The organism is Jatrophihabitans sp. (assembly GCA_036389035.1).
In the GTDB taxonomy this organism is placed as follows: domain Bacteria; phylum Actinomycetota; class Actinomycetes; order Mycobacteriales; family Jatrophihabitantaceae; genus Jatrophihabitans_A.
The window spans coordinates 1-57,019 of record DASVQQ010000006.1 but is presented as its reverse complement, the minus strand read 5'-3'; the positions used below and the strand labels follow the sequence as shown (position 1 = coordinate 57,019).

At 68.4% G+C, this 57,019-nt stretch carries 55 protein-coding genes and 1 riboswitch (1 of these 56 cut by a window edge); of the genes, 28 read left to right on the top strand and 27 right to left on the bottom strand.

Going from position 1 to position 57,019, the window contains the following annotated elements:
• The 6 genes from VF557_02570 to VF557_02545 form a co-directional block, all read left to right on the top strand.
• Positions 1-128, top strand: partial view of a superinfection immunity protein gene (locus VF557_02570; protein HEX8079075.1) — the final stretch only. 286 nt of this gene lie to the left of the window's left edge; 128 of the gene's 414 nt are visible here — the last part of the coding sequence; its start codon lies beyond the left edge, outside the window; the stop codon is at positions 126-128.
• Positions 129-276: 148 nt separating this feature from the next.
• The gene (sigK, locus tag VF557_02565; protein HEX8079074.1) at positions 277-870 is read left to right on the top strand and encodes an ECF RNA polymerase sigma factor SigK; all 594 of its coding nucleotides are present in this window, start codon (positions 277-279) and stop codon (positions 868-870) included.
• Positions 867-1,604, top strand: a complete 738-nt coding sequence (locus VF557_02560; protein ID HEX8079073.1) for an anti-sigma factor — start codon at positions 867-869, stop codon at positions 1,602-1,604. Before sigK ends, VF557_02560 begins: the two co-directional genes overlap by 4 nt.
• Positions 1,605-1,660: 56 nt before the next feature.
• Positions 1,661-2,428 carry a 5-oxoprolinase subunit PxpA gene (locus tag VF557_02555; protein HEX8079072.1) on the top strand — a complete coding sequence of 256 codons (768 nt, stop codon included), beginning with the start codon at positions 1,661-1,663 and terminating at the stop codon, positions 2,426-2,428.
• A complete protein-coding gene (locus VF557_02550) occupies positions 2,428-3,054 on the top strand; it encodes an allophanate hydrolase subunit 1 (protein ID HEX8079071.1) in 627 nt (208 codons plus the stop codon). Before VF557_02555 ends, VF557_02550 begins: the two co-directional genes overlap by 1 nt.
• On the top strand, positions 3,051-3,986 hold the full coding sequence (locus tag VF557_02545) for a biotin-dependent carboxyltransferase family protein (protein ID HEX8079070.1): 936 nt from the start codon (positions 3,051-3,053) through the stop codon (positions 3,984-3,986). The genes VF557_02550 and VF557_02545 overlap by 4 nt, the downstream gene beginning before the upstream one ends.
• A 2-nt stretch (positions 3,987-3,988) precedes the next feature.
• On the opposite strand, the gene VF557_02540 is transcribed toward VF557_02545, so the two are convergent.
• From VF557_02540 to VF557_02525, 4 genes are all read right to left on the bottom strand, one after another.
• Positions 3,989-5,542, bottom strand: coding sequence for a Rieske 2Fe-2S domain-containing protein (locus VF557_02540; protein ID HEX8079069.1), 1,554 nt, complete (start codon positions 5,540-5,542; stop codon positions 3,989-3,991).
• A gap of 174 nt (positions 5,543-5,716) precedes the next feature.
• Complete coding sequence (gene rdgB, locus VF557_02535; protein HEX8079068.1) at positions 5,717-6,334, bottom strand: RdgB/HAM1 family non-canonical purine NTP pyrophosphatase; 618 nt, start codon at positions 6,332-6,334, stop codon at positions 5,717-5,719.
• A complete protein-coding gene (gene rph, locus VF557_02530) occupies positions 6,331-7,053 on the bottom strand; it encodes a ribonuclease PH (protein ID HEX8079067.1) in 723 nt (240 codons plus the stop codon). The genes rdgB and rph overlap by 4 nt, the downstream gene beginning before the upstream one ends.
• A gap of 71 nt (positions 7,054-7,124) precedes the next feature.
• Positions 7,125-7,412 (bottom strand): hypothetical protein, encoded by a 288-nt coding sequence (locus VF557_02525; GenBank protein HEX8079066.1) that lies wholly within the window; start codon positions 7,410-7,412, stop codon positions 7,125-7,127.
• Between the two features lie 221 nt (positions 7,413-7,633).
• On the opposite strand from VF557_02525, the gene VF557_02520 reads away from it, so the two are divergent.
• Positions 7,634-8,047, top strand: coding sequence for a secondary thiamine-phosphate synthase enzyme YjbQ (locus VF557_02520; protein ID HEX8079065.1), 414 nt, complete (start codon positions 7,634-7,636; stop codon positions 8,045-8,047).
• Positions 8,048-8,060: 13 nt separating this feature from the next.
• Entirely contained in the window at positions 8,061-9,131 is a 1,071-nt protein-coding gene (locus tag VF557_02515) for a C45 family peptidase (protein ID HEX8079064.1), read from the top strand.
• A gap of 66 nt (positions 9,132-9,197) precedes the next feature.
• Here the strand turns inward: VF557_02515 and VF557_02510 are convergent, their stop codons facing one another.
• The 6 genes from VF557_02510 to clpS all read right to left on the bottom strand — a co-directional run bounded on the left by VF557_02510 (position 9,198) and on the right by clpS (position 12,479).
• Positions 9,198-9,878: a rhomboid family intramembrane serine protease gene (locus tag VF557_02510; protein HEX8079063.1), complete on the bottom strand. Its 681-nt coding sequence runs from the start codon at positions 9,876-9,878 to the stop codon at positions 9,198-9,200.
• A complete protein-coding gene (locus VF557_02505) occupies positions 9,869-10,840 on the bottom strand; it encodes a pyridoxal-phosphate dependent enzyme (GenBank protein ID HEX8079062.1) in 972 nt (323 codons plus the stop codon). The genes VF557_02510 and VF557_02505 overlap by 10 nt, the downstream gene beginning before the upstream one ends.
• Positions 10,837-11,151, bottom strand: coding sequence for a MoaD/ThiS family protein (locus VF557_02500; protein ID HEX8079061.1), 315 nt, complete (start codon positions 11,149-11,151; stop codon positions 10,837-10,839). The genes VF557_02505 and VF557_02500 overlap by 4 nt, the downstream gene beginning before the upstream one ends.
• A 110-nt stretch (positions 11,152-11,261) precedes the next feature.
• Positions 11,262-11,690, bottom strand: a complete 429-nt coding sequence (locus VF557_02495; GenBank protein ID HEX8079060.1) for a M67 family metallopeptidase — start codon at positions 11,688-11,690, stop codon at positions 11,262-11,264.
• Between the two features lie 34 nt (positions 11,691-11,724).
• Positions 11,725-12,177: a DUF2017 family protein gene (locus tag VF557_02490; GenBank protein HEX8079059.1), complete on the bottom strand. Its 453-nt coding sequence runs from the start codon at positions 12,175-12,177 to the stop codon at positions 11,725-11,727.
• Positions 12,174-12,479 (bottom strand): ATP-dependent Clp protease adapter ClpS, encoded by a 306-nt coding sequence (clpS, locus tag VF557_02485; protein ID HEX8079058.1) that lies wholly within the window; start codon positions 12,477-12,479, stop codon positions 12,174-12,176. Before clpS ends, VF557_02490 begins: the two co-directional genes overlap by 4 nt.
• 40 nt (positions 12,480-12,519) lie before the next feature.
• Between clpS and VF557_02480 the strand changes: the two genes are divergently transcribed.
• Both VF557_02480 and VF557_02475 read left to right on the top strand, forming a co-directional pair.
• Entirely contained in the window at positions 12,520-13,800 is a 1,281-nt protein-coding gene (locus tag VF557_02480) for a nicotinate phosphoribosyltransferase (protein HEX8079057.1), read from the top strand.
• Positions 13,801-13,812: 12 nt separating this feature from the next.
• The gene (locus VF557_02475; protein HEX8079056.1) at positions 13,813-14,388 is read left to right on the top strand and encodes a dienelactone hydrolase family protein; all 576 of its coding nucleotides are present in this window, start codon (positions 13,813-13,815) and stop codon (positions 14,386-14,388) included.
• Here VF557_02475 and ctaD read toward each other — a convergent pair.
• Positions 14,385-16,187, bottom strand: coding sequence for a cytochrome c oxidase subunit I (gene ctaD / locus VF557_02470; protein ID HEX8079055.1), 1,803 nt, complete (start codon positions 16,185-16,187; stop codon positions 14,385-14,387). The two genes, VF557_02475 and ctaD, sit on opposite strands and share 4 nt — an antisense overlap.
• Positions 16,188-16,405: 218 nt before the next feature.
• Here ctaD and VF557_02465 point away from each other — a divergent pair, with 218 nt between their 5' ends.
• From VF557_02465 to VF557_02445, 5 genes are all read left to right on the top strand, one after another.
• Entirely contained in the window at positions 16,406-16,861 is a 456-nt protein-coding gene (locus tag VF557_02465; GenBank protein ID HEX8079054.1) for a PPOX class F420-dependent oxidoreductase, read from the top strand.
• A 26-nt stretch (positions 16,862-16,887) separates the two neighbouring features.
• A complete protein-coding gene (fgd, locus tag VF557_02460; protein HEX8079053.1) occupies positions 16,888-17,907 on the top strand; it encodes a glucose-6-phosphate dehydrogenase (coenzyme-F420) in 1,020 nt (339 codons plus the stop codon).
• A 5-nt stretch (positions 17,908-17,912) separates the two neighbouring features.
• Complete coding sequence (locus VF557_02455; protein HEX8079052.1) at positions 17,913-18,392, top strand: GNAT family N-acetyltransferase; 480 nt, start codon at positions 17,913-17,915, stop codon at positions 18,390-18,392.
• A 139-nt stretch (positions 18,393-18,531) separates the two neighbouring features.
• Positions 18,532-20,112, top strand: a complete 1,581-nt coding sequence (locus VF557_02450) for a right-handed parallel beta-helix repeat-containing protein (protein HEX8079051.1) — start codon at positions 18,532-18,534, stop codon at positions 20,110-20,112.
• Positions 20,113-20,234: 122 nt separating this feature from the next.
• Positions 20,235-21,608: an alkaline phosphatase family protein gene (locus VF557_02445; protein ID HEX8079050.1), complete on the top strand. Its 1,374-nt coding sequence runs from the start codon at positions 20,235-20,237 to the stop codon at positions 21,606-21,608.
• A gap of 4 nt (positions 21,609-21,612) precedes the next feature.
• Here VF557_02445 and VF557_02440 read toward each other — a convergent pair whose 3' ends face one another.
• Entirely contained in the window at positions 21,613-22,770 is a 1,158-nt protein-coding gene (locus VF557_02440; protein ID HEX8079049.1) for an RtcB family protein, read from the bottom strand.
• 143 nt (positions 22,771-22,913) lie between these two features.
• Between VF557_02440 and VF557_02435 the strand changes: the two genes are divergently transcribed.
• On the top strand, positions 22,914-23,735 hold the full coding sequence (locus VF557_02435; GenBank protein HEX8079048.1) for a formate/nitrite transporter family protein: 822 nt from the start codon (positions 22,914-22,916) through the stop codon (positions 23,733-23,735).
• A 40-nt stretch (positions 23,736-23,775) separates the two neighbouring features.
• Here the strand turns inward: VF557_02435 and VF557_02430 are convergent, their stop codons facing one another.
• Positions 23,776-24,039 (bottom strand): hypothetical protein, encoded by a 264-nt coding sequence (locus VF557_02430; GenBank protein ID HEX8079047.1) that lies wholly within the window; start codon positions 24,037-24,039, stop codon positions 23,776-23,778.
• 271 nt (positions 24,040-24,310) lie between these two features.
• Positions 24,311-25,471: an ATP-grasp domain-containing protein gene (locus VF557_02425; GenBank protein ID HEX8079046.1), complete on the bottom strand. Its 1,161-nt coding sequence runs from the start codon at positions 25,469-25,471 to the stop codon at positions 24,311-24,313.
• A gap of 191 nt (positions 25,472-25,662) precedes the next feature.
• A riboswitch (S-adenosyl-L-homocysteine riboswitch) is annotated at positions 25,663-25,737 on the top strand.
• A gap of 104 nt (positions 25,738-25,841) precedes the next feature.
• Here VF557_02425 and ahcY point away from each other — a divergent pair.
• Positions 25,842-27,302, top strand: coding sequence for an adenosylhomocysteinase (gene ahcY, locus VF557_02420; protein HEX8079045.1), 1,461 nt, complete (start codon positions 25,842-25,844; stop codon positions 27,300-27,302).
• Positions 27,303-27,572: 270 nt separating this feature from the next.
• Positions 27,573-28,358 carry a GAF and ANTAR domain-containing protein gene (locus tag VF557_02415; protein HEX8079044.1) on the top strand — a complete coding sequence of 262 codons (786 nt, stop codon included), beginning with the start codon at positions 27,573-27,575 and terminating at the stop codon, positions 28,356-28,358.
• 25 nt (positions 28,359-28,383) lie between these two features.
• Here VF557_02415 and VF557_02410 read toward each other — a convergent pair whose 3' ends face one another.
• From VF557_02410 to VF557_02395, 4 genes are all read right to left on the bottom strand, one after another.
• Positions 28,384-28,551, bottom strand: coding sequence for a hypothetical protein (locus VF557_02410; protein HEX8079043.1), 168 nt, complete (start codon positions 28,549-28,551; stop codon positions 28,384-28,386).
• A gap of 92 nt (positions 28,552-28,643) precedes the next feature.
• A complete protein-coding gene (locus VF557_02405; protein ID HEX8079042.1) occupies positions 28,644-29,804 on the bottom strand; it encodes an aminotransferase class I/II-fold pyridoxal phosphate-dependent enzyme in 1,161 nt (386 codons plus the stop codon).
• Positions 29,805-29,959: 155 nt separating this feature from the next.
• On the bottom strand, positions 29,960-30,703 hold the full coding sequence (locus tag VF557_02400; GenBank protein ID HEX8079041.1) for an AfsR/SARP family transcriptional regulator: 744 nt from the start codon (positions 30,701-30,703) through the stop codon (positions 29,960-29,962).
• Between the two features lie 14 nt (positions 30,704-30,717).
• Positions 30,718-31,968, bottom strand: a complete 1,251-nt coding sequence (locus VF557_02395; protein HEX8079040.1) for a cation:proton antiporter — start codon at positions 31,966-31,968, stop codon at positions 30,718-30,720.
• Positions 31,969-32,349: 381 nt separating this feature from the next.
• Here VF557_02395 and VF557_02390 point away from each other — a divergent pair, with 381 nt between their 5' ends.
• Positions 32,350-33,669, top strand: a complete 1,320-nt coding sequence (locus VF557_02390; protein ID HEX8079039.1) for an MFS transporter — start codon at positions 32,350-32,352, stop codon at positions 33,667-33,669.
• On the top strand, positions 33,666-34,964 hold the full coding sequence (locus tag VF557_02385; GenBank protein HEX8079038.1) for an ATP-grasp domain-containing protein: 1,299 nt from the start codon (positions 33,666-33,668) through the stop codon (positions 34,962-34,964). Before VF557_02390 ends, VF557_02385 begins: the two co-directional genes overlap by 4 nt.
• Positions 34,965-34,972: 8 nt before the next feature.
• Here the strand turns inward: VF557_02385 and VF557_02380 are convergent, their stop codons facing one another.
• A complete protein-coding gene (locus tag VF557_02380) occupies positions 34,973-36,523 on the bottom strand; it encodes a phosphatase PAP2 family protein (GenBank protein HEX8079037.1) in 1,551 nt (516 codons plus the stop codon).
• Positions 36,524-36,676: 153 nt separating this feature from the next.
• Between VF557_02380 and VF557_02375 the strand changes: the two genes are divergently transcribed.
• From VF557_02375 to VF557_02360, 4 genes are all read left to right on the top strand, one after another.
• Positions 36,677-36,898, top strand: coding sequence for a hypothetical protein (locus tag VF557_02375; GenBank protein ID HEX8079036.1), 222 nt, complete (start codon positions 36,677-36,679; stop codon positions 36,896-36,898).
• A gap of 1,797 nt (positions 36,899-38,695) precedes the next feature.
• Positions 38,696-39,547 (top strand): helix-turn-helix transcriptional regulator, encoded by an 852-nt coding sequence (locus VF557_02370; protein ID HEX8079035.1) that lies wholly within the window; start codon positions 38,696-38,698, stop codon positions 39,545-39,547.
• Positions 39,548-39,567: 20 nt separating this feature from the next.
• Positions 39,568-40,548: a DUF1702 family protein gene (locus tag VF557_02365; GenBank protein HEX8079034.1), complete on the top strand. Its 981-nt coding sequence runs from the start codon at positions 39,568-39,570 to the stop codon at positions 40,546-40,548.
• A 107-nt stretch (positions 40,549-40,655) separates the two neighbouring features.
• Entirely contained in the window at positions 40,656-41,912 is a 1,257-nt protein-coding gene (locus VF557_02360) for a cytochrome P450 (protein ID HEX8079033.1), read from the top strand.
• A gap of 76 nt (positions 41,913-41,988) precedes the next feature.
• Here the strand turns inward: VF557_02360 and VF557_02355 are convergent, their stop codons facing one another.
• Complete coding sequence (locus VF557_02355; protein ID HEX8079032.1) at positions 41,989-43,533, bottom strand: GMC family oxidoreductase N-terminal domain-containing protein; 1,545 nt, start codon at positions 43,531-43,533, stop codon at positions 41,989-41,991.
• A 236-nt stretch (positions 43,534-43,769) separates the two neighbouring features.
• Here VF557_02355 and VF557_02350 point away from each other — a divergent pair, with 236 nt between their 5' ends.
• Genes VF557_02350 through asnB form a run of 3 tightly spaced genes read left to right on the top strand, consistent with a single transcriptional unit; the run spans position 43,770 to position 48,048 of the window.
• Positions 43,770-44,606, top strand: coding sequence for an SAM-dependent methyltransferase (locus tag VF557_02350; GenBank protein HEX8079031.1), 837 nt, complete (start codon positions 43,770-43,772; stop codon positions 44,604-44,606).
• Between the two features lie 21 nt (positions 44,607-44,627).
• Positions 44,628-46,160, top strand: a complete 1,533-nt coding sequence (locus tag VF557_02345) for a GMC family oxidoreductase N-terminal domain-containing protein (GenBank protein HEX8079030.1) — start codon at positions 44,628-44,630, stop codon at positions 46,158-46,160.
• A 52-nt stretch (positions 46,161-46,212) separates the two neighbouring features.
• Positions 46,213-48,048: an asparagine synthase (glutamine-hydrolyzing) gene (asnB, locus tag VF557_02340; protein ID HEX8079029.1), complete on the top strand. Its 1,836-nt coding sequence runs from the start codon at positions 46,213-46,215 to the stop codon at positions 48,046-48,048.
• 837 nt (positions 48,049-48,885) lie between these two features.
• Here asnB and VF557_02335 read toward each other — a convergent pair.
• The 7 genes from VF557_02335 to VF557_02305 all read right to left on the bottom strand — a co-directional run bounded on the left by VF557_02335 (position 48,886) and on the right by VF557_02305 (position 56,136).
• Entirely contained in the window at positions 48,886-49,308 is a 423-nt protein-coding gene (locus VF557_02335) for an SgcJ/EcaC family oxidoreductase (protein HEX8079028.1), read from the bottom strand.
• A 180-nt stretch (positions 49,309-49,488) separates the two neighbouring features.
• Positions 49,489-50,934 (bottom strand): MFS transporter, encoded by a 1,446-nt coding sequence (locus VF557_02330; GenBank protein HEX8079027.1) that lies wholly within the window; start codon positions 50,932-50,934, stop codon positions 49,489-49,491.
• Positions 50,935-51,149: 215 nt separating this feature from the next.
• Positions 51,150-51,791, bottom strand: coding sequence for a winged helix-turn-helix transcriptional regulator (locus VF557_02325; GenBank protein ID HEX8079026.1), 642 nt, complete (start codon positions 51,789-51,791; stop codon positions 51,150-51,152).
• A gap of 57 nt (positions 51,792-51,848) precedes the next feature.
• Positions 51,849-53,102, bottom strand: a complete 1,254-nt coding sequence (locus VF557_02320; protein HEX8079025.1) for a styrene monooxygenase/indole monooxygenase family protein — start codon at positions 53,100-53,102, stop codon at positions 51,849-51,851.
• A 172-nt stretch (positions 53,103-53,274) separates the two neighbouring features.
• Positions 53,275-54,111, bottom strand: a complete 837-nt coding sequence (locus VF557_02315; protein ID HEX8079024.1) for an SDR family NAD(P)-dependent oxidoreductase — start codon at positions 54,109-54,111, stop codon at positions 53,275-53,277.
• A gap of 50 nt (positions 54,112-54,161) precedes the next feature.
• On the bottom strand, positions 54,162-54,788 hold the full coding sequence (locus tag VF557_02310) for a carboxymuconolactone decarboxylase family protein (protein HEX8079023.1): 627 nt from the start codon (positions 54,786-54,788) through the stop codon (positions 54,162-54,164).
• Between the two features lie 19 nt (positions 54,789-54,807).
• Positions 54,808-56,136, bottom strand: a complete 1,329-nt coding sequence (locus VF557_02305; protein ID HEX8079022.1) for an AarF/UbiB family protein — start codon at positions 56,134-56,136, stop codon at positions 54,808-54,810.
• 460 nt (positions 56,137-56,596) lie between these two features.
• Between VF557_02305 and VF557_02300 the strand changes: the two genes are divergently transcribed.
• Positions 56,597-57,019, top strand: a 423-nt coding sequence (locus VF557_02300; protein ID HEX8079021.1) for a cation:proton antiporter, incomplete at its 3' end; no start/stop codon positions are given.

Genomic DNA, 57,019 nt, shown 5'->3' with positions numbered 1-57,019 from the left:
CCCGCGGCAAGTCCAACAGCGTGGCAGTCGGCGTGCTCAACCTGCTGCTGGGCTGGACCGTCATCGGCTGGGTGATCGCCCTGGTGATGGCGTGCACCGCACACCGGCAGGTCCTGACGCACCGCTGACCGGCAGCGCAGGACCAGGCAATCCGGAACGGTAGCTGTTCCGAACCACTTCCATGGTCCGCACCGCCCACCCCAGCTCGCCGGCAAAGTTGGGCAACCCGGACCAGCTGGCTCGGCCCCCGCGCGGAGCCGACCTAGCATGACAGCCATGTGGTTCGAGCGATCAGGTTCCGGCGCCACCAGGGCCGAGTCCGTGCCGCCGACCCTGGAGGAGCTGGTGACGGCCGCGTCCCGGGGTGACGAGCGCGCGTTCGCCGAGCTGTATGACCAGACCTCGTCGCGGGTCTACGGGATGGTGCTGCGGGTGATCCGCGATCCCGCCCAGTCCGCCGAGGTCACCCAGGACATCTACCTCGAGGTCTGGCGGCAGTCCGCCCGCTTCGACGCCGGCAAGGGCGGCGTGCTGCCCTGGCTGTTGATGATCGCTCACCGCCGCGCGGTCGACCGGGTCCGGGCAGCGCAGTCCTCGATGGTCCGCGATGACAAGTACGCCCTGCTGCACGAGGAGCGGCCCTACGACTCGGTCAGCGAGCAGGTGCACACCAGTCTGGAGGCGCAACGGGTCCGCAAGGTGCTGGGCGAGCTGACCCCCGCCCAGCGAGAGGCGGTCACGCTGGCCTACTTCGGCGGTTACACCCACACCGAAGTGGCCGAATTGCTTAAAGTTCCTCTGGGCACGGCGAAGACCCGGATACGGGACGGCTTGATCAGGATGCGGGACGCACTGGGGGTGACGGCATGACCGACGAGCTGACCGGCCTGGTCGGCGCCTACGCACTCGACGCGCTCGACGACGACGAGCGCGAAGTGTTCGAGCGGCACCTGCAGACCTGCGCCGAGTGCGCCGAGGAGGTGCGGGGGCTGCGCAACGCCGCCGCCGAGCTGAGCCACCTCAGCGAGGTCGGCCCGCCGCCCCAACTGCGGGCGGCGGTGCTGGGCGCCGTCGCGCGCAGCCGGCCGCTGCCGCCGCTGATCGACACCGCCCCCGCCGACAACGTGGTGCCGCTGCGCCGGGACCGGACCAAGACGCTGTGGCAGGGGCTGGCCGCGGCCTGCGCGCTGATCGCCATCGCGGTCTCGGGATGGGGCTGGGCCGAGCACCGCAAGGCCGAGCGGGTATCCGACACCCGCGCCTCGGCTGTTCAGCTGCTGCTCAACGCGCCGGACGTCAAAGCCGCCACCACCACCATGAAGCAGGGCAAGGGAATCCTGATCTACTCCAAGAGCGAGGGCAAGCTGGTGCTGGTCGGGCACGGCATGCCGACGTTGCCCAGCGACCAGACCTACCAGCTGTGGATGATGGGCGAGAGCGGCGAGCCGGTCTCGGGCGGGGTGTTCCGCACCGACCAGGCCGGCAACGTCGAGGTCACGGCGTCCGGGGACCTCGACGGGGTGGGACGGATGGCCGTGTCGGTGGAGCCGGCCGGCGGCTCGGCGCAGCCCACTTTGGAGACCGTCCAGCTGCTCAACCTCTGAACAGCCGGGACCCTGCCGGCAGCGCCTCAGCACTGCCACCGGATAGCGTGAGCGCCATGCCGGACGACCCGCGGATCGACCTCAACGCCGACCTCGGCGAGGGCTTCGGCGTCTGGAGCGCCGGCGCGGACGAGGCCCTGCTGGGGATCGTCACCAGCGCCAACGTGGCCTGCGGGTTCCACGCCGGTGACCCGGTCATCATGCGCCGGGTCTGCGCCGAGGCGGTCCGGCGCGGCGTCGCCATCGGCGCCCAGGTCGGCTACCGGGACCTGGTGGGCTTCGGGCGGCGGCGGATCGACATCGCCCCGGACGACCTGAGCGCCGAGGTGCTCTACCAGTTGGGCGCCTTGGAAGCCTTCGCCCGGGCTGCCGGCGACCGGGTCCGCTACCTCAAACCCCACGGCGCGCTCTACCACGCCGCAGCCGCCGACCCGGGCCAGGCAGGCGCGGTGGTGCGCGCCCTGCTCGACTGGGACCGGCCGCTGCCGGTGCTGACGCTGCCCGGATCGGCGCTGGCCGCGGCGGCCGCCGCCGCCGGCCTGCCGGTGGTGCTCGAGGCGTTCTGCGACCGCGGCTACCGCGCCGACGGCTCGCTGGTGCCGCGCGAGCAGCCCGGGGCGGTGCTGCATCAGGCCGGCGAGATCGCTGACCGGGCGCTGGCGATGGTCACCGACGGTACGGTCCGGGCCGTCGACGGCAGCCAGGTGGCGATCGGCCCGCACTCGCTGTGCGTGCATGGCGACACCCCCGGCGCCGCCGAGATAGCCGGCGCGGTGGCCGACCGGCTGACCGGCGCCGGCGTCCGGCTGGCGGCCTTCGCCTGATGACCGGCCCGACGCTGCTGCCCTACGGCCAGAGCGCCGTGCTGGTCGAGCTGGCCGCCGTCCGGGACGTCCTGCCGTTGCGCGATGCCCTTATCGCGCAACGGCATCCGGCGGTGCTGGCGGTGGTTCCGGCCGCCCGGACGGTGCTGGTGGAGTTCGACCCCGACGTCGCCCCGGTCACCGAGCTGCACACCCTGATCCGGCACTGCGCGAGCGCGCCGGCCGACACTGCCGCCCGGCGGTCCGAGCCCGCGGTCGAGCTGGCCGTGCGCTATGACGGCGCGGACCTGGAGTCGGTCGCCCGAGAGTGCGGCATGGGCGTGGAGGAGGTGATCCGGCGGCACTGCGCGGCCGACTACACCGTGCAGTTCTGCGGATTCGCGCCGGGCTTCGGCTATCTCAGCGGGCTGGACCCGGCACTGCGGCTCCCCCGGCTGGCCAGCCCGCGAGCGGCCGTGCCGGCGGGTTCGGTGGCCATCGCCGGCGAGTTCACCGGGGTGTACCCGCGAAGCTCGCCGGGCGGCTGGCGGCTGCTGGGACGCACCGACGCGGTGCTCTTCGACCTCGACCGTCGGCCGCCCGCGCTGCTGCGGCCCGGCCTCGCCGTGCGGTTGACGCGGGCATGACCGGCGCCGAGCGCGTCCATCACCGGGTTGACGCGGGCATGACCGGCGCCGAGCGCGTGATCGAGGTGCTGTCCCCCGGGCCGCTGGCCACCGTGCAGGATCTGGGCCGGCCCGGTTTCGCCGACCTGGGGGTCAGCCGCAGCGGAGCGGCCGACCGAGGCGCCCTGCGGCTGGCCAACCGGCTGGTCGGCAACGACGAGTCCGCGGCCGGTATCGAGATCACCTTCGGGGGCCTGTCGCTGCGGCTGGCGGGCGGCGCTGCCACCCTCGCCTTCACCGGCGCGCGCTGCGAGCTGACCGGCCATCGCGGGGGCTGGAACGCGGCGCTCAGCTGCCCGTCCGGCAGCGTGCTCACCGTCGGCGCGCCGGCGTCCGGCCTGCGCAGCTACCTGGCGGTCCGGGGCGGCCTGGCGGTCCCGCCGGTGCTGGGCTCCCGGGCCACCGACACCCTCTCCGGCCTGGGCCCGGCCGTGCTGGCCGCCGGCTGCCGGCTGCTGATCGGGCCGGCGGCGGCCGGCGAGCCGGGCGACTTCAGCGGCGCGGCCGGGTCCGGGCCACCAGCCGGAACCGTCACGCTGCGACTGGCCGCGGGCCCGCGGGCGGACTGGTTCACCGCCGACTCCCTCGGCCGGCTGTTCGGCTCACCATGGCAGGTGCGCCCGGACAGCAACCGGATCGGCACCCGGCTGGCCGGGCCCGCGTTGCGGCTGCGCCCGGACGCCGAGCGCGCGGCCGCCGAGCTGCCGTCCGAGCCCACCCTGCCCGGAGCGGTTCAGGTGCCCCCGGACGGCCAGCCGATCGTGCTCGGACCGGACGCCCCGGTCACCGGCGGCTATCCGGTGATCGCGGTGCTGCCCGGCCCCGAGCTGGACCTGCTGGCCCAACTGCGCCCCGGCGCTGAGCTGCGCTTCGCCCCGGCCCGCGGGGCCTGAGTTCACGTCGGGGACTGCTGCCGGCCCTCGGTGCGCAACGGCCGGCCGACCGAAGTGATGCACTTGCCGTCGGTGAGCCGCCACTTCCAGCCGTGCATCTGGCAGGTCAGCACCCCGCCGTCGATGTGGCCGAACCGGGTCAGGTCGGCCTTGAGATGCGGGCAGCGGCGCTGGAAGGTCCAGCCGTCGACGGTGATCGTCTCGTGGTCGTTGGCGGCCTCGGCGAAGTAACCCTCGGCGTAGTTCAACCGCTCCTCGGACAGGCACTTGAAGAAGGTGTAGACGAACTCGTTGTACGGCCCGACCCGGGTGGCGGTGAACCGGCAGGACAGGAACAGCGAGTTCACCCAGTCGATCTCGTGCTCGGCGATCAGCTTCTCCAGGTAGGCCCGCTTGGTCTGGAACCGGTAGCGGACCTTCTCGTCCTGGTAGGGGCGTACCTCGCGGGTGACGAAGTCGAGGATGAAGTCGACATCGCCGCGCTCGTCGTCGGTTGCGGTGAACCGGACTCCGCCGTTGATGCCGGCCGCCATCTGATCGGCCTCTTCCAGCAGCGGGGTGAACCATTGCTTGATCTCGGCCAGCACGTCGATCTCGGGATGGGCCCAGCCCGCCTTCTGCCGCTCCACCTCCGGTTGCCGGCGCTCCTGCATGTCGCGCAGGTAGGTGGTCTTGTCGGTGAACAGCTTGTCCACCTCGGCGTCGGAGACCGGGTGCTCGAGCGGGCAGCCCGGCTTGTCCAGATGCGCCACGGTGCCCGGCAGCAGCAGCCGGCCGTTGTCGCGGCCGCGCTCGGCGAGCCAGTCCAGGTAGACCGACTGGTCGGGGAAGATGTTGGACTCGTCGCCGAAGATGTCGTTGAAGCCCCACAGCTCCTCATCCAGGAAGCACGGCGGGCCGGCGGTCGGAAAGACGTAGCTGGCCTGCAGGTCATCGATGTAGCGCAGGCTCCGGTCGAACTGCCGGTCCCGCTTGGTCGCGCCCAGGGCCTGCTTGGCCCGCTTGGGCAGGTCATAGACCATCGGGAACCAGATCGCGCCGGAGAACTGCAGCAGGTGCGCGTCGACGTGGCCGAGCTTGGTGAACGCGGTAAGGTCCGAGGGCCGGGCGTCGTTCTGGTTGAGCAGGATGTGCCTGCCGTCGGACAGCCACAATGACGAGTCCCCGATCGGGCCGTCGGTCGGCGAGATCAACGAGTTGATCATCACCTGCAGCCCGTCGAGCTCGATGACCTCCTCGTTGCGGGTCTTGACGAAGGAGCTGAATCCCAGCTCGCGCAGCTGATCCTCGAGCTCGCTGGTCGGGTAGTTCGGCAGCAGGACGGTGGCCTTCTTGCTGATGTGGCGCTTGAGGTGCTCGGGGTCGAAGTGGTCGCGGTGCAGGTGGGAGACGAAGAGGTAGTCGACGTCGCCGAAGGTGTCCCAGTCGAGTTGGGAATTGTCGGGAAAGGGAAACCAGGACCCGAAGTAGGCCGGGTTGACCCATGGGTCGGTGAGCACGCTGCCGAACTCGGTCTCGATCAGCACGCTGGCATGGCCCAGGCCGGTCACTCGCATGAAACTGTGCTCCACTCTGCCGCGCAGGTAGTTCTTCGACCCCACAACGGTAGCCGCTGTCAGGACCGGGCCGAGCTGTTCCACTCACGTGCCGCGGGTCACGTGGCGTGAACCCGTCGCCCGCGCCAGGTCACCGCGGGGTGAACCCGCCGCCCGCGCCAGGGCACCGGCGCCTCACTCGCTGCCAGGACCGCCCAGTGCCCGCAGGATGAACGGCAGCAGCTCGTGCAGGGCCTTTCCGCGATGGCTGATCGCGTCCTTCTCGGCCGCCGGCAGCTCGGCGCTGGTCAGCTGGTAGCCCTCGGGCACGAAGATCGGGTCATAGCCGAAGCCATGCGTGCCCCGGGGCTGGCGGATCAACCGGCCGGGCATCCGACCCTCGCGCACGATCTGGCTGCCGTCCGGGGTGACCAGCGCCGCCGCGCACACGAACGCCGCGCCGAGCCGGTCATCGGGGGTGTCGGCCAGCTGCTCCAGCAGCAGGTCGAGGTTCGCGGCGTCGTCGTGGCGGGCGCCGGCCCACCGGGCCGACAGCACCCCCGGCATGCCGTTGAGCGCGTCCACCGCCAGGCCCGAGTCATCGGCCACCGTGACCATGCCGGTGTGCTTGACCGCCTCGATCGCCTTGATCAGGGCGTTCTCGGCAAAGGTGGCTCCCGATTCGGGCACCTCGTCGAAGGCCGGCACGTCTGCCAGGCCCAGCACCTCGACCGGCATCTGGGGTTCGAGGATGCGCCGCAGCTCGTCGAGCTTCTTGCGGTTACGGGTCGCCAGCAGCAGCCGGGCGGTCATCGGCCCAGCGCGTCCTGCTGGTGGCGGGACAGGTCGGCGCAGCCGGCGACGGCGAGGTCGAGCAGGGCGTCGAGCTCGTCGCGGCGGAACGGCACTCCCTCGGCGGTGCCCTGCACCTCTACGAAATCGCCGTTGCCGGTGACCACCACGTTCATGTCGGTCTCGGCCCGGACGTCCTCCTCGTACATCAGGTCAAGCCGCGGCTGGCCGTCGATCACCCCGACCGACACCGCCGACACGGTGTGGATCAGCGGGTCGGTCCGGGCCAGCGAGCCGCGCTTGCCGAGCCAGCTGACCGCGTCGGCCAGCGCGACGTAGGCGCCGGTGATGGCCGCCGTCCGGGTGCCGCCGTCGGCCTGCAGGACGTCGCAGTCGATGGCGATGGAGTTCTCACCCAGCGCGGACAGGTCGACGGCGGCCCGCAGCGAGCGGCCGATCAGCCGCGAGATCTCGTGGGTGCGACCGCCGATCTTGCCGCGCACCGACTCGCGGTCGTTGCGAGTCAGGGTGGCCCGCGGCAGCATCGAGTACTCGGCCGTCACCCAGCCCAGGCCGCTGCCCTTGCGCCAGCGCGGCACCCCCTCGGTCACCGACGCGGCGCACAGCACCTTCGTCTCACCGAACTCGATCAGCGCTGAGCCCTCGGCATAGGCCTGCCAATTGCGGGTGATGGTGATCGGACGGAGCTGGTCGGCGGCGCGGCCGTCGGGGCGGGTCATGCCGGCCAGCGTAGTCAGCGGCGCCGACAGCGCGGTGTCCTGGCCTGGGCCGGACAGCCGTACGACTCTGATTAATAGCGGGTACCGCAGGTCACGCTGGTCGTCTTCGAGGCGGTGGCGCCGAGCCTGTCGCGCACGGTGAAGGCGACCTGGAGGGTGCCGTAACCGCAGGAAATGCTGGTCATCGAATAGTCCGGGTAGTTCCACAGGTACCTGCCGGTCGGGTTCCAGGCATAGGTGTATGCGGGGGTGCCGCCACTGACATATCCCTCACACAGGACAGCCGTACCCGTGCTCTCGCAGCTGAGAGAGGTGATGGTCAGCGTGGCTGCCTGTGCCGGTAGGGGGCTGATCCCCATACCGAGAACGGCCAGAGCGGTGACTGCTAACGCACGAATGCGGTGTGAACGAGGCATGGTGTTCTCCCGGGTGGTAGATCAGAAATGTCGGATTCGGTATACCGCACTAATTCGCGTAAAGGAATATCCTTCTAAAAGGTAATTGTTCGGTGCCAGCCCGACGGAGCGGTGGCGTTACCACCTGACCAGGACCAGCGCGACGGGTGCCGCGAGGAGGCATCATGGCGGGTATGCGCACCGAGACCTTCCAGTTCCGCACCGGTGACCAGGCCCAGGTGCGCGACATCACCGAGACCTGCGCCGAATTCCTGCGGGACGGTGACGACGGGCTGCTGAACGTCTTCGTGCCACACGCCACCGCCGGGGTGGCGATCCTGGAGACCGGCGCCGGCAGCGACACCGACCTGCTGATCGCGCTGCGCGAGCTGCTGCCGGCCGATGACCGGTGGCAGCACCGGCACGGCTCCCCCGGCCACGGCCGCGATCACGTGCTGCCCGCGCTGATCGCCCCGTACGCCACGGTGCCGGTGGTCTCGGGCCGGCTGCAGCTGGGCACCTGGCAATCCATCTGCCTGGTCGACACCAACGTCGACAACGCCGTCCGGACGGTCCGGCTCAGCTTCCTCACCGGCTGAAGGCGAGGTCGAGATGCGCACCCTGAGGATCGCCGGTGCCGAGCCCGAGCAGCGGGCCGCCGAGCTGGCGACCGGTAGCGCCCGATGGCTGCCGGACGCGCTGGCCGGCTATGACCAGCTGTTCGCCGCGACCGGCCTGCGGCCGGAGCGGATCCGCCGGCTCGGGCTGGCCGCCCGGGACGCCCTGGCCGGTTGGGCGCCGGACCTGTCCGCCGAGCTCGACTGCCTTGCCGGGGCCAGCGGGGTGCCGGAGTGGCGGATCCACGCGGTCAACGCCCGCACCGAACTGCTGGCCGCGGCCGGCGCCGCCAGCCGGGGCGAGTGCTCGACGGTGGCCGGAGAGAACCCGGCCGGGGCGATGATCGGCGCCCAGACCTGGGACTGGCACCAGGAGCTGGCCGGCGGCTGGGCGGTGCTGGAGTACCCGCGGGCCAGCCGGCCGTTCGTCACGCTCACCGAGTTCGGCCTGCTGGGCAAGATCGGGATCAACTCCGCCGGCCTGGGGGTGCTGTTCAACATCTTGTCCCACCGGGCCGACACCGGCGACGGCGGCGTGCCGGTGCACGCGGTGGCCCGCCGGATCCTGGACTCGGCCGGGGACGTCGAGGCCGGCATCGCGATCCTGCGCAGCGCGCCGCTGGCCGCCTCGAGCTGCTTCACGCTGCTGGACGCCACCCGGCTGGCCTGCCTGGAGGCCTCCCCCGCCGGGGTGGCCGAGCTGCCGCCGGCCCGTTGGAGCGTGCACACCAACCACTTTCAGGACCCCGGGCTGGCGGCCGGCGCGCTACCGATCGGGGACGAGTCCGACAGCCTGCCCCGGCACGCGGTGCTGACCGCGCTGACTGCTGGGCCGGCCGGTGACCCCGACGCCCGGAGTGCCGAAGAGCTGGCCGACCTGCTGTGCGCCCACGAGGCCGACGGCGCCGGCGTGTGCTGTCACGCCGCGGCCGACGCCCCGCTGGGCAGCGGCTGGCAGACCCTGGCGACTGTCGGCCTGGACCCGGCCGACCGCCGGATGAGCGTGCTGGCCGGCGGCCCGTGCGGCCGGCCGGAGCAGCGGTGGCGGCAGTTCCGAGCTGGATGAGCTGGATGAGCCGGATGAGCCGCCCGGCCGGCGGTTGAGCTCTGGCCGCCCGGTCAGGTCCGGCAGTTAGGCCTTGGGTCGCCGATCAAGTCCTCGCCCGCCGAGGGGGCCACTGCCCCGCCGGGTCCGCCGGCGGCGGTGCAGGACGGCGCCGATGCCGACGCCGACCACCAACGAGGCCAGCTGGCTGCCCCAGAACTCGTACTCGCGCACCCCGGGCTGCAGGCCGTTGAACAGGCCTGAGAACACCAGCGCCACCACCACCGCGATCGCGATCCACACCACCCTGCGGCCGAACAGGGCGCGCGCCAGCAGGTAGCCCAGCCAGCCCAGCACCACCCCGCTGACGCCCACGATCACCTGGTCCGAGGGCCCGGCCAGCCAGCCGACCAGCCCGCTGGTCAGCGCCGCCGCGCCGGTCACCAGGGCCAGGTACCGCAGGCCGGCGGTCAGGGTGAACCAGCCGAGCACCGCGAACGGGATGGACAGGGCGGCCAGCTGCCCGGCGCTGGCGTGCACCAGCGGGGCGAGCACGACGCCGGGCAGGCCGCCGAGCTGGCGGGGCTTGATCCCCAGCTCCAGCAACGGGTGTCCCAGCGCGGCGTCGATGCCGAGCACCAGCCACAGCGCCGCGAGCGCGCCCGTCATGACGACCAGCGCGCCGCCGGCGCTGGTCGGGCGGATCGGCCGCAGCAGCTTGGTGTCCAGCAGCTCCTGGCGCCGCTGCTGCTTGCGGCTCAGGCCCACAGCTGGCCTTCCAGCTGCTGCGCGGCCTGCTGCATCGAGCCGGAGTAGGCGCCGGTCGAGAGGTACTTCCAGCCGCCGTCGCAGACGATGAAGACCACGTCGGCCGGCTGGCCGGATTTCAGGGCCCGGTCGGCGGTGGCCAGCGCGGCGTGCAGGATCGCCCCGGTCGAGATGCCGGCGAAGATGCCTTCCTGCTCGACCAGGTCCCGGGTCCGGCGCAGCGCGTCGTAGGAGGTCACCGAGAACCGCGAGGTCAGCACCGAGTCGTCGTACAGCTCCGGAATGAAGCCCTCGTCGATGTTGCGCAGGCCGTAGACCAGCTCGCCGTAGCGGGGCTCGGCGGCGACCACCTGGATGCCGGGCACCTTCTCGCGCAGGAACCGGCCGGCGCCCATCAGCGTGCCGGTGGTGCCCAGGCCCGCGACGAAGTGGGTGATGCCCGGCAGGTCGGCCAGCACCTCGGGGCCGGTGCCGTCGTAATGGGCCTGGGCGTTGGCCGGGTTGCCGTACTGGTAGAGCATCACCCAGTCCGGGTTCTCGGCCGCCAGCTGCTTGGCCATCGCGACGGCCTGGTTCGAGCCGCCGGCCGCCGGCGAGGAGATGATCCGGGCGCCGAACATCTCCAGCAGCTGCCGGCGCTCGGAGGAGGTGTTCTCCGGCATCACGCACACGATCCCGTAGCCCTTGAGCTTGGCGATCATCGCCAGCGAGATGCCGGTGTTGCCCGAGGTGGGTTCCAGGATGGTGCAGCCCGGTGTCAGCCGGCCGTCCACCTCGGCCGCCGCCACCATCGCCAACGCCGCCCGGTCCTTGATCGAGCCGGTCGGATTGCGGTCCTCCAGCTTGGCCCAGAGCCGGACAGCGGGCTGGTCGCCGGTGGCCTCCCAGCGCGGTGACAGCCGGGGCAGGCCGACCAGCGGGGTGCTGCCGACCGCGTCGGCCAGCGAGTCGTAACGGGTCACCGTGCTGCGTGGGCCCGCGATCCGCCGGAGGCCTGGCTACCGCCGGCGACCGCGGGCAGGATGGTCACGGCGTCGCCGTCGGACAGCGCGGTGTCCAGCGAGCCGGTGAACCGGACGTCCTCGTCGTTGACGTAGACGTTGACGAAGCGGTGCAGCGAACCGTCCTCGGTGACCAGGCGACTCTTGAGCCCGGCGTAGCGGGATTCCAGGTCATCGAGCAGGGCGGCCAGGTTGGCGCCCTCGCCCGGAACGGACTTCTCCCCGCCGGTGTAGGTGCGCAGGATGGTCGGGATCTTGACCTCGACGGCCATGGATTCTCCTTCGAAATGTCGATGCACTGACACCAACCCAACCACGGATGCCGCGGCAATATGCCTACCGGGTCGATGCCTACCGCCTGGGCCCGGCCGTCAACCGATGCTCACGGACTCGGCGCGTCAAGGTCATCCACCTTCTCGACGGGCTCCTCGCTGACCTCGCCGTCGACGATCCGGTAGGACCGGAACTCGACGGAGTCGGGGTCGGCGGTGGAGACCAGGACGTAGTGGGCGTTGGGTTCGGCCGCCAGCGCGATGTCGGTGCGTGAAGGGTAGGCCTGGGTCGCGGTGTGCGAGTGATAGATCACCACCGGCTCCTCGTCGGCCTCGTCCATCGCCTTCCACAGCGTGAGCTGCTCACCGGAGTCGAACTGGTAGAAGGTCGGTGAGCCGGCGGCGTTAAGCATCTCGACCAACCGCTGCGGGCGGTCCGAGCCGGCCGGGCCTGCTACCACGCCGCACGCCTCGTTCGGATGGTCCCGGCGGGCATGGGCGATGATCGCGTCATAGATCGCCGCGGGCAGTCTCAGCACAGCTGCCACGATATCCGCCCCGGCCAACCGGCGGTCAGGACAGCACCTGCATCACCAGCATGTCCTGCACCGCGGTCAGCCAGGAGTAGATCTGCACCGCGGGCTGGCTGTCGTCCAGCTCCGCCTCCTCGGTGACGCCGAGCCGGGTGCCCAGCGCCAACCGCAGGTCGTTGAGCACCCGCAACCACCGATCGATCGCCTCGGCGTCCAGCGTCACCCGGCCGCCGCCGGCGACAAGTTCGGCCCGGCAGGCCTGCAACCGCCCGATCCGCTCGGCCCGCAGATCGCTCTCGACCAGCTCCCGGTACTCCCGGGCGGCGTCCTGGTCATCGGTGTAGCCGTCGGGATAGAGCCGCTGGGTGACCGGATCGTCCGGGTCGGGCTGGGCGAGGGCGTCGGCGAAGTCATCGAGCAGGCCGGCGAGCAGCGTGGCCTCGGCGTCGGTGATCTCCAGCCGCAGGGCGCCGGCCTTGCGGCGCAGCCTCATGAGTCGTGCTGGATGGTCGCCCACAGGCCGTAGCCGTGCAGGGTGGCCGTGTCGCCCTCCATCCGCTCCCGGGGACCCGATGACACCACCGCCCGGCCCTTGTGGTGGACGTCGAGCATCAGCGCGGTGGCCTTGTCCTTGGGATAGCCGAACACTTTCATCAGCACGTGCGTGACGTAGGACATCAGGTTCACCGGGTCGTTCCAGACCACGGTCACCCAGGGGCGGTCGGCCTCGGCGGTCTCGTCGGCCTGCTGGTCGACGACCGCCTCCCGATGTGGTGCGAAGGTCGGCGTGGACATGCCTCCATGGTGGCATGGGCGGCTCTGACACGATCTGGGCATGCCTGTCGAGTCGACTGCCCTGCTCACCGACCAGTACGAGCTCACCATGCTCACGGCGGCGCTGAGCGACGGCTCCGCCCAGCGGCGCTGCACCTTCGAGGTGTTCACCCGCCGGCTGCCCAACGGCCGCCGGTTCGGCGTGGCGGCAGGGCTCGGCCGGCTGATCCCGGCGATCCGGGACTTCCGCTTCGCCGCCGAGGAGCTGGATCGGCTCCGGGCCGAGGGGGTGATCGACGACCGCGCCGCGGGCTACCTCGCCGAGTACCGGTTCACCGGCGACATCAGCGGCTACGCCGAGGGTGAGCCGTACTTCGGGTACTCCCCGATCCTGAGCGTGACCGGCAGCTTCGCCGAGGCGGTGGTGCTCGAGACGCTGATCCTGTCGGTGCTCAACCACGACTGCGCCATCGCCGCCGCGGCCGCCCGGATGGTGGTGGCCGCCGGTGACCGGCCGATCATCGAGATGGGCTCGCGACGCACCCACGAGCAGGCCGCGGTGGCCTGCGCCCGGGCCGCCTACCTGGTCGGCTTCCAGGCCACCTCGAACCTGGCGGCCGGGTCCCGCTACGGCATCACGACCACCGGAACCGCCGCCCACGCCTTCACCCTGCTGCACGACAGCGAGCAGGCCGCCTTCGCCGCGCAGGTGGCCGCGCTGGGCGTCACCACCACCCTGCTGGTCGACACCTACGACATCAGCCGTGGAATCGAGAACGCGATCGCAGTCGCCGGCCCCGGGCTGGGCGCGATCCGGATCGATTCCGGCGACCTGGCCGTGATGGCCCACCAGTCCCGCGCGCAGCTCGACCGGCTCGGCGCCACCGGCACCCGGATCGTGGTGAGCGGTGATTTGGACGAGTACGCGATCGCGGCGCTGGCGGCCGCGCCGGTGGACACCTACGGGGCAGGCACGGCGGTGGTCACCGGCTCCGGCGCCCCGACCGCCGGCCTGGTCTACAAGCTGGTCGAGGTACAGGGCCGGCCGGTGGCCAAGCGCAGCGAGAACAAGGCCAGCATCGGCGGCGCCAAGCTCGGATACCGGCGGCACCGGGCGTCCGGAACCGCCACCGAGGAGCTGGTGATGCGCCAGCAGGCCGGCTTCGAACCGGCCGGCGGTGACCGGCTGCTGAGCGTGCCGGTGCTGCGCGAGGGCGAGCTGGTCGCCCAGCCCACCCTGCAGGACTCACGCGAGCACCACCGGGCCGCCATGACGGCACTGCCCTGGGAGGCGCTCAAGCTCTCGGCCGGCGAGCCGGGGCTTACCGTCAGCTTCGACTGAATAGGAGTGCAGATGGCTGAGGTAGTGCTGTTCCACCACGCGCTGGGCCTGACCCCGGGCATCGCCGCCTTCGCCGACGAGGTGCGCGGCGCCGGGCACACCGTCCACACGCCTGACCTGTTCGAAGGGCGCACCTTCGACACCCTGGAGCAGGGGGTGGCCCACGCCGAGCGGATCGGGTTCGGCGAGGTGATCCAGCGCGGCGTCCGGGCGGTCCAGCAGCTGCCCGCGGAGCTGGTGTACGCCGGCTTCTCGCTGGGAGTGCTGCCGGCGCAGTGCCTGGCCCAGACCCGGGCCGGGGCGCGCGGAGCGCTGTTGATGTACTCCTGCGTCCCGGTGTCGGAGTTCGGCTCGGGCTGGCCGGCCGGGGTGCCGGTGCAGGTGCACGGGATGGACGCCGACCCGATCTTCGCCGGCGAGGGCGACCTCGACGCCGCCCGCGAACTTCTCGAGCAGGCCCAGGACGGGCAGCTGTTCCTCTACCCCGGCGATCAGCACTACTTCGCCGACAGCACGCTGCCCTCCTACGTCCCGGACGCCGCCGCGTTGCTTTGCCGGCGGGTGCTCAGCTTTCTCGACGGGCGCTAGCGGCCCGGATCGGGGTCGCGCCGCCCCTGGCGCTGGCCCTCGCCGCCGATCGCGGCCTGCCCGGCCGCCTCTGCCAGCCGGTGCTTCTTGTCACCGTGGGCCTCGCGGTTCAGCTGGTCGATCAGGTGCGGGTAGTGCGCCTCGAACGCCGGGCGCTCGGAGCGGATCCGGGGCATCGAAGTGAAGTTGTGCCGCGGCGGCGGGCAGGAGGTCGCCCACTCCAGTGAGTTGGCGTGCCCCCACGGGTCATCGGCGGTGGCGAGCTCGCCGAAGCGGTAGGACTTGTAGACGTTGTAGAGGAACGGCAGCATCGAGGCGCCGAGCAGGAACGCCCCGACGCTGGAGATGGTGTTCAGGGTGGTGAACCCGTCGCCGGGCAGGTAGTCGGCGTAGCGGCGGGGGAAGCCCTCGGAGCCGACCCAGTGCTGCACCAGGAACGTGAGGTGAAAGCCGATGAAGGTCAGCCAGAAGTGCAGCTTGCCCAGCTGCTCGTCCATGTAGCGGCCGGTGAACTTCGGAAACCAGAAGTACACCCCGGCGTAGGCGGCGAACACGATGGTGCCGAACAGCACGTAGTGGAAGTGCGCCACCACGAAGTAGGTGTCCGAGACGTGGAAGTCGGCCGGCGGGCTGGCCAGCACGACGCCGGTCAGGCCGCCGAACAAGAAGGTCACCAGGAACCCGATCGAGAACAGCATCGGTGACTCGAAGGTGATCGAGCCCCGCCACAGGGTGCCGATCCAGTTGAAGAACTTCAGCCCGGTCGGCACCGCGATCAGGAAGGACAGGAAGGAGAAGAACGGCAGCAGGACCACGCCGGTGGCGAACATGTGGTGGGCCCAGACGGTCAGCGACAGCGCGGCGATGGACAGCGTGGCCAGCACCAGGCCCTTGTAGCCGAACAGCGGCTTGCGGGCGAACACCGGAAAGATCTCGGACACGATCCCGAAGAACGGCAGCGCCAGGATGTAGACCTCGGGGTGGCCGAAGAACCAGAACAGGTGCTGCCACAGGACCGCGCCGCCGTTCTCCGAGGCGTACACGACCGAGCCCAGGTGCCGGTCGGCCCACAGCACCAGCAGGGCCGCGGTCAGGATCGGGAAGGCCAGCAGCACCAGCAGCGAGGTCACCAGGATGTTCCAGGTGAAGATCGGCATCCGGAACATCGTCATGCCGGGCGCCCGCAGCGTGAGCACTGTGGTGATCATGTTGACGCCGCCGAGGATGGTGCCCAGGCCCGACAGCGCCAGGCCCAGGATCCAGAAGTCGGCGCCGGCGCCGGGCGAGTGCGTCATGTCATTGAGCGGCAGGTAGAACGTCCAGCCGCCATCGGCCGCGCCGCCCGGCGTGAGGAAGCCCAGGCAGGCGACGGTCGCGCCGAACAGGTACAGCCAGTAGGACAGGGCGTTCAGCCGCGGGAACGCCACATCCGGCGAGCCGATCTGCAGCGGCAGCACCAGGTTGGCGAAGGCGAACACGCTCGGGGTGGCGAAGAACAGCAGCATGATCGTGCCGTGCATGGTGAACAGCTGGTTGTACTGCTCGTTGGTCAGCACCTGCATGCCCGGACGAGCCAGCTCGGCGCGCATCACCAGCGCCATCAGGCCGCCGAGCATGAAGAAGACGAACGAGGTCACCAGGTACATCCGGCCGATCAGCTTGTGATCGGTGGTGCGCAGCACCTGCAGGAACATCGAGCCGCTGGCGGGTTGATCGGCCGGGTACGGGCGGCTCACGATGGGCGCGGGCTCGAGGTCGAGCGGGCTCGCGGTCGAGCTGGTACCTGCAGTGGTCGTCAATCCAGCCTCCGGCTTAGGCATGTCAGATTCCAGCCGTCCGCCGACTGCCGGGTGTCTGCTCCCTTGCAGGATAGCCACCGAGCCCGCCGTGGAGCGCACCGGCCCGGCCGGGCGTTTCACCCCGCGCCGGGGGTTATCCGGGGGCTGCGCTGGTGGCGCGGTGGCCTACGGTGAAGGGAACCCGCCCGACCGCCGGGCTTTGTCGAAAGGTCGTGAGCATGGCAGCCACCGAAGGCCCTGACGCGCTCGTCAGGTTGATCACCGTGCGGCACAAGGCAGTGCTGGCGACGATCAAGTCCGACGGCCGGCCGCAACTGTCCAACGTGACCTACGCCTTCACCGCCGACCCGTCCGCGCCAGGCGCCGGTGTGGCCAGGATCTCGATCACCAGCAGCCGGGCCAAGTACCGCAACCTGGTGCGGGACCCGCGAGCCAGCCTGCACGTCAGCTCCCCGGATTTCTGGTCCTATGCGGTGGCCGAGGCACTGGCCGAGCTCAGCCCGGTGGCGGCCGACCCGCAGGACCAGACCGTCGATGACCTCGTCGCGCTCTACCGCGACGTCCAGGGTGAGCACCCGGACTGGCAGGAGTTCCGGCAGGAGATGGTCACCGACCAGCGGGTGATGCTGCGGCTGGCAGTCAGCCGGGTGTACGGAATGACCAGCGGCGGCTGAGCCGTCTTCACCAGAGAGGCAGCGCCATGTCGCGCGAGATCGGGTCGTTGAAGATCGGTTACAAGGCGTCGGCCGAGCAGTTCGGCCCCCGCCAGCTGCTGGACTACGCGGTCCAGGCCGAGCAGCTCGGACTGGACAGCGTGATGATCTCTGATCACTTTCAGCCCTGGCAGCACGACGGCGGCCATGCGCCGTTCTCGCTGGCCTGGCTGGCCGCCGTCGGCGAGCGCACGTCCCGGGTGCAGCTGGGCACCAGCGTGCTGACCCCGACCTTCCGCTACAACCCGGCCATCATCGCCCAGGCCTTCGGCACCCTGGCCTGCCTCTACCCGAACCGGATGCTGCTCGGCATCGGCACCGGCGAGGCGCTGAACGAGGTGGCGGTGACCCGGGTGGAGTGGCCGGACTTCAAGCAGCGCTTCGCCCGGCTGCGCGAGGCGGTGCAGCTGATGCGGCGGTTGTGGACCGAGGAGCGGGTCACCTTCGACGGCGAGTACTACCAGACCACCGACGCCACGGTGTATGACCGGCCCGAGCAGAGCGTTCCGGTCTACATCGCCGCCGGCGGGCCGGTGGTCGCCAAGTACGCCGGCCGGGCCGGCGACGGTTTCATCTGCACGTCCGGCAAGGGCGCCGAGCTCTACCGGGACAAGCTGATGCCGGCGGTCGAGGAGGGACTGGCCGCGGCCGGCCGGGACCCCGCCCAGCTGGACCGGATGATCGAGATCAAGCTCTCCTACGACCCCGACCCGGAGCAGGCGTTGCAGAACACCCGGTTCTGGGCGCCGCTGTCGCTGACCGCCGAGCAGAAGCACGGCCTGCACGATCCGATCGAGATGCAGGCCGCCGGGGCGGCGCTGCCGATCGAGCAGATCGCCAGCCGGTGGATCGTGACCAGTGACCCCGAGGCCGCGGTGGCGGCGATCCGCCCTTACCTGGACTACGGCTTCAACCACCTGGTCTTTCACGCCCCCGGCCACGACCAGTCCCGGTTCCTGTCCTCCTTCAGCGAGCAGGTCCTGCCGCTGCTGCGTGAAACCAGCTGACGGCGGTGTCGGGCGCCGGCATCAGACGGGTCCGCGAGCCCGACCTCGCTGCCGTTGCCGGCCTGATCCGCGAGCTGGCCGAGTACGAGCGGACACCCCCGCGCTGCCGGCCCACCCGCGGCCAGCTGGCCAGGTCGCTGTTCGGCGCCGAGCCGGCGCTGTTCGGCCACGTCGCCGAGGCGCGGGGCGAGGTGGTCGGTTGCGCGCTGTGGCTGCCCGACCTGTCGGCCGGACCAGGCTGCGATGGGATCTTTCTGAAAGACCTCTATGTCCGGCCTGAGCACCGCGGCCGGGGCCTGGGCCGCGGCCTGCTCGCCGCGCTGGCCGCCGAGAGCTGTCAACGCGGTTTCGACAGGCTGGAATGGTCTGTCGCGCAGTGGAACATGCCGGCGATCGGCTTCTACGAGTACCTCGGGGCGCGTCCGACGCCGGAAGGCACGGGGTACCGGCTCAGCAGCGCTGCGCTGACAGCTTTAGGACAGTAAAACTCCCTTGCGCTTGCGGGTGACCAGTTAGTCACTTAGAGTCAACATCAATTTGCTGTTAATTTTTCCGCTTCGAGCAGGGATTTCCATGAGACGAGTTATCGCCGGTGCGTCTGCGGCTGTCCTAGTTGGCGCGCTGTTGTCCCTGGTCGGTCCGGCCAGCCAGGCGGGGGCGGCGACCCTCTCTGTTCCGAGCAGCTACCGCACCATCGGCGCGGCCATCGCCGCCGCCCGCAACGGTGACACCGTCTCGGTGTCACCCGGCACCTACCGCGAGAACATCACCATCATGGGCAAGCGGATCACGATTCGCTCGGTCTCGGGCCCCGGCGTCACCGTCATCGCCGGCAATCCCGGCCGCACGCCGGTGATGATCCAGAACATCCCGGCCGGCACCATGACCCTGCAGGGCTTCCGGATCGTCTCCGGGTCAGCGCCCAGCGGCCAGGGCGGCGGCATCACCATCGCCAACTACGCCAGCCCGACGATCCGCGGCAACGAGCTCGTCTCCAACCGGTCCAACGACGGCGCCGGGATCCTGGTCTACAACAACTCGCACCCGACGATCACCGGCAACAACATTCACCACAACACCGCGGCCAGGTTCGGCGGCGGGGTCTTCGCCGTCATCAACTCCAACCCCAAGGTCACCGGCAACACGATCAGCAACAACCGGGCCTACGGCGGTGGCGGCATCTACCTCGAGAACGACGTATCGCGCCCGAGCGCCCGCTCCGCGCCCAGCGTGACCGGCAACAGGATCACCTCGAACGTCTCCACCCAGGCCGGCGGCGGCATCATGCTGCGCACCGGCGTCAACGCGCTGATCGCCAAGAACACCATCACCGGCAACAGCTCGCCCTACGGCGGCGGCATCGAGGTGGAGACCACCGGCAGCACGCCGCGGATCACCGGCAACGTGATCACCGGCAACTCGGCGCTCACCTCTCCGGCGTGGCCCGGCAGCGGCAGCGGCGGCGGCATCGCGGTGTTCGGCTGGTCCCGCCCGATCATCTCGCACAACAGCATCATCGGTAACCGGACCACCCGCTTCGGCGGCGGCATCGTGCTGGCCGAGGGTTCGGTGTCTCTGGTGAACGCCAACAACATCGCCAAGAACACCGTGATCGACACCGGCTCCGGGCCCGGCGGTGGTGGCATCTACCTGGCCAACTCCGAGGCGACCATCCAGAACAACGCGCTGCGGCAGAACTCCGCGCCGCTCGGTGGCGGTGTCGCGTTCGTCGGAACCGGCTCGCTGGTGCTGGTGAACAACACCATCGTCTCCAACGCCTCCCGGGCCGGCAGCGCGGCCTCCGGCGGTGGCCTGTTCGTGTCCAAGAAGACCTCGGGCAAGGCCTCGATCGTCAACAACATCTTCACCGCGAACAACAACTTCCAGATCTTCGAGATGGGCGAGTTCGCCACCTACTCCAACAACCTGATCACCAACAGCGGCAACGGAATGTTCTACAGCTTCCCGGCGCACACCATCACCGACATCCGCAACTTCAACGGCAACCCCAACATCAGGCTGGCGGTCGGCAATGTCGGTTCTGCCCCGGCGTTCGTCAACGCCCCGGTCTTCGACTACCGGCTCACCAAGGGCTCGCCGGCCGTGGACGCCGGCCGCTCGACCGGGGCCCCGCCGCTCGACATCCGCGACCTGCCTCGCTACGGAACCCGACCCGACATCGGGGCGTTCGAGTACCGCCCGTAAACGTAAGGCTGTTTCCTCTCAGCCTTAAACCTCTGAACTCACCGGCAATTTCACGCACAGGGCACTTGCGCTGACACCGATACGAGCGCACGGTAGGACATCCCCTATGGGAGGTCACCATCATGCCCGCTATTCACCCGTTACGCCTGCTGCTGGCCGCCTCGATGATGGGACTGCTCATCGGCGCCACCGAGCCGGCCGGCGCCTCGACGCTCAGCTCTTCCACTCTCGACGCCGCTGCCGCCGGAGTCCCGCGTCCTGACCACGTCGTCGTGGTGGTGATGGAGAACCACTCGAACACCGACGTGATAGGCAATCCGGCCGCCCCGTACATCAACTCTCTCGCCGCGACCGGCGCCAACTTCAGCCAGTCCTACGCCCTCACCCACCCGAGCCAACCGAACTACTTCGCCCTGTTCTCCGGCTCCCTCCAGGGTGTCGATGACAACTCCTGCCCGCACACCTTCAGCACTCCCAACCTGGGCGCAGCGTTGATCGCGAAGGGCCTGACTTTCAAGGGCTATTCCGAGTCCATGCCGTACAACGGCTACACCGGCTGCAGCAGCGGCGCCTACGTCCGCAGGCACAACCCGTGGGTCAACTGGACCAACGTCCCGGCCGCGTCCAACCTGACGTTGAACGCCTTTCCCACCGACTACAACGAGTTGCCGACGGTGTCGTTCGTGATCCCCAACCTGGACAACGACATGCACGACGGCACCGTCGCCGAGGGCGACAGCTGGCTGAAGTCACACCTCGACGGCTACATCAGGTGGGCCCGCACCCACAACAGCCTGTTCATCCTGACCTTCGACGAGGATGACAACAACTCCGGCAACCGGATCCCGACCGTCTTCGTCGGCGCCCAGGTCAAGCCCGGCATCTATTCCGAGCGAATAGATCACTACAATGTGCTGCGAACCCTGGAGGACGCCTACGGCCTGCCGTACGCCGGCGCCAGCGCGAACGCCGCTCCGATCACCGGAGTCTGGACGACCAGTCCCGATCCCGATCCGGGTTGCTCAGCGGCGCAACTGATGGTCAACCCCGGCTTCGAGCGGGGCACCGCCAGCCCCTGGATCGGCGACACCGGCCTGGTGGCGCGCGAGACCGCCGAGCAGCCGGCCTGGGCCGGCAGCTGGTTGGCCACGCTGGGCGGCCAGGGCATCGCGGACACCAACAGGCTCAGCCAGCTGGTCAGCATCCCCGCGGGCTGCCAGGCCCGCCTGAGCTTCTGGCTGGACATCGACACCGACCAGCGCACCACCTCGACCGTGTACGACACGCTGAGGGTGACGCTGCGCTCGCCGTCCGGCTCGGTACTCGACGCGTTGGCCACCTACTCGAACCTGAATGCCACGACCGGCTATCGCAAGCACAGCTTCGATGTGTCGGAATACGCCGGCCGCCAGCTGCTGGTGACGTTCACCGCCCGGGAGAACTCGAGCCGGCAGACGTCGTTCTTCCTCGACTACACGACCGTGTGGGTCAGCTGAGGCATCAGTCGCCCTTGACGTTGACGATCTGGCGCAGCGTGTGCCGGATCTCGACCAGCTCGGCCGCGTCGCGCATCACGACGTCGATGTCCTTGTAGGCGTCGGGGTGCTCGTCGAGAAAGGCGTTGGAGCGGCCCCAGGCGATGCCACGCATCCGCTCGTCCAGGTCGGCCCGGCTGAACTTCTTGCGGGCAGCCGTCCGCGAGTAGTTCCGGCCGGCGCCGTGCGGCGCGGAGCAGAGGCTGAGCCGGTTGCCCTTGCCGGCCACGACGTAGGACGCCGAGCCCATGCTGCCCGGGATGAGCCCGGCCTGGCCGGCCTTCGCCGAGATCGCGCCCTTGCGCGAGAGCCATACCTGCTTGCCGAAATGGGTTTCCTGCTCGGTGTAGTTGTGGTGGCAGTTCACCGACTCCAGCCGCTGGGCCGGTGCGTGCCAGCGGGCGAAGGCTTCCAGGACGCGGTCCATCATCTCCTCACGGTTGAGGAACGCGAATCGCTGCGCCCAGCGCAGCGCGCGCAGGTAGGAGTCGAACTGCGGCTCGTCCTCGAGAAGGTAGGCCAGGTCGGGATGGGGTAACTCCGCACCTCGGCGCCGGCATTGCTGTTGGGCGATGGCGATGTGCTTGCCGGCCAACCTGTTGCCGACCCCGCGGGAGCCCGAATGCAGGAACAGCCAGACCTGGTCAGCCTCGTCCAGGCTGACTTCGATGAAGTGATTGCCCGAACCCAGGCTGCCCAGTTGCAGCCGCCAGTTGGGGCTGGCGGCCTCGGCCTGGTCGGCGCCGGCCAGCTCCTCCAGCTCGGCGATCCGCGGCGCGGCGCCTGGCCTGACCTTGGTGTTGTACTTGCCGGCCGACAGCGGCACCGCCGCGCTGATCGCCCGGTGCAACGCATCGCGGTCAGCGGGCAACTCCTCGGCGTGGTACTGGGTCCGCACCGCGAACATGCCGCAGCCGATGTCGACCCCGACCGCCGCCGGCATGATCGCCCCTACGGTGGGAATCACCGAACCGACCGTGGCCCCCTTGCCCAGGTGCGCGTCCGGCATCAGGGCGAGGTGCGGATCGATGAAGGGCATCCGACTGGTCGTGACCGCCTGGGCCCTGGTCTGGTCCTCCAGGACCGAGGCCCAGTTCAGCAACCGCTCGTTGATTCGCTCCATGACCGCCATTGTCCTCAGCCCGGGCGGCTGGATCTGCCAGGATCACCGCATGCGCCCCCGCCGGGTGGTGTGCGTGGGTAGGCTCGCCGCGGCGGCGAGCGGACTCGGCGTCAGACAGACGTGCCACGCGAGGAGGTTCGCCCATGCCACGACCGTCCGGTGAGGCCAGCGACGTCAAGGCACCCGTCGGCGCCCGGGACGAACCAGAGGTCGAGAAGGCCTTCGACCGGCTGGTCGAGGATGGCGACAACCGGCTCTCCCGGCCGCTGTTGCCGCTGCTGACAACCGGTCTTCTCGGCGGCATCGACATCGGGATAGGCGTGCTGGCCTACCTGGTGGTCCTGCACGAGACCGGCAATTCACTGCTTGCCGCGCTGGCCTTCACGATCGGATTCGTGGCCCTGCTGATGGGCCGCAGCGAGCTGTTCACCGAGAACTTCCTGGTGCCCGTCACCGCGCTGGTGGCCGGCCGCGGCACCTTCCTGCAGCTGATCCGGCTCTGGGTCGCGACGCTGGTGATGAACCTGGTCGGCGGGGTGATGCTGGCCGCCATGATCGTGGTGGCGCTTCCCGAGCTGCAACCGACCGCGATCGAGGCCGGCGGCCATTACGCCCACCTGGGGGTGTCGTGGCGCTCGTTCTTCCTGGCGGTGCTGGGCGGCGCCGTCATCACGCTGCTCACCCGGATGCAGCACGCCAGCGACAGCGTGGGCGTCAAGGCGATCCCCGCGATCCTGATGTCCTTCGTGCTGGTCGGCGCGCACCTGTTCCACGCGGTGCTCGACTCGATCCTGATCGCAGCCGGGCTGTTCAGCGGCGGCGCCGACTACAACTGGGGCCACTGGACCGGCGCGCTGTTGTGGTCGTGTTTCGGAAACCTGGTCGGCGGCCTGGCGCTGGTGACCACGGTGCGGCTGCTGCAGGTGCCGCACCGGGTGCAGGAGGAACGCGAGCAGAACAGCTGACCCGGTCTCAGACCGGCCCGGTCTCAGGCCGGCCCGGTTATCAGGCCGGCCGGTGCAGCGGGGTGACCGACGAGTCGTCGGCCAGCGCGGCGTCGGCTGCCGGGTGCTCCACGACGGCGATCACCCGGCCGCTCATGAACCGCGCGGTCCGCACCGGGGTGCCGCCCCGGGTCACCTCGGTGACCTCGACCAGGCCGCGGCCGTGGCTGACCTCGACCCGGCGGCCCGCGCGGGTGGCGGTGATGGTGTAGGTCCGGCTGCTCTCGCCGGCATCAATGACGATCTCGACGCTGTCGCCTCGCATGACGCTCCTTGTCCGAAACGCTGATGTCCGAAACGCTGATGTCCGAAACGCTGATGTCTCAAACGTTGGGCCGGGCTGGGCGCACGGCGTGAATAGGTATCCGACCGGGCAAGATCGCCTCGCGGCGAGTGGCGCGCTACGGCTTCAGCGTCGACGATCGTCCGTAGCGGCGTTCAGTTGGTGGGGCCCGGGGATTCTCCACCCGGCCGGACACTGATATCAACCATCTTTCCGGACGGACTATTCCTGATTGCGGCGTTGAGCGAGCCGATCACGGCGATGCCTCCGGTGAGTCCCGGCGGTACGCGCGGTGCTCGGCGAACAGCCGTTGAGCCTGGGTCAGGGCAGGCGCCGGGTCGCGCCACCGGCCGACGCTGTGCACGGCGCCGACCCCGGCGCGGAGCACGCCGGACAGGTCGCGGATCAGCCCGCCGCGCCGCTCGACCAGCGCCCGGCGCAGGTCGCCCTCCCACCAGGAGTAGCGCACCCCGCTCGCGGCGGTCACCGGCTCGACGTCCCGGCCGGTGGCCAGCGCCGCCCAGACCGCCGGAAGGTTCGCCCCGGCCCGCACCGCCAGGGCCAGCGAGCCGTAGAACCGGCCGTTGAGATCGATCAGCCGGGGAATGCCGTCGACCGGCACGATGAACTGCAACTCGGCCAGGCCGAACCAGCCCAGGGCGGCCAGCAGGGCAGCGGCGCGCCCGGACAGCTCAGGGTCCACCGGCACGCTGACCGCGCGGCAGCTTGCGCCGGCGCCGGGCGGCCAGACCCGCGAGGCGACCTGCATCGACTGGGCGAGAACCTGCCGGCCGCCGGCGCCGGTCACGGCGGCGTAGGCCATCAGGTGGCCCTCCAGGAACTCCTGCACCTCGGCCTGGCCGCCGAGGCCGGCGATCTGGCTGACCCGGCGGCGAGTGGCGGTGGCGCCGAGAACCACGTTGGTGTCGATGCGCGGCGGCGCCCCGGCCTGCCCGGGTCGGGCATGCATGCGGGCCTTCACCACGACCGGCAGGGTCTCATCCGACAGCGCGGCGGGCGTCAGGGACTCCGGCACCCGGAATCCGGCAGCCACCGCCGCCTCGGCCAGCCGGGCCTTGTCGAGCGCGTCCAGCACGACCTGGTGGCCGGCGTGCGGCACCACCGCCGCGACCGCGTCCCGGTGCTCGGACAGCGTCAGCACCTCGGCCTCGCCGGCGCCGAAGACCACCTCGTAACCGCCCTCGCGCACCGCTCGCGCCACTGCCGCCAGGAACGCCGGTTGGTCCTGGTGTGCGGCAGGCACCGGGTGCCGGCGTGCGCACGCTCGCGACGAGGACGCCAGGCCCCGGCCGTCCGGCGCGCCCACGCCGACCTGCCAGCCGGCCTGCGCCAGCGCCCGGACGGCCGCCAGCGCTCCCCGGCTGAATCCCTGCTCGACCACCAACGCGCGCACGCGCACCTCGCGTTTCCACCGCGCGCGGTGCCGGTGTGCTCTGGTCAGGCGCGCGTCGCTGAGCCACCCTAGCGGCCGCCCCGGCTCGTCGAGTCCCGCGAGCCGGGCGCCTGGAATGTCAGCAGGTTCCGAGACTGGGTCGGCCCGGGCTCCCGTGTTAAACTGGTCGGGCGCCGAATGCTGGCGCGGTCCAGGTCGAGAGGCGCTGCGACGGATGCTCATCCGCCACGCTCGATCCGTGATCACGTGAAGGGCGCCTCCCCTTGAGGAGGTGCCCTTTGTTACGTCCTCCTCCACACGTAACCGGCCGCTCGGGCTGTCCCACTGGCATGGGACCCCTTCGGTCATCACTCGTCACTCGGAAGGAATCATGAGCACAAGACTGCAGAATGTAAACGGAATCGACTTCGCGATCGCCGACATCTCGCTCGCGGAGTACGGCCGGCACCAGATGCGACTGGCCGAACACGAGATGCCCGGCCTGATGGCGATCCGTCGCGAGTACGCCGACGCCCAGCCGCTGCGCGGCGCCCGGGTCGCGGGTTCGCTGCACATGACCATCCAGACCGCGGTGCTCATCGAGACCCTGGTGGCGCTCGGCGCCGAGGTCCGCTGGGTGTCCTGCAACATCTTCTCCACCCAGGACGAGGCCGCCGCCGCGGTGGTGGTCGGCCCGAACGGCACTCCTGAGCAGCCCAGCGGCACCCCGGTGTTCGCCTGGAAGGGCGAGACGCTGGCCGAGTACTGGTGGTGCACCGACCAGCTGTTCGACTTCGGCGACGGCCGCGGCCCGAACATGATGGTCGACGACGGCGGCGACGCCACCCTGCTGGTGCACAAGGGCGTCGAGTACGAGGCAGCCGGCGCGGTGCCGCAGCCCTCCGAGGATGATCATGAGGAACTGCAGCAGATCCTGAAGACGCTGACCGACAGCCTGGCTCGCGACAAGCAGCGGTTCACCCGGATCGCCGCCGACATCAAGGGCGTCACCGAAGAGACCACCAACGGCGTCAAGCGGCTGTACAAGCTCGCTACCGATGGCCAACTGCTGTTCCCGGCCATCAACGTCAACGACTCGGTCACCAAGTCGAAGTTCGACAACAAGTACGGCATCCGGCACTCCCTGGTCGACGGCATCAACCGCGCGACCGACGTCATGCTGGCCGGCAAGCTTGCCGTCATCTGCGGCTACGGCGACGTGGGCAAGGGCGCGGTCGAGTCACTGCGGGGCCAGGGCGCGCGCGTCGTGGTCACCGAGATCGACCCGATCTGCGCGCTGCAGGCGGCCATGGACGGCCTGCAGGTCGTCCGGGTCGAGGACGTGGTGTCCGAGGCCGACATCTTCATCACCACCACCGGTGGCCGGGACATCATCATGGTCGATCACATGGCCAAGATGAAGCACAACGCCATCGTGGGCAACGTCGGACACTTCGACACCGAGATCGACATGGCCGGCCTGGGACGGGTCTCGGGGATCAAGAAGGTCGAGGTCAAGCCGCAGGTGCACGAGTGGACCTTCCCGGACGGCCACGCCATCATCGTGCTGTCCGAGGGCCGGCTGCTCAACCTCGGCAACGCCACCGGTCACCCGAGCTTCGTGATGTCGAACTCGTTCACCAACCAGACCATGGCCCAGATCGAGCTCTACACCAAGCAGGGCGAGTACGACAAGCAGGTCTACGTGCTGCCCAAGCACCTGGACGAGAAGGTGGCCCGGCTGCACCTCGAAGCGGTCGGCGCGCAGCTGACCGTGCTGACCAAGGAGCAGGCCGAGTACCTGGGCGTCGATGTGGAAGGCCCGTTCAAGTCCGATCACTACCGCTACTGACCCACCCGCCGCTCAAGCCGCCGCTCGGCGTCGGCTGAGCCGCGCGTAGTACCGGAACAGCACCCGGCCCGCGGTCGCCACTGGCGACTGCGGGCCGGTTGTCTTGTGCGCGCGGGCCGGTTATCACGTGTCCGGACGCCTGCGAGGCGACGGCGCCTCGGTGCTGGCCGCCCTGGCTCACCCGCTCAAGCGGGATTTCGCTAATGTAGACACTGAGCCGGCAAAGGTTTGAGCAGCCAATCCCCGCCGCAGGTACGGAAATCAGGTCTCATGACTAGGTCCGAACACTCCGGCGGCCACGACCGGCCCGCTTTCACCGCCCAGTCAGAGGTGGCCCGCAGTTTCCGGGCCGCCTGGGCCGGCAGCCGCGATCAGGCCACGGCGATTCCGGAACTGCTGCCGGTCAGGTTGGCCAAGGCCTGCGTGCAGGTGTTGCCGGTGACCGGCGCGGGATTGAGTCTGCTCAATCACGACTTCAGGGTTCCGGTGGGGGCGAGTGACGAGGTGGCCAGCCGCGCCGAGCGGTTGCAGTTCACCCAGGGCGAAGGCCCTTGCCTGGACGCGGCTCGCACCAGCAGGATCGTGATCGCCGGTGAGGCCGACATCCGGGAGCAGTGGCCGCTGTTCGCCGCCGAGTTCTTCGAGCAGACCCCTTACCGGGGGGCGATGTGCCTGCCCCTGCGGCTGAGCCCCGAGACGGTCGGGGCGCTGGACCTGTTCGTCACCGACCCGGATGACCTCGCTGCCATCAGCCTCACCGACGCCGTCTCGGTCTGCGACCAGATCATCGACGCGTTGACGATCGCCCAGGCCATCACCGGCTCAGCCGGGGCCTTCTCCGACGAGCCGGAGCCGGTGTGGCTGCAGAGTGGAGCGGCCCGCAACCGCACCAACGTCTGGGTCGCGATGGGAATGCTGATGACCCGGTTGGACTCCACCGCCCCCGATGCCCTGGCGGTGCTGCGCGGCTACGCCTACAGCCACGACGCGATGCTCGATGACATCGCCGACGCCATGGTCAAGGGCGAGTTGGACGCGGAGCAGGTTCAGGCCTGAAGCTCGTGGCGTGAGGGCGTCGCGCTCACTGCACGTGGCCTGCGTGGTCATCGTGCTGCTCGACCTGCTGGCTCGGGGCGTTGCTCGGGGTGGCCGTGGTGGCTTCGGCGACGCCCAGACCGCCGATGACGGCGACCAGGGCAGACACCGCGAAGGCGGCCGCCCGCCGTCGTGATCGTGCGATGGCTCTCATAGTCAGCTCCCCGGTCCCGCCTCGGACGGCGGGTCATCGGGAATTCGGCGCCCGCTCGTTGACGGATTGGCGCGGTGCCCGATCGGGTCGGCTCAGGACGCGGCCCCGGGGTTGAGCCGGGCGCGCAGCCGGCGGCTGGCCTCGGCCAGCGTGCCGGCCTGCTTGCACAGGGCGAAGCGGACCACGGTGGCGGCCTCGGGCACCGGTTCGGAGTAGAAGACCGACAGCGGCAGCCCGGCCACCCCTTGGTCCACCAGCATCCGCTCGCACCAGCCGGTGGCGTCCTCGCCGACATCGGCCAGGACGTAGAACCCGCTGCCGGGCATGGCCGCCGGGATGCCCAACTCGGTGAGCGTGTCGACGAAGGACCCCACCCGCCGCGACATGCCCGCCACCGTGCCGGCGATCAGGTTCTCGAAGTCGGGGCTGTCCAGCACCCGGGCGACCGCCAGCTGCAGCGGGGTCGGCGGGCAGAACGTGACGAACTGGTGCGCGGCCCGGATCCGGCGGGTCAGGCCCGGGCCGGAGACCGCCCAGCCGACCCGCCAGCCGGTCACGGCCAGGGTCTTCGACGCCGAGGAGACCTTGACCCGCAGCTCGGGGTCCGGCACCAGGTCCAGGATGCTGCGATGCGCCCCGGAGTCCAGGTTGAGGTGCTCGTAGGTCTCATCCGAGATCACCACGATCCCCCGGGTGTTGGCCAGGTCGGCCACCGCCTGCCACTCGTCGGCGTCCAGGGAGCGCCCGAACGGGTTCCACGGGCTGTTGACGACGATCATCTTGGTGGCCGGGGTGGTCACCGCCGCCAGCGCGGCGGCGTCCAGCCGGGAGTCCAGGCCGGGCAGCCGGATCGCCCGGACCACCCCGCCGAACTTGGTGATCACCGGGGCGTACTGCTCGTAGGCCGGCTCGACCACGATCGCCTCGTCACCCGGGTTGATCAGCGCCGCCACCGCGCAGTAATACGCCTCGGTCGCCCCGGCGCACACCGTGATCTCGGTGTCCGGGTCGAGCGGGCCGTACCGGCGGGCCAGCGCCGCCCGCAGCAGCGGGTGCCCGGCGCTGGGCGCGTACTGGTGCTCGGCGCCCTCGCCCACCGCGGCCAGCGCGGCCAGCACCTCGGCCGGCGGCCCGTGGTCGAAGACGCCCTGCGCGAGGTTGACCGCGCCGTGCCTGGCAGCGGCTGCCGGGATCCGGACGAACACCGACTCCACCGGAACGGCGCCGGCGGGCGGGTTAGCGATGCGAACCATCGATGCTCCTTGAGTCCAGCCGGTCGTCGACGAGTAGCTGAGTCAAGCAGATAACCCCCAAGAGGATCGGTGGAGACAACTGGCCCTCGTGGGACGCCTCGCACCTACGAAGTGCCTATTCTGCGCACATGCGCGCCGCTCGTGCCAACCGGTAGTCAGCGACCCATCGCGATCACCGGATAATCATCACGCAGCACCGCGATATGCAACCTTTGCAGGTTCTCCGAGGGACCGACGCCCAACTGGTCGCGCAGGGTGCCGCGCAACCGCTGGTAGGCGCCCAGCGCCGTGCTGGCGTCACCGCTGAGGTAGCAGGCCCGCATCAACAGGCTCCAGCCCCGCTCGCGCAGCGGCTGCCGGGCGGTCAGCTCGTGCAGGTCGGCCAGCACGGTGTGGCACTCCCCCAGCTGCATCCGCATCTCGATGTGGGCCTCCCGGGCCGCCCACCGCTGCTCGTCCAGTGCCTGGAACCGCATCCGCAGATTCGCCGAGCCCCGGGCGTCGACTCCGGCCGGCCCGGCCCACAGCTCCAGGGCCCGGCCCAGTTCCGCCGCGGCGACTCGCGCCTGACCCTGGGCCTGGTCCGTCCGGGCCTGGCGCACCAGGTTGGCGAACACCTCGACGTCCAGCTCATCCGGCCCGATCTCGAGCAGGTACCCGCCGCTCCGGTAGGTGATCAGCTCGTGCGCCGGCGCCAGCAACCGGCGGAGTTCGGTGGCGTAGGAGCGCAGGTTCTGCCGGGCTGAGGGCGGCGGCTCGTCCCACAGCCCGTCGATCAGCTGCTGGTAGGACACCACCTGCCCGGCGTCGAGCAGCAGCAACGCCAGCAGCGCCCGCAACGTCGGCGAGCGTGGCGGGCGGCCGTCGAGCTGTACCGGGCCGAGCAGTTGGAACACCATCGCCGCAGGCCGGCTCAGCTGGGGCTGGACGCGGCCGCGAGTTCGGCGGCGTCCCGCTCGACCTGCTCCCGCGGGTACAGCGCGCTCAGCAGCGGGCCCGCCATCATGGTGGTCACCACCGCCATCACCACCATCAGCGAGTACAGCTGTTCGTCCAGGAAGCCCAGCTGTAGGCCGACGCTGAGGATCACCAGCTCGGTGAGCCCCCGGGTGTTCATCAGGGTGGCCAGCACCCCGGCCTCCCGGTTCGGCACGCCTTGCAGCCGCGCGCCGAAGTAGGCGCCGGCCATCTTCCCGGTGACCGCGACGAACATGATCAACGCGAGCTGTCCCCAAGCGGAGGAACCCAGATCCGACAGGTCGACCTTGAAGCCGGCGACGACGAAGAAGATCGGCAGCAGCACCACCGTCGTGGCCGGTTCCAGCCGGGTGGTGATCTGCTGGCGCACTCCGTCGATGCCGTCGCGGGGCATGATCGCGCCGAACAGGAACGCCCCGAAGATGAAGTGCACGCCCATCCACTCCGTTGCCCAGGAGCACAGGAACAGGCCCACCACGACGGGCACCAGGAGCTCCGACGCCGCCTTCCCCCGCTCCAGATGTGCCGCCGACAACCGGGCGAGCAGCGGGCGGACCACCAGGAACAGCAACGCCACGAAGGGCGGCAGCAGCAGGGTCTTCCACTGGCCGGTGCCGCCGCTGACGGTGACCGCGACCGCCAGCAGTGACCAGGCGAGCACGTCGCTGACCGCGGCGCTGGCCAGCGCCACGGCCCCCACCTGAGTGCGGTTCATCCCCCGATCGGACAGGATCCGGGCCAGCACCGGAAACGCGGTCACCGACATGGACGCTCCGAAGAAGAGCACGAAGCCGAGCTTGTTGTTCTGCCCGCCGTGGGAGGAGAACAGGTACAGCGCCAGTGCCGAGCCCATCGCGAACGGCAGCACCGTGGAGCCGAGCGACACGCTGATCGGAACCCGCTTGCGCTCGGCGACGATCGCGTGCTCCAGCTCGCAGCCCACGATGAACATGAACAGCGCGAGGCCGACGTTGGCCAGCGAGGCCAGCAGCGGCCGGATCTCGGTGGGGAACAGCGTCGCGGCGATCTGACCGTGGAACAGCGTCGGGCCGATGGCGATCCCGGCGACGATCTCGCCGATGACCGGCGGTTGCCCGATCCGGCTGGCCAGCATGCCCAGCACCTTGGCCAGCACCAGGATCACGGCCAAACCTAGAAAGAGCTCTTCGACCTGATGGGCCTGCACGGGCCAAACTCCTTCATCGCCTCGGCGTGCCTGGACCTGGCCCGAGCCGCACTTCGGGGCGTAACCCGCAATCCCGCCGAGCCTGGTCACACCTCGCCTATGTCACGAGACCGTCTGGGAACACATTACGAAGCCCGTTGAACCAACCACCCCACTACTGACAGGACTAGTCACCCCAGTGAGGGACAGAAATCCACACCCCGACTCCAGCGAGCGTGGCACGCCCGGCCCTGGCTGGCGAACCGGTCGCCCCTTATGCTTCCAAGGCTTCGACGTCGAGCCCAGCCGTCCCGGTCGCCGCCAGGTCGGGATGACGCCCTTCAGACAGGATCCCGAGCGAATGCGCCTGGCCGCCACCGCGATCGCAGGGCTGAAGCACCCATGAGTCTCAGCGAGCAGGCTCGGGTGCCGGGCCGCCGTTCGGTGCTGATCCTTGCCACCGCCATGGCGCTGCTGCTGTCGCTGGCTGGTTCGGCGCTCAAGAGCACGGTGCAGGTCAACATCGTCCAGATGGCGCGCGACCTCGACGTCGGACTGGGCGGCTTCGCCTGGTCCACCACGATCTTCGCGCTGATGATCGGCGTGGCCAGCCCCCTCGTCGGATACTTCGCTGACCGGTTCGGCGGAGCGGTCACTCTCACCTCCGGTGCGGTGCTGGCCGGCGCGGCGTTCCTCAGCTGCGCGGTGGCGCCGAACATCGCGGTGTTCGTGCTGGCCTACGGGCTGTTGGGCGCTTTCGCCTTCACCCTGCTGTCCTTCATCCCGCTGGCCGTTCTGGTCGACCAGCTGTTCGAGGGCCGGGGCGAGGGCCTGAGCTACGCGACGCTGACCAACGGCCCGGCGATCGGCTTCATCGTCCTGGTCCCGCTCTGGGTCGCTCTGCAGTCGGTGGTGGGCTGGCGCGCCGTGCTGTTCACGGTCGGGCTGGTGTTCTGGGTCGTGCTGGCGCCCATCGCCTGGTCACTTCGCCGCTTCACGACCGACCAGCAGGCGCCTGACGCCGACAGCGCGCTGAGTGACGCCCCGCTGCTCAAGCGGTTCGGCGAGGTCATGCGCCGGCCGGCCTTCGTCCTGCTGGCGCTGGCCTTCTTCGGATGCGGCGTGACGATGGCCTTCATCGACGTGCACCTGGTCGCGGACCTGGAGATGAACCACGTCGCACCCGGAATCACCTCGGCGACGCTGGTGATCCTCGGCGTGACCGAGATCCTGGGCTCGCTGGTCGCCGGGCACTACTGCGACCAGGGCATGATCAAGCGCACCCTGATCGCGGCGTACGCCCTTCGCGCGTCGGCGATGTTCGTCATCGCGGTGAACCCCGGCGCGATCAGCGCGCTGGTCTTCGGCGCGATCTTCGGCACCAGCTACCTGATGACTGTCGTGGCCACCACGATGTGGGTCTTCCGCATCCTTCCCAGGCATGTCCGCGGCGTCGGCATGGGCGTGATCTGGACGGTGCACAGCATCGGGGCCGCTGTGAGCAGCCAGCTCGGCGCGATGCTGCGCCAGTCGACCGGCTCGTACACCCTGCCCAGCCTGCTGGGGGGCTTTGTCGTGGTGCTGTCCACGCTCATCGCGGTCAGCCTCGCCGCCCCGCCCCAGCCGCGCACGGCCGAGGACACCGAGCTTGATGCCGCGATGCGCGAGACGTCCAGGCTCACCCAGGAATCATCTGCAAGGGGAGACGGAAACACACTGTGAGCACCTCCGATGTGAGCGCCGCCGGACGCCCTGGCGTGCTGCTGACCCATGGCCTGGCCAGCCTGCGCGGGCGCAGCTGCGAGCCGTTCCGGCGCTACATGCTCGAGGCGGCACTGGCCGAGTGCGAGGTGTGGATGTTCGACAGCCCGGGCCAGACCTGGCAGCAGTCGCTGGTGACCGGCGCCACCGAGGTCGACGTCTTCGACGCCGAGGCCTCGGTGGCCGCTGCGCTGCGGCTACGCGAGAAGGTGGACATCCTCGGTGTCTGGGGCGTGGACGAGCCCACCATCGTCCCGGCGGCCCGGGTGGCCCAGGCCCTTGGGCTGCCCGGCCTGGACCCGGCCGCGGCCACCGCGGCGCGCGACAAGTCCATCTCCCGGCAGCTGTTTCGCGAGTCAGGCGTGCCGCAACCGCAGAGCATCCCGGTGGCCGACCTGGCCGAAGCGGCCGAGGCCGCCGCGCAGGTCGGCTACCCGCTGGTCGCCAAGCCGCGCGCGCTGGGCTCCAGCCTCGGGGTGGTGCTGATCCACAGCGAGCAGGAGCTGGCGACCGGGTACGCCGCGGCCAAGGCCGCCAAGTATCACGGGACGCCGACCTTCGAACGCGACGTCCTGATCGAGACCTACATCGACGGCCCGGAAATCAGCATCGACGGCTACTGCCACAACGGCCGGTACGAGCCGCAGTTCATCGCGCACAAGAGCCTCGGGTTCGCGCCGTTCTTCGAAGAGGTCGGCCACACCGTGGACGCCGCCGATCCGCTGATGCGCTCGGCGGAAATCAGGTCGGTGCTCCAGCGGGCGCACAGCGCGCTGGGCCTGCGCGACGGCCTCACCCACTCCGAGATCCGGCTGACCTCGGCCGGGCCGGTCCTGATCGAGATCAACGGCCGCCCGGGTGGGGACTTCATCCCGATGCTGGGCAAGCTGGCGACCGGCCAGAACCCGTTGACGGCAGGTGTGCGGATCGCGCTGGGCAGGCCGGTGGGTGACGCGGCGCCGGACCCGGACCCACGGACCGGCGCGGCCTCGATCCATTTCCTGTACCCGCCCTATGACTGCCGGGTGGAAGGGGTCGAGGTCCTGCCGGGCGCTGACCCCGGCGACGATGCCGCCGAGCTGGTGTTGCAGCCGCTGGTCACGGCCGGCGTCGAGCTGCGGCTGCCGCCCCGCGGTTACGTCGGACGCTGGGCCTACCTGATGGCCCACGGTGGAGATGTCGAGTCCTGCGAGACGACGATCACCGCCAACCTGGACCGGTTGCGGTTGAACGCGACTGCCCTGGATGTCGCGTAGCCGAGGATCTACTCCGCGATCATCGAGGCCGGCGCCGCGGCGGAGGCTCCGTACGGATCTGCGACCGTGCCGGCGAGCGGGCGCGCGGAGCGGGTGGTGTCCGGGGCGCCGCGGTAGACGGTGAGTGCCTCGCGCCGCACCGAGAACGTCACCTTGCTCGGCGCGTCGGTCACCTCGCCGTCACGGGCGATGTAACCGGGCAGCCCGGTGGTGGTGACGGTGAGGCTCGGCGTGCGCGTCTCGATGTAGCGCGAGCTGCGGTACATGTCACCGGTGAGCGCGCCGAGCAGCAGGCGCCAGCGCGCTCCGGAGCGGGCCGAGTCGACCAGCCGCACGTCCAGCTGGCCGGAGTCCAGCCCGCGACGCCAGCGTGGCACGAAGCCGCGCGGTGAGTAGCCGCCGTTGCCGATGAAGATCATCACCAACCGGCGCGGCACTCCGTCCACCTCCGCTTCCAGCGGCGGGCAGGAGTGCAGCACCTTGGCGATCGCCAACGCCGCGGCCACCGGCTTGCCGAGCCGCTGCTCCCAGCGCTCGCGGACCTTCACGAACTCGGGATAGCTGCCGAGGCTGGCGGTGTTGAGAAACAAGCTTCCATCGGCGTCGCCGACATCGATGCTGACAGCCCGGCCGGCAGTCAGCGCCTCGACGGCGTCCTCGACGGCGTCGAGCTCCAGGTCGGCGGCGAAGTGGTTGAAGGTGCCGGCCGGCACCACCAGCAGCGGCACCCCGGCGTCCATGGCGGCCTGCGCCGCGGCGTTGACGGTGCCGTCACCGCCGGCGACGCCGAGCACGTCGGCACGGGCGGCGGCCGCCCGCATCGATTCGACGACGTCGTCGGTCTCGCCCAGCTCGACGACCTCGGCCTCGGGCAGGGACTCCCGCAGCGCCTCGGCCACCCCGGTGTTGCCGCCACCGCCGGACAGCAGGCTGACCACGATGACCACTCCCTGCCCGTTCGGACGGGGCGGCTGCGGGCGGGCCGGCGCGGTGTTGATGCGCACCGGCTCGGGGTGTCGCGCCGGCACAGCAGCGATTCCGATGCCGGCCACGGTCGCGCCCAGGGCCGCGCCGGCCAGCACGTCGCTGGTGAAGTGGACGCCGGTGAAGATCCGGGAGAAGCAGACCGCGCCGGCCAACGCCCCGATCGGCACCGCGAGCTCGGGAAACTCGAACCCGACCGCGACCGCGAAGGCTGCCGCCGAGGCGGAGTGCCCGGACGGGAACGAGCTGGAGGTGGGCACGTGGTGGGCGATCCGGGCGGTGGGCACGTCGCGCAGCAGCGGACGACGGCGTGGCACGGCGCGCTTGCCGACCTGGTTGGCCAGCAGGCTGGCAACCGCGATCGATCCCATCCCCCGGACCGCCGCACGGCGCGGGCGGGTCTCGCCGCTGGCGAGCAGGGCGGCCGAGATCGCCATCCACAGTTTGGACTTGTCGGCCGCGCGGGTGAGCAGCGGCAGGCCGCGCTCCAGGACCGGGGGCAGCTTTGCGGCGCCGATCCGGGCGCTCACCGCCACGTCCCAGCGACTGACGGTCGAGAATGCTCGGCGGTTCATCCGGCCAGCCTAGTTGCAGCAAGCGCTGGACGTGTGGTGGGTGTGCTGCCAGCCGGGCGCTGTCCACGGTCAAGCTCGCACGTGCTGCCGGACGTCGACCGGGGTTGGCGGTGGAGGTGGCAACTAGTGGCGTTCTCGGACAGACTCGATGTCATGGCACACGACAAGGGCGAACCAGACACCAGGGCAGATGATCACGTGGCTGGCAGCAGGGCTACCGGCGGAGTGGAAAATCCTGACGCGCCTGATCAGGGCAGCACCACCGGCACCACCCCCACCCCCGAGTTCGTCGGGCGGGTAGCCGGCATCGACGAGAGTGATGTCGGCGAGAGCGGTGCCGAGGCCCGAGCCGCGGCCGGCGAAGGCGACGACTGAGCCTTCTCATGGCTGGGAGCGCAGGACGTGCGCCTGCTCACGCCAGCCACAGCAGCTCGTAGTCGATCCGGGAGACCACGGTGGAGGCGCGAGCCGGGCGCCGGCCCAACCGCTCCCGAGGTGGGCGGGAGTCGGCGCCCACGGACCGAATCCCCGGCGTTGATGTTCCAGCGGAACCGCCGAGAAAGGCCGTCCAGCCGCTGAACTCACATCGGCGCAAAGATGGAGCAGCCGTCAAGGCGGCGAGATCGCCGGGATACGCCATTGCCGGTAAGAACAAGGTGCGCTGCGGCGCTGATCCTCACCCTTACCGCATAAGGGGACTTGCTGAAAGTCGGAGACCTCGAGCTGAGTCCGTGTAGCACAAAGCTACTGATCGTCTTGCTCAGCCCGCTGTGCCGATCCGCGCAACCGGCGATCTGGTCAGCCGGGATGACTCTAGGAATTCGTGTGAATACGGCGCGTTAGCGTTCAAGCCGCAACGCAGCAACGCAGCAACGCAGCAACGCAGCAACGACACTTCAGCCCGCGCATCAGACAGCATGCGGCGACCGCGCCGCCAACCTTGCCGCAGGCCGTTCGTAGAACCGGCCGGCAGATGGTCAGGTTCGCCGCCTCGTCCGAGCGCTACGCGAGGAATCGGGCCAATCGTCGACACTCATCGCATGATCCATCGTGCGCGATCAGTGCCGGTGAGGCCCGGTGATCCGGCCGCAGACACAAAACCGGACATGCGGCTAACTTGTTTGCAAATGACTGCGGACCTGGCTGGGCACGGTGTAGCGGGCGTTGAAACTCGATCGCGCCGGTGGAACAGATGGCGCGGCGGGATCTCGACGGAGTAGAAACGGGACAGCCTAGTCCCAGGCATTGTCTTAGAACCTCCCGACGGCTGGGTAGCGATCATCCCACTTCTCGGCGAGCGTGTATACAGCCGGTCCCCCAGCCTAACCCGGCCTTGCAGTCAGTCGGCAGAACTGGCGCAAGATTGAAGAAACCATCCGGATCCACACATCCGAATATCAGTCGCCGTAAATCCTCTCGAATATTTTTAAAGTCTTTTTGAATCTTTTTAAAGTACTGGACAGCTGATCAACTCGGGATGTCCCAGATGAGCACCTGCCCCGTTATGATCGCGGTCACTTCAGAACACACCCGGGCAAGATGGCGGGTCTGGCACGGCCGATCAGTGATATGCGCGCGCGGCTACCAGGGCGCTCGATAATGCTCGCACCTAAACTGGGCGGCGTCGCTATCGAGCAGCACCTCGGAATCCACCGCAGCGTGCAACCGGCGAGCTAGACACTGTTCAACACGGTCAGCACCTCGCGGCCCAGCGCGTCGTGCCGGTTCGCCGTCAGCCGAGCCGCTGCGTCCCCAACCCTTCAAAATCTCGCGATTCGCCTTCAAAATCCGTCGATTCGCTGGTCAGACCCGAGCAACTCCCCTTCCGGTATCCAGCCATCTGAGCTGGCTCGCCTGGCTTCGTCGATCCGTGCAGACCACCGGTGGCGCACTGACAGAGGGGCTGACATCTGACGGTCCGACACCGGCTGAAACCCATCCCGAGCTGCCCGCGCGCCAACCGGGGCCGAGTGATTCCAGCCGCTGACTACCGGCCGGCGACGCCGATGGGCGAAGCCTGATTTAGCAACTTCGAAGAAAGGAGGTTGCCTCTGACTGCGCATGATCGCAGTTGTCGATTCGAGAACAGCGTGATGCTAGCCGGTCCAAACGTTTGAGCGGCATCGCAAACGCGGCTACCGGAAAGTGCTCGCAGTTCCGGTTACGAACGAGATGCTTCAAGGAATCAGGAGGTACGCCATGCAGTCATGCAGGCATTCGATAGAGCGAGCGATAACCACGATGTGGGAACACCACAATGAGCCTCTGTCGTTGGATGACATTGCCGATACAGCCATACTTAGCAAATTCTACTTCGCCAGGGTTTTCCGGTCGATAACCGGAACAACTCCGGCGCGCTTCTTGACCGCAATTCGCCTGTATCAAGCCAAAAAGCTTCTCCACCAAACCCCGTTCAACGTCACCGACATCGTCTACATGGTGGGATTCAATAGCTTGGGAACATTCACTACACGCTTCAGCAAGAGCGTGGGGATGTCGCCGAGCCGATTCCGGTCACTGTCACATAGCGGCTTCCCTATGTTCTCACCTCCCGAGACGACACCTCACCTGCGAACCACCGCTGTGGAGGGCACGGTGGTGCTGCCGCCGACCAGCACACCGCTGCGCATCTACGTCGGCGCCTTCAGCAGCCCGATCGTCGAGGGGATTCCGGCGTCTTGCTACATGATCGACGTCCCCGCAAACGGCGACCGGGTGCGGAAGTTCCGGCTAGACGCGGTGCCCGCCGGCGAATGGCACGTGCGCGCCACCGCCGTGGCGGTGCGCTGGGCCGACGTGGACCCCCGTCCCTGGGCCCGCCAGCCCCTGTTCGTAGGCGCGGGCAAGGCCCTGGTCAAGCCGTCAGGCCCCAACCTGAATCTCCGCATCCCAATGCGCGGGATGGACCTGATCGACGTGCCGATCCTGTTGGCACTGCCTGAACTGGACAATCGGTCCTTTCCCGAGCCAATGCTGAGCGCGCAGCCGACCTCTGAGCTCGCGGTACGCCGGCACAAAGCATAAGCAAGTAGAAGGAGAAGAAAATGGCCAATGGATGGCGAGCGCTCAGGCGCCGAATTCTGACGCCCAGTACCTCGGAGGCCAGCCTCTCGGTCCGCGGTTTCCACGTGAAGAGTCCCGCCGCGCGGGAGCTGCTAGAGACCGTCGGCGAGACCTTCCTGACCGGGTACGCATATGCCGCCGAGGCGCGCGTGCCGGCGGAGGCGGAAGAGCGCTTGGAGAAGTTGCCGAGGCAGTTCCGCGGTTTTGCCTACGAGGGTGCCGGCATGGGTTTCGCGGTCCGCGACGGCCTTCCGTTCGGGGGCCGCAACTTGAGCCGGTTCCTCGAGGGCAAGGCCGAGCATCACGTGTACATGGTCTACGTCGGCGTGGGCTGGGCGATGGCCCGACTGCCGCGATTCCGCTGGGCGAAGGCCTCCGCAGCCGCCACGGATCCGGTCCTGCGCTGGCTTGTCCTCGACGGGTACGGTTTCCACCAGGCCTATTTCCATACCGATCGGTATGTGCGCCAGCAGTATCAGGAGCCGAGCTTCCCGTGGCCGGTCGGCGGTCCGGCCTCGTACGCGAGCCGGGTGATCGACCAGGGCATCGGAAGGGCGATCTGGTTCGTCGGCGGCACCGACCCCGAGCGGGCGACCGCTCTGATCGACGCGTTCGACGAGACCCGCCGTGCCGATCTCTACGCCGGCGCCGGCTTGGCCGCGACGTATGCCGGCGGTGTGGACGAAGCGGACCTGTTGGATTTCAAGCGGCGCGCCGGCCGGTACCTACCGGATGTGCAGCAGGGTTCGGTGTTCGGGGCGGCCGCTCGATTCCAGGCGGATCTCGTGACGCCGCACACCGAGCTGGCCAGTGACATACTTTGCGGCGTCACTCCCTTCCAGGCATCCGACCTGGCCGACCGGACTCTTGCCGGGGACTTCGGCGCCTCCGAGACCCCGGCCTTCGAACTATGGCGTCGCCGCATCGTGTCGGGGCTTGCCGAGTTCCGGGCCGTTCCATGACGACTAGGAACTCTCCGGCCCTAGCGGCCGTCCGTCAGATCCCGGGGCCAGGGCGTGCCTCCGCTCTGCCCGTCCTCTTCAAGATGGTACGAAGCCGTCTCGATGTCATGGCGTGGGCCGCCGCCGAGTACGGTGACGCGGTCCGCCTGCCACTGGGTCCTAAGACGCTCTACTTCTTCAACCACCCCGACCACGCCAAGCATGTGCTGGCTGACAACGCCGACAATTACACCAAGGGCCTGGGGATGGTCCACGCCCGCCGCGCCCTCGGGGACGGCCTGCTCACCAGCGAAGGCGAGCTCTGGCGCAAGCAACGTAAGATCATCCAGCCGGTCTTCCAGGCGAAACGGATCGCCGGCAAGCTCGGCGCCGTCAGCGACGAGGCGGAGCGCCTTACCAGGCGGCTCCGTTCACAGGCCGGCAAGGGGCCCGTGGATATGCGCGCGGAGATGACCGCGTTCACCCTGGGCGTGCTCGGGCGAACGCTGATCGACGCCGACCTCGCCGAGTTCGATTCGCTCGGCGAATCGTTCGAGGCTGTCCAGAACCAGGCGATGTTCGACGCGATCACCATGGGCAAGGTGCCGCTCTGGCTTCCCCTACCCCTGCAGACGCGCTTTCGACGCGCCAGGCGCGACCTCCAACGAATCGTCGACAGGTTGGCCGCCGGTTCAAAGGCCGGGGCCGCCGGCGACGACTTCGTCTCGCGGATGATCGAGTCGATGGCCCGCGAGACCGACCAACGCCTGGGACGAGTCCATATGCGGGACGAGCTGGTCACGCTGTTACTCGCCGGGCACGAGACCACGGCGAGCACGCTGAGCTGGGCGTTCCATCTGCTCGACGAGCACCCGATGGTGTGGGAGCGGCTGCACGACGAGGCCGTGGCAGTGTTCGGAAGTGGTCCGCTGACCACCGACAGCTTGCACCGTCTCACGTACACGACCCAGGTTCTCAACGAGGTCATCCGCATGTATCCCCCGGTCTGGCTGCTGCCACGCATCGCCCGCGCGGACGACGTGATCGGCGGATTCCCGATCGCCGCTGGCAGCGACGTGCTGCTCAGCCCCTACTTGCTCCACCGGCACCCGGCGTTCTGGACGTCGCCCGAGCGCTTCGATCCCGAGCGGTTCACCCCTGCCGCGTCAGAGCGAAGGAACCGCTACTCCTACATCCCGTTCGGCGCGGGACCGCGGTTCTGCATCGGCAACAACCTCGGCATGATGGAAGCCACCGTCGTGCTCGCCACGGTCGCGCGCGACCTGCGCCTCACCAAGGTCCCCGGGTACAAGGTGTCCGGCGAAGCGATGCTGACCCTGCGGATCCGCGGCGGCCTGCCGATGACGGTCCACACCGCGTCGTGAGGTGACATAACGGCGGTCGCCAATAGCAAACCGGCCGGGACGGATTATCCGTCCCGGCCGGTTTCGCGTTGTCCGGTTACTGGCGAAGCCAGTCAGCCGTGCGCTCGCCGATCATGATCGAGGTCAGGTTGGTGTTCGCCCGAACCGTGTTAGGCATCACTGAGGCGTCGCAGACGAAGAGGGACTCGATCCCGTGTACCGCGCACCGCTCGTCAACGACGGTCGAGGTGTCCTCCGACGGACCCATCCGTACCGTGCCGACCGGGTGGTAGGCGCTGTCCAGGCTCGTCTTGACGTACTGCCGGATCATGTCGTCGTCGTCGATCACCGCTTCGCGCAAGACGACAAAACTTTGCCCCAGCTGGCGAATCCCCGGGTGGTTGGCCAGCCGCCATGAGGTGCGCACGCCTTCCACGAGCAGGTCGAGCTCCCGGCCGCCGTCGTTCAGGAAGTTCAGCTCGATCTGCGGTGGAGCCAGCGGGTCCGTGGAGGTCAGTGCGAGGGTGCCGGAGCTGCGCGGGCGCTGGGAGACGACCATGACACCGAGAATCATCGTCGTTCCGGAGAGCATCTGAAGTTCAGGGAAGTGCTTCAGATCGAAATGGTTCACCATGTAGTACTGCAGGTCGTTGGTTTCGTCCGAGCCGGGCGCGGTGGTGCGCAGGATCTCCTGCAGGAATGGGTCCGACGGGTCGCAGACGCCGGGACGCGGCGAGAGGAACACGCCGGTCCGCTGATGGTCGACGAGGTTCGCGCCGACGCCGGGAAGGTCGGCGCGGCAGTCGATGCCGAGCCGGCGGAGGTTCTCGGTCGCGCCGATTCCGGACCGCATGAGGATCATCGGCGATGCCACCGCGCCGGCTGCCAGGATCACGCGCCGCGCGCTGATCGTTTCGTAGGAACCCCCGTTGACTGAAGCCGTAACGCCAACTGCGCGCGACCCCTCGAAGACGATCCGGTCGACAACGGTATGGGCCCTGATCTCGAGGTTGGGGCGATCCCGCGTCGGGTTCAGGTATGCCATCGCCGTGGTGACTCGGTTCTGGGGATCCCGCCGGCTCGACGGGATCGGCCCGACCCCCGTCGCCTCGGGGTTGTTGTGGTCCTTGACCTCGGGGAAGCCTTCCTCAAGGCAGGCCTCGACAAAGGCGAGCTGCCCTGGCACCAGTTCGTCCTGGCGCCAGCGGCGGATCGGGAACGGGCCGTCCTGGCTGTGGTACTCGTCGTCGAAATCGAGGTCGTTCTCCAGTCGACGGAAGTACGGCAGCACCTCCTTCCAGGACCACGCCGGGTTTCCGGCCGCTGCCCACTCGTCGTAGTCCCCTGGCATACCGCGCAACGCCACCGTGGCGCCGACAGCCGACGAGCCGCCAGTCACCTTTCCGCGCGGGAAGCGTATGCGGCGCCCGTCGTGGATGTCGGCCTTGAATTGCCAGTCATGGTCGTGAAAGGACATTGCGTTGCCACTGCGGATGTCGTCGGGTGTCTGGTCTGGGACCAGATAGTCCGGGCCGGCCTCCAGGAGAAGCACCCGGCGCGACGCATCCTCGGACAGTCGCGCGGCGAGCACGGCGCCGGCGGACCCGGCACCGACGATAATGTCATCGTATTGAACGGTCATCCGTCATCCTCGCTGATCTGCGGTAGCGGAAAGGGCGACGCGAGACGTCGCCAGAGACGGGACGAGTTCCCAGTCCCGCGGGGCAAGCGTCGCACGGCGGACGTGAGGGATTTCTCCCCCGTTGCCGGTGCCGCGCGCGCCGGGGCAAGGAGCGAGAAACACCGCTGTGCCCGCGGCGTCAGGCTCGTCCGGCACAGCCACGAGCTCCGGTCTCGTGGCGCGAAGGAGGCTGCAGCATGCCAGATAATTCGTCCACAGCTAGTCTGGAAGAGGCGCCGGTCGGGGTGAACGCCATGATCCCCAACACCGCGCGGATCATGGACTACTTGCTCGGCGGGAAGGCGAACTTCGCATCCGACCGTGCCGTCGGCGACAACGCGTTCGTCAACTGGCCGGGCGACCCGGGCGGCGTCGAGGGAGTGAAGGTCGATCTCCACGCAGCCCGCGACGTCCTGGGGCGCATCGTCGGATACCTCGCGGGCGAGTGCGGGATTCGACAGTTCCTCGACCTCGCCACCGGTTTGCCCACCATGGGAAACACGCACGAGGCCGCGCGCGCGGTCGCGCCCGGCTGCCGAGTCGTTTACGCCGACAACGAGCCGTCGGTCGCGGCGCACGGGCAGTACCTGCTCGACTCCGACCCCGACTCCGTCTTCCTCGACGCGGACTTCCGCAACCCCAAAGACATCCTTGAAAGGGCGGCGGCGACGCTCGATTTCTCCCAGCCCGTAGGGCTCATCCTGTTCGGCGTGCTCCACTTCGTCGATGACGCCGACGGGCCCGAGCAGATCGTGGCCGACCTTCTCGACGCCGTCCCGTCCGGTAGCTACCTGGCCCTGTCCCACTTCGCCAAGGACGACGGGGACACGGCGCTGAACGCGATGCTCGCGGAGATGGACAAGCAGACGGGCGACTCCGTGGTCCGCCGCACCCGCTCTGAGGTCGAGCGGTTCTTCGACGGCATGGACATCGTGCCGCCCGGGGTGGTGGAGACGCAGCTATGGCGGCCGTCGCAGGACGCCGCAGGACCCGCGCCGTTGCCTATGTGGTGCGGCCTTGCCCGCAAGCGTTGAGGGCCGAGCATGTCTGCACTGGTGACCTATGACGACATCATCGTGGGAGCAGGCAGCGCTGGCGCCGTTCTTGCTGCCCGCCTGAGCGAAGATCCTGACCGGCGGGTGCTGCTGGTCGAGGCCGGGCGGCATTATGCGACCGAGGCGAGGACCCCGGACGACCTTCTCGACGCCAACGCGATGTCGCTTGTGAAGCACAGCTGGGGGTACACGGCCCAGCTCACCCGCGACCGCCGGGTGATGTTCCCGCTCGGGAAGGTGACCGGCGGCTCATCGGCCGTCGGCAACACGGTGGTGATCCGGGGAACGCCGCAGGACTACGACGAGTGGGCGGCTGCCGGAAACCCGCTGTGGTCCTGGGAACACGTGCTCCCGGTCTTCCGCTCGCTCGAGGACGATCTGGACTTCGGCGAAAGCGATGTTCACGGCAGCGGCGGCCCGGTGCCGGTGCGGCGCTGGCGCTCCAATGAGCTGACAGACGTTCAGCAGTCCTTCCTCGACGTCTGCCTCGACGCCGGCCACCCGTGGGTCGAGGACCACAATCATCCCGAGTCGACCGGCGTCGGGCCGATACCGTCGAACCGGCGCGATGCTCGAACCCGCGTCTCGACAACGGGGTCCTACCTCTGGCCGGCGAGTACCCGTAAGAACCTCACGATCCTGCCGCACGCCCTCATCGACCGGGTGGTGTTCGAGGGAGACCGCGCGACGGGTGTGGTCCTGTCCGTCGACGGCGGCCCCTACAGCGAGATCCGAGCACGGCGAGTGATCCTGTCGGCCGGAGCGATCGCCACGCCGGCGATCCTGCTCCGCTCGGGGATCGGGCCTGCGGAGGACCTGCGCGCGCTGGGCATTCCGTTGCGGGCGGACCTGGCCGGCGTAGGCGCGGGGTTGACCGACCAGCCGCGCATCGGCGTGTTCATGACCCCCAAGCCGGGATATGAGAACGAGGGCAAGTCGACCGGTCAGATCGTGACCCGTACGAGCGACAGCCGGTTCAACGACCAGTACTTCGCCATGGTCAACCGCTTCGATCTCACGCTCCATTTTCCCGAGCTGCGCAAAGTCGCCGGGGCAAAGGCGGTGTTCGGCGTCATGGTCGTGCTCCGCCGGCAGCATTCGCGCGGCCGGGTCACCCTCGCGGGGGTCAACCCGTACTCCGCTCCCCGCATCGATTTGGGATACCTGTCCGACGAGCGCGACTACAGCCTGCTCGCCGACGGCGTGCGGGGCTGCTGGGATCTGGCCAGCTCACCCAAAATCTTCAGCAAGGGCGAGCAGTTGGTCGGACTTGACGAGCGCGTCATCAACGATGACGAAGCACTTCGCGGCTATATCGAAAGGGCCGTCGACAGCGCCTACAACCCGGTTGGCACCGCGCGCATGGGGCCGGCCGGCGATCCATCGGCGGTCGTCGATCAGCACTGCGCGGTGTATGGCGTCGAGAACCTTCATGTCGTGGACGCCTCGATCATGCCGAGCATGGTGTGCGCCAACACGCATCTGAGCGTCGTCATGATCGGGGAACGGGCGGCCGCACTGCTTCGTGGCTAGGCATGAATCAGCAACACCACAGACGTTGAATCGCCACAGGAGGTAGGCACACATGTGCGGAATCACTGGCTGGATCTCGTTCGACCGCGACCTTAGGTCCGAGGAGAAGATCCTGGATGCAATGACCGAGACCATGGCGTGTCGCGGCCCCGATGACAGCGGGACGTTGATCGATCGACACGCCGCCATCGGCCACCGGAGACTGGCCGTCATTGACCTGGTCGGCGGTGCGCAGCCGATGACTGTGCATACCGAGCAAGGCGATGTGACGCTCACCTACAGCGGCGAGGTCTACAACTATGTGGAACTCCGCGAGGAGCTGACCCGGCAGGGTGAGCGTTTCACGACCTCCAGCGACACCGAGGTGGTCCTGCGCGCGTACATGCGCTGGGGGCCGGAGCTGGCCGACCGGCTCAACGGCATGTTCGCGTTCGCCATCTGGGACGCGCGCGACCAGAAACTCGTGATGATCCGCGACCGGATGGGGGTCAAGCCGCTCTTCTTTCACCGGACGCCCGACGGCGTGCTCTTCGGCTCGGAGCAGAAGGCCATCCTTGCCAACCCGCTCGCCAAGCGCACGGTGGACATGGACGGACTGCGCGAGGTGTTCGCGTACGCCTTCACGCCGGGACACGCGACCTGGGCGGACATCCATCAGGTCGAGCCCGGCACGGTGGTCACAGTCGATGCCGCAGGCTTGCGCCAGCGCACCTACTGGCGGCTGGAGAGCCGGCCGCACACCGACGATGTGGACACCACAGTCGGACATGTCCGCGAGCTCCTGGGCGACATCGTGCGCAGGCAACTCGTCGCCGACGTGCCGCGCTGCCTGCTGCTGTCCGGCGGACTCGACTCCGGGGCGCTCACCACGCTGGCCGCGGCCCATCTCGGTGACGAGCCGGTGCCGACGTTCTCGGTCGACTTCACGGGCCAGGCTGAGAATTTCAGGCCGGACGAGCTGCGCGACGCTTCGGACGCGCCGTTCATCCACGATGTCGTCAAGCACGTCGGCTCAGATCACACCGACATCGTGCTCGATCCGAGGGCGATGGCGGACCCAGACATCCGCAGGGCCGCGGTCATCGCGCGGGACGCCCCGATCGGGGCTGGCGACATGGACTTCTCGCTGTACCTGCTCTTCAAGGCGATTCGCGAGAAGTCGACCGTCGCCCTATCCGGCGAGGCGGCGGACGAGCTGTTCGGCGGGTACCGGCACATGCACGTCCCCGCGATCCAGCAGGCACGCGCGTTCCCATGGATCGCTGTCAACGTGGGCCCGTTCGACAAGGACTCCACCGGGGTGAACCCGCAGCTGCTGTCGCAGCTGAAGCTTGAGGAGTACCGGTTGGACCGGTACGACAGCGCCGTCGGGGAGGTCCAGCGACTGGACTCCGAGGACGACTTCGAGTACCGCATGCGAATCATGGTCTACCTGCACCTCACTCGCTTCATGCGATACCTGCTCGAGCGCAAGGACCGGATGAGCATGGCGCTGGGGCTGGAGGTCCGAGTGCCGTTCTGCGATCACCGGCTCATGGAGTACGTCTACAACGCGCCTTGGTCGATGAAGACATTCGACGGCAGGGAGAAGAGCCTGCTTCGTGGGGCGGTCAAGGAGATGCTTCCGGAATCGGTTGCTTGGCGGCCCAAGAGCCCATATCCGTCGATTCAGGACCCCTACTACAACCAGCAGCTGCAGCACCAGGGCAAGGAACTGTTGGCGCGTGGAAACCACGGAGTATTCGAGCTGATGGACCGCGGCTGGCTACAGACCGCGACCGCAATCGAGCCCGCTTCGATGGACCGGCTGACGCGGTTGGGCCTGGAGCGGACCCTCGACCTCGGCTTGTGGCTGGATATCTACCGCCCAGAAATCCAGCTTCCGTAGAACCGATCGGCGCAATCTCCGATTGCGACCGCACTGGCTATCGCGGGTCTCGTCAGCGAGACCCGCGATAGCCGTCTTCGGATCTTGTCCAGCTGGTCCGGCCGGCGGCTGTGACTCATTACCGATATATGAAGGACCATCTGGTGGACAGCACGATGGCATCGCGGCTCCCGCGGCGCAAGCCGCGACCAGCCGGCCGGCGGTGCGTGTGCGGAGCCCGATGGCGCTGGCCGCTGGCAAGCGGTGCCCGGCAGATCGTGGTCGGATCCCTGATGTGGTCGAGCTTGGGCCAGGCGGCGTCCACGCCCGAGGTGGTGACGGCGATCCAGCGGTGGTGCGCCGGCGCAGCGGTCGGAGCGGCGCCCTGCTGCACGCGTGCCCTGCTGCTCGAGCCCCGTCGAGGAACCAGGCCGCAGCGCTGACCCGATTGCTGGGATTGCCTTTTTCTGACAGGGCATGACCGCTGACCGTGGAGCTGACCGGTCGAGCCGGCCGTGCTTCGGCACGAGTCCTCACAGCCTGGTCGACGGTCTCCTTACGCCTTGGCACAGCGATCGAGACGGCGTCCGGGCCGGGCGCAGGGTGGGCGACAGAACCAAGCCGAGCGAACTCGCCAGCTGGAGCAGGAGAACGAGTCACCGCGCCGGGCCTCGGCGTCTCCAGCACCAGCGAATCCGTCGGCCACGTAGAACGCTTGCAGTGCCGGCCGGGCCCAACCACCGCAATGTCAGCCGATGCGCGCTGACCTGGCTGGCGGCGGCCGGATTATCAAAGAAGCACTAAAGCGCCGTGCCCCGCCCAGGGGAACTGGGCGGGGCACGGCGTGCTAATCAGCGATTACTGGTTGGCTCCGGGGCCGACCGTGGGGCTGTTGCAGTAGGCCGCGATCTGCCACTTGCCATCATTCTTGGCGAGCACCCAGGTCGCGAACACGGTCCGCTCAGGCGGAGCCGTGCTCTCTCCCGGAATCAGAACCCCGGTCTCGGTGATGACGATTGCCGTGTCATCGTTGAGGAATCGGGTGTCCAGAACCTTGTCGGTCGCCTGGGTGCCCTTCAAGGGTCCGTTGAACAAGAATCCCATGGTGCCCTGGATGTCCGCACGCGACTTCATGTATGAGCCGGGCAGCACCGCACTGGCATTTTCGGCATACTCGGCGACGAACGCGTCCGGGTCGCCCGCGGTCCAGGCGTTATGGACGCCCTTGACGACGGCCTGGACGGCTGCCTCGTCTTGGTTCTGAGCTTCGGTGGTAGTCATGATTCATACCTCGGTTTCGTTCGGATGCTACAGCTAGCCGCTGCGCCGGCTCGAGGAGAGCCGATCGCGACTCACTGATGCGTTGACTGGGATCCGGGTGGTGCCAGCGATCTACGAAGAAGGATTCGCATCGCCGGCATTAGGAGGGTGCAGGCATCGTCTCCATTCTTCGTGAATCAGTTATTTGCCTAACCGAACAGCCGCATCCCCGTGCTGCACGAGCGGGGCGGGGGCTGGGGTGAGAGAGCTGCGACTCGGGTAGGCCAGGGACACAAGGATGCCTACTGCCGAGAATGCTGCTAACAACCATAGTGAATCGCTGAAGTTGCTGATGAAGGTCTCTTGGGACGTGTAGTTGCTCGGGTGAGCGAAGACGCTCGCGGTCAATGCTACGCCGAAGACTGCGCCAACCTCGCGCAGCGTCGCGCTGGTACCCGAGGCGATGCCGATCTCATCGGGACCCACCGAAGTCATCACCCCGTTGGCGACGGTCGGGAACACGATCCCGATGCCCACACCGGCAACCAGCAACGGGCCGAGTAGCTGGCTGAAGCCCATACCGGGCTCGGCGACCAAGGCCACCCATCCGAACCCGAGAGCCTGCAGGGCCATACCCAGGGCCATGAACGGACGGTTGCCGTACTTGTCGGCCATCGGGCCGACGACCGGGGCGATGAACATCGACACGCCCGTCCATGCGAGCAGGTGCAGGCCCGCCTCGAGCGGGGTGTCGCCGAGCCCGGATTGGAAGAACTGCGACATCAAGAACAGAGCGCCGAACAGCGGCGCGTACATGAAGAAGGTGACCCAGCTTGCTGCGTTGAAAGCCTTGTTACGGAACAGATCGAGGCGCACCATCGGCGCGCGTATACGCCCTTCGACTACCAGGAACACCGCCACGATAATCGTGCCGACGACCAGCGCGGTGATGACCTGCGCGCTCCCCCAACCTTCGCTGCTGACCTGCACCAGTCCCCACACAAGGATGAACAAGCCGACACACGCCAAAGCCAGCCCGTAGAAGTCCAGAGGCTGCCGCGGCCCGTAACTCTCCGTCAACCGCGAAAGCGAGAGCGCCGCGGCTATCAAGCCGATGGGGACGTTGACCCAGAAGATCCAGTGCCAGTTGAGTCCGTTGACGACCGCGCCGCCGAAGACCGGCCCGATCGCGACCGCGACGCCCGAGACCGCGCCCCACATGCCGATGGCCGCGCCCCGCTTCTCGACCGGGAAGGCATCGCTGATGAGCGTGAGGGATACGGGCATGATGATGGCGGCGCCCAGGCCTTCAATGGCTCGGGCCGCGATCAGCACGCCGACGTTGGGCGAAAGCGCCGCCACCGCCGACGCCGCCGCGAAGATGATGAGGCCCACTGCGAACAGCCGAACCCGTCCGAAGCGGTCGGCCAGTGCGGCCGCGGACAGCAGGAAGCACGCGAAAGTCAGGACGTAGGCGTTGATGGTCCACGTGAGGTCGCCGAGACTCGCGTTGAGGCTGGTGCGCAGCACCGGCAGTGCGGTGGTCACGACGAGGGCGTCCAGGGCGGCCATGAAGACGCCCACTGAGGCAAGGGCCAGCGTCCAGCCCTTATGAGGTGTGACTGCCTCGGTGGTGGCGGATTGCATGCTGTGTGCTCACTCCTTCTAGAGGCTCAGCGGTGGTGGTGACGGCCATCTACCACTCGATTTTTGAAGTAGCTGGTTCACTTTCTCCACCGGAGCGTAGGGCTAGCAAGGTACATGCGCAACCTTGCTCACATGGACAGAGAAACACGGTTTGGTGGACAGAATTAAGTGGATTCGACACTTCCGCACCAGTCAGGACTGACCTGCGGACGTCACTATTTGATCAAGGATCTGATCAGACGCTCGTCGCCGCCGAGCTTGACACGGCCCTCGTCCACGGCGTCGTCGAGCGTCTCGTCACCATTTATCAGCATCTTGAGGGTGCGGGCGTCGATCTCGACGACGGCGTCGGGATCGGAGCCGGCGGGACGGGTGACGACCAATCCAGCCTCGCTGAAGCGCAGAGTGAACAAGCGGTAGTCGTCTACCCGCATGTCGCAGATGCCAGCGACCGGTGCGCCGGCGGCGAAGAGAAACTGTGCCCGGGCCCGCAGCGCCAGGACCAGCGAGTCCACGGTAGAAGGCGCCTGCGGGTCCCAGTAGGGCGACTTCGTCGCCCAGTTGCCCAACGCGAACAGAACGGGCTCAAGGGAGTGGCCCCAGTCGGTCAGCTCATACACCAGCCGGCTCACCGGGGCATCCGCACGGTACTTGCGCAACACACCGATCGCTTCAAGATCATGGAGTCGGATCGAAAGGATGTTCGAGCTTGCTCCACTGAGCGCGTCCTGCAGGTCGCTGAAACGCTTCGGCCCAAGGAGGAGCTCGCGTACCACCAACAGGGCCCAACGCTCCCCTACCAGATCTAGGGCATGGGAGACCGAACACCCCTCCTTGTAGCTGCGCTTCGTGCTCATGTTGTTACGATATCTCCTCCGCCGGTTTGGCGCGTTCGCTATCGGTTACTTTTTCAGTTAACTGATCCGGCTGCCGCTACCTGACCCGACTGGCGCGCCGGTGACTGCTGCAAGATACGCGGCGGCTTTGTCAGGGTCCATGAACCACTCGTCGAAGTCGTTAGGGTCGTCGAAAGACTCGATGTAGCGATTGCCGATTGCCGGGATCTGACTCGCGGCTCCCAGAATTTCAAGCACGTGCGGAGGGGGCGGCAGGAGCATCATGTTCGTCCACTGTGTGGTCGCACGCCCGTGCAGCGTCCAGAACGCCTCGAAGGCGCCTTCCATGAAGGTGCTGTCGAACGGCCGATCCCCGTGCTGCAGGATGCGGTCGAGATAGACGGCCGCACACTTGGCGGCCAGATTCGAGCCCTGACCCGTGATGGGGTCGTTGGTCACGACGACGTCCCCCATACCCAGCACGCGGCCGCCAGAGGGCAGTGTCGCGACGGGGTGCCGTACGGCGGGGGCAAACCCGCCCCGTAGCGTTCCGCCCTGGTCGGTGAGCTCCAACTTGGTATAGCGCTCGCGCACCCACGGCACGTGCTGCTCGAGCACTTCGACGAAACGCTCGAGATGTTGCTGGGGCGAGCTGACGTCGCTGAAAACGTCCAACGGCCCGCCTGGGATGGCCTCGAAGAACAGGACGTGGCAGGGCCCGGAGACGGTAAGCGCCGGCATCACAATCATCTCGCCCCGTCCCGGCAACAGGTGGAAATCGACCGAGTGCTCCCCTGGGCCGCTGGGATCGGGCTGGTAGCCATTGACGTACACGACCGAGAGCATTCGCTGTGGGGTCGTGAAAGGCGAACGGGCCGCGTCGCGCTCGAAGACCTCGGCCAGTGCGCCCTTGCCGGCGGCGACGACCACGAGATCGTAGACGCTCGACCAGGTGTCGAGATCGGCGATGGTCGCGTTGGTGATGATCAGTTCGCCACCATTCTCTTCGAACAACCGGAGCCATCGTGACATCTTGACCCGCTGGTCGATGTCGGCGCCGGGCTTCTTCAGCGGGCTGCCCCACTCGAGAATCGGGGTGGGTCCGTCGCCGCCCAACGAAAAGGTGGTGTTCGGGGTGTATGGGGGCTGACCGTCCCAGAAGTAGATTCCGAGATCGCGCTCGAATTGGAGCGTGCTATCGAACTGGAACTGCGACGACATGACGTTACCGTTTTCGATTTCATCGGCCGTGCGCGCCGACACGACAGTCACGTCATATCCGTGATGTTGCAGCCCGAGCGCCAATTGCAGCCCAGCCTGCCCGGCGCCCACGATAAGAATTCTAGGCATTGAGGCACTCCCTCTTGAAGTAACGTGATGATCTTTTCCGTTGGACGTTCATATTTGCTGCAAGTCTTCTTTTCCCGCAGCCGCAACCTTCTTCTGCATTGCCAGAAAAAGGGGATGAAGCGAACAGGAGTTCGCCGATGCCGAGGTGCGGCGCCTACGGCGTCGGAAAGAACGTGCGGAGGAATTTCTCCCAGGCACGATCGCCGAAGATCACGCGCTGGGGACGCAGCAACCGCACCGGCACGCCGAGTCGGTAGCGGATCCGCGGACGGCTGGCAGTGACCGCCTCCTCGACAAGGGCAGCGACGGCGTCTGAGCGCAGCGACAGCCGGCCGCGACCCTTCGGATGGTCGACCTCCCGATAGGCGCCGTGCCACTCGACGAAACGCTCCCAGAAATCGCCGTACGGATCGTCGACGGTAGACCCTGGAGCGAGTCCGAGCTCGCCCACGGTGGTGGGGACGAATGCGCCGAGGATCGGCGAGGGCTCGATAATCACGACCTCGATCCCGAAGCGGCGCACCTCCTGCCGGAGTGAGTCGCCGATCGCCTCAAGCGCGTGCTTGGTCGCCTGGTAATAGCCGCGCCCTGGAGTTGCGAAGAGCCCGAAGATCGACGACATGATGACGATGCGGCCCGATCCCTGCTGCCGCATACCCGGCAGAACCAGTTGCGTCATACGGGACAGGCCGAAAACGTTCGTCTCGAACTGGTGTCGGACCTCATCGATGGGGGTCTGCTCGATCGTGCCGTTGAGGCTGTAGGCGGCATTGTTGACCAGCACGCCGACCGCGCCGTGCTCGGCGGTGATTCGAGCTACCGCCGCGATCATCGACTCTTCGTCTGTCACGTCGACGCGCAGGGTGCTGATGCCACACTCCGCGAGGTCCTTGAGACCCTCCAGGCTCCGGCCGCTCGCGTAGACCGGCCATCCAGCACGGTGCAGCCGGAGCGCCAGAGCCCTACCAGTACCTGACCCGAGCCCTCCCATCGAGGAGATACCGGTGATGAGAACCGCTCGGGACGGATTCATCGCCGGCCTCAACTGTGTGAGGTGGTGACGGCTGGGTCGGAGGCCTCGGACGGCTCCAGCTGGGAGATCCGGCTCCTGGCCACCGACGCCCCGAGCCCGAGACCGTCCACCAGACGGGTGATGAAGTTGAACAGCGCCGCGCAGAAGAAGGCCTCAAGCAGATCGTCGGCGGTCCAGCCGGCGTCCAGAGCCACCTGCCAGTCCTTGTCGGTGATCCGGTAGGCGCTGCGGCTGAGCTTGGTCACCAGGTGCAATAACACCCGGGTCGGCTCGTCCACCGGAAGGTCGTCGGGCGAGTCCGCTGCTTCGATTGCCTGGGCCAGTTCGGGGCTTCCACCGAAGACTTGCAAGAAGTAGCTGTGCGTGCCGACACAATACGGGCACTCGTTCACCTTCGACGTCCAGGCAGAGATCAACTCCCGGGTCTGGCGTGGCAGCTTGCCGTGGTTGAAGACGCCATCGTATCCAGCGAGCATCGTCTCAAGGAGTTTCGGCCGCGTCGAGACAAGCCGGAACATGTCGGGGACGAAGCTCAGCGCGGTGACCTCTTTGGCGCGCTCATAGAGTTCTGCCAGATAACCTGTCGCGTCCGCTTCGTCGACCAACGGAACGCGGACCCCTGAGGTCATATCCATCTGTACACCATTCCTCTCATTAACCAACCGAAGTGCGTGGCATGTTCCTGCGGCGGAGCACGGGCATCGCCTCCGCCTGGAAGTCGAGTTTGGGATCGAGGCTCTGCACGATTCCCTCGACCACCAGAAGTGACAGCAGTGGGAACGCGAACTCGGGCGCCGGGTAGATACCGAACCGCCGCTGGAGATTGAACAGCCGCCCAGCGAACGTGGCCAAGTTGAATTCAATCGAGCGAACCCCGGTTGCCTCCCTGACGAGCTCGGTCAGGTCCGCGCGGAATCCGCTGAGGTCGCAGCCGTCCGCGGTGCCCGCCGCACTCTCGATGATGATCTCGGCGCAGAGGGGGCCATTACCCATGGCCAGGTTGATGAAGAAGTCAGAGAAGGAGGCGCGCACCGGCTCGGGAAGCTGGATCAGAAAGCCGGCGTCGAGGATCACCACGGAACCGTCGTCGTTGATGTAAAGGTTTCCCGGGTGCAGGTCGCAGTGGACCAGCCCGTCGACGAAGAGCATCTCGTAGACCGTCAACATCACCCGGCGCGCGGCCACATTGCGCACATTCTCCGAGAGTGACTCCGGCGCGGCCCGGACCAGCCCCTCCACGTATTCCATCACCAGCACGTCCTCCGAGCAGAGCTCGGGCAGCGGTGCCGGAATCCGGATCCAGGAGAATTCCGTCAGGTTCGCGCGCAGGTCGTCGAGCGCTTGGCACTCTGCCATGAGGTCCAATTGGCGCAGGATGGCGCCGCCGACCTGCGCGTGCATCAGCTTCATGGGCATCGACCGCAGCCATGGCAGCCGTTCGGCGGCGCTCATGGCCGCGGCCGTCAGCTGGTAGTCCCGCCGCATTACCCGGTCGATGCCCGGCCTGCGCACTTTCACCGCGACCTGCTGACCGTCGCGGGTGACCGCGCGGTGGATCGTCGCGATGCTACCGGTGGCCACCGGCGTCCAGTCGAACTCGACGAACGGCCACTCCTGTCCCCGGTACGCCCGCCGGAGTAAACCCTCCAGGCGGGCACGTCGAGGTGGCGGCGGCGCATCCGTCAGCCGGCCGAGTGCCGTGCACACGCGCTCTGGAAGAAGATCGCGCCGGGTGCTGAGCAACTGGCCGATCTTGATGTAGGACGGCCCGAGCGAGATGAACAACGACGCGAGGTGCTCGCCCTCGCCAGCCCACCGCCGCCTTCGCAGCCGCGCCCCCAGCGTGGCGGCCCCGAAGACCACGGCGTAGCCGAGCGAGACGCTCGCGACTCGCGCGGCTCGAATGACCGTGCCAGGCAGTTCGGTGAGAAATCCAGCCGATGCTTTGGCCAAGCCTGTCACCCCCACGGATGCGATAGCCAAGGGTGATCCTCCTGAACCAGCGTGGTCCGTCGCACCCGTCGTCCCAGGAATCGTCTTCTAGGAGTGAGCAAGTAACTACTCTGAGCTTGCTTCGCAACCGCACGATCAAAGAATCGGGGCACCAGCCGCGGCACCACACTGGAGCCCGCTGTCCGGTGATCCACATGCGGCTGGCAGTTGAAGGATCCCCTATCTCACCACGGGATTCCCTGCCCCTGAGCTCGGGATCGCTCCGGTGCTGAGCTTTACCAAGGGCCGCATATCTCGGCTGGCAACGAGCGATGCTGCTGACCGGCTCACCTGTCTCGGGGCACCTGTCCCGTCCTTCAAGGAGTCACAACGTGTATACAAGCGTGGCCATGCCGATGGTCAGCCTTGCCATAATCGTTCCGCTTGCGCTCGTACTCGTGCTCGGCAGGCCGTTCCTTATCATGGCCTCGATTGACCGGCCGGGTGCGGTATGAGCCCGACCGCGCTCGCCGCCGGGTTCTCGCCGCTTCCGCAGCCGGCCGGTCATGATCTGCTGGTCTTTCTGATCCAGGTCGGCGTGCTGCTCGGCCTGGCGGTGATCCTGGGGCGGCTGGCCGTCCGGTTCGGGATGCCGGCAGTGGTGGGTGAGCTGCTGACCGGGGTGCTGATCGGGCCGTCCCTGCTCGGGCACCTGACGCCGGAACTGTGGGACTGGCTGTTCCCGGCCAGCGCGCCGCAGGCGAACATGATCAACGCGGTGGCCCAGGTCGGGGTGCTGCTGCTGGTCGGGCTGTCGGGGATGCACGTCGACCTGGGCCTGATCCGCCGACGCGGCGCCACCGCGGTCCGAGTCAGCCTGGGCGGGCTGCTGATACCACTGGGCCTAGGTGTGGGGCTGGGCTTCCTGCTGCCG

Coding starts and splice junctions, on each gene's coding strand:
- sigK (HEX8079074.1), top strand. CDS start 277: ATGTGGTTCGAGCGATCAGGTTCCGGCGCCACCAGGGCCGAGTCCGTG.
- VF557_02560 (HEX8079073.1), top strand. CDS start 867: ATGACCGACGAGCTGACCGGCCTGGTCGGCGCCTACGCACTCGACGCG.
- VF557_02555 (HEX8079072.1), top strand. CDS start 1,661: ATGCCGGACGACCCGCGGATCGACCTCAACGCCGACCTCGGCGAGGGC.
- VF557_02550 (HEX8079071.1), top strand. CDS start 2,428: ATGACCGGCCCGACGCTGCTGCCCTACGGCCAGAGCGCCGTGCTGGTC.
- VF557_02545 (HEX8079070.1), top strand. CDS start 3,051: ATGACCGGCGCCGAGCGCGTCCATCACCGGGTTGACGCGGGCATGACC.
- VF557_02540 (HEX8079069.1), bottom strand. CDS start 5,542: ATGCGAGTGACCGGCCTGGGCCATGCCAGCGTGCTGATCGAGACCGAG.
- rdgB (HEX8079068.1), bottom strand. CDS start 6,334: ATGACCGCCCGGCTGCTGCTGGCGACCCGTAACCGCAAGAAGCTCGAC.
- rph (HEX8079067.1), bottom strand. CDS start 7,053: ATGACCCGCCCCGACGGCCGCGCCGCCGACCAGCTCCGTCCGATCACC.
- VF557_02525 (HEX8079066.1), bottom strand. CDS start 7,412: ATGGGGATCAGCCCCCTACCGGCACAGGCAGCCACGCTGACCATCACC.
- VF557_02520 (HEX8079065.1), top strand. CDS start 7,634: ATGGCGGGTATGCGCACCGAGACCTTCCAGTTCCGCACCGGTGACCAG.
- VF557_02515 (HEX8079064.1), top strand. CDS start 8,061: ATGCGCACCCTGAGGATCGCCGGTGCCGAGCCCGAGCAGCGGGCCGCC.
- VF557_02500 (HEX8079061.1), bottom strand. CDS start 11,151: ATGGCCGTCGAGGTCAAGATCCCGACCATCCTGCGCACCTACACCGGC.
- VF557_02490 (HEX8079059.1), bottom strand. CDS start 12,177: ATGAGGCTGCGCCGCAAGGCCGGCGCCCTGCGGCTGGAGATCACCGAC.
- clpS (HEX8079058.1), bottom strand. CDS start 12,479: ATGTCCACGCCGACCTTCGCACCACATCGGGAGGCGGTCGTCGACCAG.
- VF557_02480 (HEX8079057.1), top strand. CDS start 12,520: ATGCCTGTCGAGTCGACTGCCCTGCTCACCGACCAGTACGAGCTCACC.
- VF557_02475 (HEX8079056.1), top strand. CDS start 13,813: ATGGCTGAGGTAGTGCTGTTCCACCACGCGCTGGGCCTGACCCCGGGC.
- VF557_02465 (HEX8079054.1), top strand. CDS start 16,406: ATGGCAGCCACCGAAGGCCCTGACGCGCTCGTCAGGTTGATCACCGTG.
- fgd (HEX8079053.1), top strand. CDS start 16,888: ATGTCGCGCGAGATCGGGTCGTTGAAGATCGGTTACAAGGCGTCGGCC.
- VF557_02445 (HEX8079050.1), top strand. CDS start 20,235: ATGCCCGCTATTCACCCGTTACGCCTGCTGCTGGCCGCCTCGATGATG.
- VF557_02440 (HEX8079049.1), bottom strand. CDS start 22,770: ATGGAGCGAATCAACGAGCGGTTGCTGAACTGGGCCTCGGTCCTGGAG.
- VF557_02435 (HEX8079048.1), top strand. CDS start 22,914: ATGCCACGACCGTCCGGTGAGGCCAGCGACGTCAAGGCACCCGTCGGC.
- VF557_02430 (HEX8079047.1), bottom strand. CDS start 24,039: ATGCGAGGCGACAGCGTCGAGATCGTCATTGATGCCGGCGAGAGCAGC.
- ahcY (HEX8079045.1), top strand. CDS start 25,842: ATGAGCACAAGACTGCAGAATGTAAACGGAATCGACTTCGCGATCGCC.
- VF557_02415 (HEX8079044.1), top strand. CDS start 27,573: ATGACTAGGTCCGAACACTCCGGCGGCCACGACCGGCCCGCTTTCACC.
- VF557_02410 (HEX8079043.1), bottom strand. CDS start 28,551: ATGAGAGCCATCGCACGATCACGACGGCGGGCGGCCGCCTTCGCGGTG.
- VF557_02405 (HEX8079042.1), bottom strand. CDS start 29,804: ATGGTTCGCATCGCTAACCCGCCCGCCGGCGCCGTTCCGGTGGAGTCG.
- VF557_02400 (HEX8079041.1), bottom strand. CDS start 30,703: ATGGTGTTCCAACTGCTCGGCCCGGTACAGCTCGACGGCCGCCCGCCA.
- VF557_02390 (HEX8079039.1), top strand. CDS start 32,350: ATGAGTCTCAGCGAGCAGGCTCGGGTGCCGGGCCGCCGTTCGGTGCTG.
- VF557_02380 (HEX8079037.1), bottom strand. CDS start 36,523: ATGAACCGCCGAGCATTCTCGACCGTCAGTCGCTGGGACGTGGCGGTG.
- VF557_02375 (HEX8079036.1), top strand. CDS start 36,677: ATGGCACACGACAAGGGCGAACCAGACACCAGGGCAGATGATCACGTG.
- VF557_02370 (HEX8079035.1), top strand. CDS start 38,696: ATGCTTCAAGGAATCAGGAGGTACGCCATGCAGTCATGCAGGCATTCG.
- VF557_02365 (HEX8079034.1), top strand. CDS start 39,568: ATGGCCAATGGATGGCGAGCGCTCAGGCGCCGAATTCTGACGCCCAGT.
- VF557_02360 (HEX8079033.1), top strand. CDS start 40,656: ATGGCGTGGGCCGCCGCCGAGTACGGTGACGCGGTCCGCCTGCCACTG.
- VF557_02355 (HEX8079032.1), bottom strand. CDS start 43,533: ATGACCGTTCAATACGATGACATTATCGTCGGTGCCGGGTCCGCCGGC.
- VF557_02350 (HEX8079031.1), top strand. CDS start 43,770: ATGCCAGATAATTCGTCCACAGCTAGTCTGGAAGAGGCGCCGGTCGGG.
- asnB (HEX8079029.1), top strand. CDS start 46,213: ATGTGCGGAATCACTGGCTGGATCTCGTTCGACCGCGACCTTAGGTCC.
- VF557_02335 (HEX8079028.1), bottom strand. CDS start 49,308: ATGACTACCACCGAAGCTCAGAACCAAGACGAGGCAGCCGTCCAGGCC.
- VF557_02330 (HEX8079027.1), bottom strand. CDS start 50,934: ATGCAATCCGCCACCACCGAGGCAGTCACACCTCATAAGGGCTGGACG.
- VF557_02325 (HEX8079026.1), bottom strand. CDS start 51,791: ATGAGCACGAAGCGCAGCTACAAGGAGGGGTGTTCGGTCTCCCATGCC.
- VF557_02315 (HEX8079024.1), bottom strand. CDS start 54,111: ATGGGAGGGCTCGGGTCAGGTACTGGTAGGGCTCTGGCGCTCCGGCTG.
- VF557_02310 (HEX8079023.1), bottom strand. CDS start 54,788: ATGGATATGACCTCAGGGGTCCGCGTTCCGTTGGTCGACGAAGCGGAC.